Raw genomic sequence first — 54,355 nt, 5'->3', positions numbered from 1 at the left:
CAGGCTGTCGCGGCAGGACTCGCCCATCGTCTATGCGGGCTATGGCCGAGGCATGCGCACAGGACTGTGGGAGGCCACCGCCTACATCCTGAAGAAACGGCTCGCGGACCTCTTGAAACCCGGTGTACTCGACAAGGGTTTCTACCTGGTTCCGGTCTCCGCGCCCTATCGCGGCAGCAGCCTGAAGCTCGAGGAGGTCGACTCCGTCACCACGGCCATCAATGCGAAGAGCAACGTCTACATCCCATCCCTGGGCGTTCAGCTCATCAAGACCTCGGACAAGGGCGCCATCGACAGGGCCCTGGGCGCGGAAGGGCTACGGAAGTCTCCGGCCGAGTGCGCGGCGATCTGCGCGGACTACATCGCCGACAAGATCCGAAGCGGGAATGAGGGAGATGCCATCGCGCTGATTCAGTACGTGATGGGGCTCAATGCGGATCCGTCCGTCAAGGACAGCAAGAACAGGGAGGTACTGGACTCTCTCGTATCACGTCCGAACACGCTCATCGCGAGCTGCGGAGTGGATCCGGTGCGGCAGTCTTCGGTGGAAGCCGTGGAGGCCCTCTCGAGCCGCTATGCCTCGCTCGAACCGGAGCATGGAGATCCCTTCCACATCACCCACAACCTTCAGGTGATGAAGGGACTGATCGGCAAGGACATCACGGCGCTCTTCGATGTGGCGACACCGTCGTTCGTCTCCGCCGAGCTCCTGGACGTGCTGACGACCGTAGCGGACCTGGTGACGAAGACGCGCGCGGGCAGGAGCGCGAGGTATCCCTCACAGAACGATGCGTCGAACCTCCGCGTGGAGAAGTTCTATCAAGCCATGCAGCGGGTCCATCATCTGTGCCGATTCCAATTCGATTGGAAGGGGCTCTCCGGGCCCTCGCTCGAGGAGGCGCTCGTCTCGCTCCTCCCTCGCCTCACGTCGAAGCCGCGGCAGGTGCTCTTCGCGCCCCATGGTCTCTCCGTGCTGCGAGCGCTGCGCGACGCGCTCGGGGAGGATGCGGACAGCGTCGGGATCCTGAAGGGGGCCTATTACGAAACGCCCGATTTGTTCCCCTCGGCAACGGTCGTGGATTCGGTGGATGCCCCGGAGCTCAGGAAGAAGAAGGTCATCGTGCTCGAGCCGCATCCGAACAACGCGGCCGAGCTGGAGATCCATCCACACAATGTATGTGCGCTGCTCGAGAGCCTTTTCACGACGAACAAAGAGGCCTCACATTCCGTGATCGTGGACCTGACGCTGAGCCACCTGAGCGAACCCGACGTCGGAGCCATCCTGCAGTGCGCGGGAGGCTATATCCTGTCGGGCAACCTCAATCTCGTGTTCGTGCAGAGTGGGACGAAGTTCTACCAGAGCGGCATGGACCTCGTAAATGTCGGAACGGCGCTGGTGTTCAATGACGGGAGCTCGTGGGAGAAGTTCAATCAGGCGCTCGCCGGGTTCAAGAACTCACTACCACCCGAGGATCGGCTCTACATCGCCCGGATGCTCGGCGCCAACGGCCCGTTGCTCTTGGAGTATCTCGAGGAGATCCGGCGCAATACCGCCAGGATGCGCAAGCTGCTCGGCCAGAAGCTGTCCGCCGGCTCGAATGCGCTCACGTTGTGCCATTCAACGGACAAGGAGACGGTGTACCTTGCCTTCCGCCCCAAGGACGAGTTCGTGGCGAGGATGCGGAGCAAGGAGGTCGGGGAGTTGACGACCGGCGACCGGGCGAAGGTCAATCAGGCTATCTACCTGCAGTGCGTGATTCCAGCGCTGCGCGAGGCGGAGCTGCCGGCGGTGGACCGGACGAGCTTTGGCTTCAATGTCACGAATCTTGGAGAGTGCTACACGACGGTGCGTATCACTCCCGGAATCGAGGAGGACATGCTGTTCAAGTGCTACAGCGCCGTGATTGCCAGCGTCGGGGTCATTCTTCAGAACGAGAGGTTTGTATTGAGGGTGTGAGCTGGAACGAAAGGACGGGCTCGACCGGGTTCATCTCGTCCTACAAGTCATCTGATGCCCTCCCGCCAAGGAGCATATCCACCAGCTCTTTGCCCAGGCACTCATCGACTTCCACGCGCAGGCCTCCACCAAGAATCCCCAGCTCGTCCCCTTCGTGAGCACGCGCCAGAGGCTCGGAGGCGGCGGCTTCGATTCCCGCCGCCTCCACGGGGGGAGCCACCGCGGATTCGCGTCAAGGCAGCAGCCCGCGCTCCCGGGCCAGGGACAGGGCGTGAGCATTCTCCGGCACCTGGAGCAGGAAGCGCTCGCGCTGGGGAGCCTCGGGTATGTCCGTGGCGCGCGCGTGCACGTGCCTCACGGCCTCGCGCAGGGCGGCCTCGCCCGCCCCGGGGTCGCCGTCCGCGAAGCAAGCCTCGGCCAGGGCCAGGGTCAGGCCCACGGAGGTGGCTCCCGCATCCCCCATCGCCTCCAGCTCCTCGACTCCGAGCGTGGCCTCCCGACGGGCCTCGGCGGCACGCCCCTGGGCCAGCAGGGCGGCACTCAGCAGCGTGCGCGCTGGCAGCACATGGTACGGGCTGCGCGGCACACACGCCTGGCGGGCGTGGGCCTCGGCCGCCTCGAGCTCCCCGCACGTCAGCGCCACCCTCGCGAGGGCGAGCCGGGCCATGGCCATGAAGGGGGCCCCGAGGGGCTGCTGTCCCTCCACCCACTCCCTCGCCAGGGCGCGCGCCTCCTCGCGCTCGGCCTCGTGGGGACTGCCGGACAGCACGAGCAGGAGGTGGCTCCGGGCGAAGGTGTGGGAGATGAATTCCCCCATCCGCTCGCCAGCCGCCTGGGCCTCCCGCAGCGCCCCCAGCGCGGCGGGTAACTCGCCCAGGGCCGCCAGCGTCATCCCCTCCATCACCTGCGGTCCAATCCACTCCGGCCAGCCCATCTCCCGGAAGCACTGCATGGACTGGCGGGTCCGCAGCAGGGCCCGCCACGGACGCGGCTCCAGGTGGTGCAGCGCGAATCCGCTCGCATAGCCCGCCCACGCCTGGATGGAGAGGGCGTGCGCGGAGCCCTCGCCGCCGAGCCCGGCCAGTCGCTCGAGCCAGGCCAGCGCGTCCCGGCGCGCGCCGAGCCAGGTCATCCTCATCGTCATGAAACACACCGTCTCGGCATAGGCCGCCCGGGCCCCCTCCTCGGGGGTGGCACGCCACAGCACGTCGGCCAGCTCGCCCACGCCCTCCACCTGGGGCCCGAGGATGCCGTTGATGAGGAGGAACTCCATCAGCTTGCACCACGGGTAGCTGCCGGCCCTCAGCTCCGGCAGCAGCGCCGGGAGGGAGCCGGCCTCGCTCACGTCTCCTCCCCACAGGGCCGCCATGGCCCGCAGCGCGCGCAGGTGGGCCCGGGCCTCGGCGCTGGGGCCGCGGCTCAAGGCGGCCTCCAGGCTTCGCAGGGCGCCATGGACGTCGTGACGGTTGAGGAGCTGCTCGGCCATCCTCCCGTGGAAGTGGATGGCGCGCTCGGGCTGCTGGCCCAGCCAGGCATGCTCGGCGAGCACCCCGGGATCGTGCTCACCGGCCCGCTCCAGCCACGCGCCGGCCAGCCGGTGGCCCACGGGCGTGGAGCCGTCGGGCACCAGCCCGTAGGCCGCATCCCTCACCAGCGCGTGGCGGAAGCGGTACTCCGGCTCGGAGGCGAAGCGGCGCGTGGGCTGCTCCTCGATGAGCTCCAGCTCCTCCAGGCGCCGCAGCCGGCCCTCCAACGCTCGCGGCTCCTCCAGCCCCAGCACGGCCCCCACCCCGCCGGCCCAGAAGGTGCGGCCGAAGAGGCTGGCGGCCAGCAGCACCTGGCGCTCACCGGGCTCCAGCCGCCACAGGCGCGCCTGCAGCATGGCCAGCACCGTCGCGGGTGCCGCCTCTCCCCTTCCCTCGGCCACCCCACGGATGAGCTCCTCGAGCAGGAGCGTGTTGTCCGCGCTCTGCTCCACCAGGCGCTCGATGACGGACGCGGCCACCTCCGGCCCCAACACCTCGTGCACCAGCCGGGCGCACGCCTCGCGGCCGAGCCCTTTCAGGGAGACTTCCCGCACGGCCCCGGGCCAGGGGTGGGGGAATCGCTCGTGCACCTCGGGCCGCGCCAGGGCCAGCACCAGCAGGGGCAGCCCGGCCAACGCTCGCAGCAGCTCGCCCACCCACCGGACGGAGGGCTCGTCCCCCCAGTGCAGATCCTCCAGCACCAGCAGCACCGGGCCCTGCTGGCACTCGGCCTGGAAGAAGGCCACCAGCGCCCGGTCCACCTGGGCCTTCAGGAGCGGAGGAGCGCCGCGCATCGCGTGCAACCGGGGGCTGTGCTCGTCCGGGAAGGGGATGCCGCACAGCTCGCCGAGGAACCCGATGACCTCGCGCGCCTCGCCCGCGGGCAGGTGGCGCGTCAGCCGCAGCTCCAGCTTGCGCCGCCGCACCTCGAGCGGCTCGCCCTCGGCGGCGCCGCACAGCCCCCGGAGTGCCTGGCCCATCAGCCCGCCGGCCGGACCCATCCCCAGGGGCTCTCCGCGGCCCATCAGCACCCGCACCTCCCGTCCCTGGTGCTCGAGGCGGCGGAGGAACTCATGCCGCAGCCGGGACTTTCCCGTGCCGGCGGGGGCCGTCACCAGCACGGCCTGGGCGAGGGGCTGCGCCACGCAGGAGACGAGGACCCGCTCCAGCAGGGCCAGTTCCTGCTCGCGGCCCACGCACGGGGTGGGCCTGCCCAGCAGCGGGCGCGAGGCGTCCGCGCTCGAGTGCTCTCCCTGGAGCAGGAACAGGTCCGGCGGAACCCGCGTGAGCTGGAAGCCAGGCCCCAGCAGACCGGCGGAGAGCTCATCCAACAGCACGTGGGCCGTGGCGCTGGCGGGCAGCGCCCCCCACCGCAGCAGGAGCTGGCCGGCGCGATCCACGGCCTCGCCCACGGGCAGGCGCCCGCTGGGCAGACCCCGGCCGGTGGCGAGCCCCACGGAGGCCTCGGGCCAGCGCTCCTTGAGGGACAGGGCGCAGCGGGCGGCCAGCGTCGCCTGATCCGTCGCGGTCCCCTGCCCCGGCGGAAACGCGATGCCCAATGAGCCATCCGCCAGCACCTCCACGACGGCGTCCTGGGGCACCAGCAATGCGCGCAGCGAGTCGCGCAAGGAGCCCAGGGCCGCCAGGTCCACCGTGTCCCCGTCGAGCGCCGGGCCCGGGAGCGCCGCCAGGAGGATGCTGACGAGTTGCTGCTCGGTGCGGGCCAGGCTCTCGCGGGGAGGCTCCTGGACCCGGCCGGGGCCCCCGCCACCGGACGCGTCGAGTGCTTCCAGCGCGGCGCGCAGGCGGCCCGCGTCTGGCGGCCGCTTCCGTGGCTCCTTGGCCAGCATTTGATCCACCAGCTCCAGCAGGGCCTGGGGCAGCTCGGGCCGCAGGGTACGAAGCGCCTCCGGCTCGGTGAGGAGGATCTTCGCCAGCATCGCGCCGGAATGGGGCGCGGAGAAGGCGCGCCGGCCGCTGAGGCACTCGTAGAGGACACAGCCCAGGGAGAAGATGTCCGCGCTGGGGGTGGGCTCGCCCTGCCAGGAGGCCTGCTCGGGGGCCATGTAGCCCGGGGTCCCGAGCACCAGCCCCTGGTCCGTCAGGGCCCGCGAGGGCGCCAGGGGACGGGCCAGGCCGAAGTCCAGCAGCACCACGTCCTCGGGGCGCCCCGCGCGCAGGAAGAGGTTGGAGGGCTTGAGGTCGCGGTGGACGATCCCCTGCCGGTGGGCCACCTCGAGCGCCTCGGACGCATGGCGCAGCAGGGCCAGGGACTCCGGCGGGCTCAGGGGTTGGTGCGCGAGGCGTTGAGCGAGATCCTCGCCCTCCAGCCACTCCATGGCGAGGAAGGGCTGGCCCTGCTCGGTGAGGCCGTGGGTGACATAGGAGACGATGCGGGGGTGGTTCAGGGTGGCGAGCACCTGCGCCTCGCGGGTGAAGCGCTCGGCCGCGCCGGAAGTGGAGGAGGAGCGCAGCAGCTTGAGGGCCACGGGCCGGCCGGTGAGCGAGTCCCTGGCGCGGTAGACGGTCCCCATTCCGCCACGGCCCGCCACGGCCTCGAGGACGAAGCGGCCCGCCACCCTCCACCCCAGGGGGGGAGATCCGGAGTCCACCGGCTGCTGGGAGACCGTGGGCGGCGGCGGGAGGGGCTGGTTCTTCATCAGGGATTCCTCGTTCCACGCCCATGCGTATCACGAACCCTCGGGCCTGCCCCGGGACCGCCGCGCTCGAGCGCTCGCGACACGACAGAGCTGGCGCTTCGCCCAGGGCCGCCAGGACTTGCAGGCAATGTCCACCCAACACCGCCAACCCTGAGATGAGAGGGCTGCATGACCGCCTCCCTCTAGAATGTGAATCACAGGTGATGCACACGAGCCAAGGCCGGAAGAGAAATACCCATATCATAATGTTTTACCAATCAGGATCGAGGAGGAGCCGCGGCCATTCTCGTGCTGGGAGTCCCGCTCCAACATACGATGGGGCACCGCGCATCGCGGCGAACGACCACCCCAAGAGGCCCCAGAATGTGCACGAACCTGTTGATCAGCGTTCCCTCCAATCCCAACCAAAGCCCTCCAGACCTGACGAAGACGTTCGTGAGCGCGAGAGCGCTGGAGATGCCGGGAGTGATCGAGCAGAGCGTCTATGTCATGCCGAGCAACCAGTCCTGGCCGCTGCAAGCGGTCAATCCCATCGGGGCTGTAAAGGGGTGGACGACGCTCCAGTGGACCAATCGGTATGGCTTCGTGGGAATCGCCCCCTCCGGAAGCAATTGGAAATCCCTGCCGACCTTCAATGACGGCATCAACACCGAGGGGCTGTCCGTCGGAGCGCTGTGGCTCGCCCCGGGTACCGATTACCCCCCCGTTGGGACGCAGGAGAACCAGGTGTCCTTCCTGGATTTTCCCGCGTGGATCCTCGGTAACTTCGCGTCGGTCGAGGACTTCCAGGCAGCCCTGCGGAAGATCACCGTCGTGGGGCCGCCGAAGGAAAGTCAGCTCTATGTCCCGCTGCACTACATCGTGACGGACAGCACCGGTCAGAGCGTCGTCATCGAGTTCATCGAGGGCCAGACCCGGGTCCACAAAAGCACCAACGGCGTTTTGACCAACTGGCCGACCTACGACTGGCATCAGAAGAACGTGAAGAACTACTACAATCTGACGCTCTTCGGCAGCGGCACCTCCACCTCGGGTGAGGGCAATCCCGTCGGAGGCGGTATGGTCGGACTGCCCGGGGACTCGCTGTCCACCTCGCGATTCGTCAAGGCAACGCTCCTCTCCCAGGGCATCGGCCAGCTCCCGGTGGACGGTAAGGGCTGGCTGCCGGCGCCAGGCGTCTTTCCGACGACGCCGCCGCCGAAGACCCCGCCCGGCTTCGCCGGTTCAGAGCAGACCGCGGTCACGGTCGCGCTGCAGCTCACGCAGATCTGCATGGGGACGCCGTATGGGATGCTTCTGCAGAAGGTGGAGAACTCGCCGGCCACGACGGGAACCCCAGACACGCTGCCGCCCTCGTACACGACCACGTACGGCGACTACACGATGTGGACGAGCGTGCGCGACCACACCCATCGCAAGTACTACTTCATGTCCGCGTTCAGCGGGATTCTCACGATGATCGATCTGAGCGCGCTGAACTTCGCCACCACACCGGCGTACCCGAACGCCGCGAGCATCGCGATCATGCCCCAGGGGAACGCGCCGTGGTGTGCGGATGCGACGAAGCTGCTCACGTCGGCAACGGGTCAGGAGCCGCTCCAGAACGTTGGGTGAGCTGACAGACCCAGGAGTGGGTTGACTCGAGGCGGCGGGAAGCGAACCCGCCGCCTGTCACGACAAAGCGAGGGAGAGCCAGAACCGGCTCGAGCCCACCGGGCTGGGTGGCTGATGCCAACCGCCTTGCGGAGCCTCGGGGCTTCGATTACGCAGGGCTCGTTCCAGGAGCGCCCGGGCGGCAAGGACTCGCATGGCATCATCCAACAAGGGCTTGGGGAAGCGGCTTGCGGGCTTCTGGAAGAAGCACCCGGTGTGGAGCCTGGTGCTGGCGGCCGGGGTGCTGCTGGTGGCGCTGGGCGGGGTGCGGAGTGTCCGGGGTCCGGAGGTGCCCGTCCTCGTGGTGAAGCGCGGGCCGCTGGTGCACCGGGTGGTGATGAGCGGGCGGGTGTCGCCGCCGGCCGAGTTGATGGTGGCGAGCCAGCTGTCGGGCACGGTGGCACGAGTCCTGGTGGACGAGGGCACCCGGGTTCAGCCGGGCCAGGTGCTGGTGGAGCTGGATGCAGCCCCCCAGGAGGCGGACGTGGCGCGCGCGCGCGCGGCATTGGCGCAGGCGCGGGCGCGGCTCGGCGGACTGAAGGAGGTGGGAGTACCCCAGCGCGAGGAGGCGATGCGACGGGCCGAGGCGGAGCTGGCCCGGGTGGAGCGCGAGGCGCGACGAGCCGAGGCGCTCGCCGAGGCGGGGGTGATGACGCGCGTGCAGCTCGAGGAGGCGGTGACGGCGCTCGACCTGGCGCGCAGCCGGTTGGCGAGCGCGCGGGCGGAGGCGGCGGGCAGCGGGCAGGGCGGGAGCGAGCAGCGGCAGGCGGAGGCTGCCCTGGCCCAGGCCGAGGCGGAGCTGCGCGCGACCGAGGCCCGGCGGGCCCAGGCGACCCTCACGGCGACGACGCCCGCGGTGGTGTTGACGCGCGAGGTGGACCCGGGTGACTCGGTGCAGCCGGGCACGCGGCTGCTCACGCTGGCGAGGCTCGGCGGCACGCAGCTGACGGTGGCGCCGGATGAGCGCAACCTCGCGTACCTGCGCGTTGGGCAGAAGGCGGTGGCCTCGGCGGAGGCCTTCCCGCGCGAGCGCTTCCCCGCGGAGGTGGAGACGGTGGCGCCCTCGGTGAATCCGGACAGGGGGACGGTGGAGGTGAAGCTGGCGGTGCCCCAGCCGCCGGAGTACCTGCGGCCGGGGATGACGGTGTCGGTGGACGTGGAGGTGGGACGGCGCGAGGACGTGCGGGTGGTGCCCCTGGACGGGGTGCACGAGGCCTCCTCCGAGTCGCCCTGGGTGCTGGTGCTCCGGGACGGGCGGGCCGAGCGGGTTGGGGTGAAGACGGGGCTCCGGGGCGAGGACAGGGTGGAGGTGCTGGAGGGGCTGTCCGAGGGAGACCTGGTGCTTCCCACCTCGGCGAAGGTGAAGCCGGGCCAGCGGGTGCGGCCGGCGGAGGAGGGGTGAGCCATGCCCTTCGAGCTCTTCGTCGCGCTGCGCTTCCTCCGAGAGGGCCGGGCCCAGACGGCCCTCATCTTCGCGGGCGCCTCGGTGGGCGTGGCCGTCATCATCTTCCTCTCGGCGCTCATCGACGGGCTGCAGGCAAGCCTGGTGGACAAGACACTGGGCTCGCAGGCGCATATCCTCCTCCGGGCCCCGGACGAGGCCGCGCGCCCGCTGGTGTCCTCGCCCGACGCGCTCGTGCAGGTGGTGCGGCCCGCGCAGCGGCTGCGCACCATCGACCAGTGGCAACAGGTGCTGCGCCTGATGGAGCGCACGCCCGGGGTGACGGCGGTGTCCCCCTCGGTGTCGGGCGCGGGACTGGCCTCGCGAGGCACCGCGAGCCGTTCCATCGTGGTGCGCGGCGTGGAGCCCGAGCGCTTCGAGCGCATCATCGATGTGCCCTCCAAGCTGGTGGCGGGCCAGTGGCGGCTGCTTGGCGCGGAGGCGGTCATCGGGCAGAAGCTGGCCAGGGAACTCGGGGTGGTGGTGGGCGACACGCTGCGCGTCACCACGGCGGACGGCCGGGCGGACTCCTTCCTGGTGACGGGCCTCTTCGACCTGGGCACCCAGGAGGTGAACGAGCGCTGGGTGCTGGTACCGCTGCGCTCGGGACAGACGCTGTTGGACCTGGTGGGCGGGGTGACGACGCTGGAGCTGCGGGTGACGGACCTCTTCGGGGCCCAGGCGCTCGCGGAGAGACTCTCCCAGCGCACGGGCCTGGTGGCCGAGAGCTGGATGACGCTCAACGCGCAATTGCTGGTGGCGCTCCAGTCGCAGAGCAGCTCGCGGTACATGATCCAGTTCTTCGTCATCATCGCGGTGGCGCTGGGGATTGCCTCGGTGCTGGTGGTGTCGGTGGTGCAGAAGTCGCGGGAGATCGGCATCCTCAAGGCCATGGGGACGACGACGCCCCAGGTGATGCGGGTGTTCCTCATCCAGGGGGCGGTGGTGGGGCTGGTGGGCTCGCTGCTGGGGGGTCTGATGGGTGCTGGGCTGGCGCGCTTCTTCGCGAGCCTGGCCACCAACCCGGACGGCTCGCCGACGTTCCCCATCCAGCTGGACGCGAAGCTCTTCCTCACGGCCTCCGCGGTGGCGATTGTCACCGGGTTGTTGTCGGCGGTGGCACCAGCGCGCCGGGCCTCGGGACTGGATCCGGCGGTGGTCATCCGTGAAGCCTGAGCCCGTCCTGCGCCTCGTGGGCGTCACCAAGGAGTACGGGGAGGAGGTCGTCACCCGTGTCCTGCATGACATCGACCTGACTTTGGAGCAGGGCGAGTTCGCCGCGCTCATCGGCCCATCCGGCTCGGGGAAGAGCACCCTGCTCAACATCATCGGCTTGTTGGATCGGCCCACCAGCGGCCAGGTGCTCCTCCAGGGCCAGGACACGCGCGGGCTGGACGAGGACGCGCTCGCGCGGCTGAGGGCGCGGACACTGGGCTTCATCTTCCAGTTCCACCACCTGATGCCGGCCTTCACCGCGTTGGAGAACGTGATGATGCCGGCACTGGCGGAGCGAGGTTGGCCGGACGAGCGGATGCGCACGCGCGCCTTGGAGCTGCTCGCGCAGGTGGGGTTGAAGGAGCGTGCCGGGGCCTACCCGCGTCAGATGTCCGGAGGCCAGCAGCAGCGTGTGGCGATTGCCCGGGCGCTCACCATGTCACCAGCGCTCGTGCTGGCGGACGAGCCCACGGGCAACCTCGACACCGGCACGAGCGCCCAGGTATTCGAGCTGTTGCGCCACATCAACCGCGAGCAGCGGATGACGTTCCTCATCGTCACGCACGACCCCCGGCTGGCCCAGCAGTGCGACCGCATCATCGAGGTGGTGGATGGCCGCATCGTGAGCGACCGGCGGGAGCCGCGCCGTTCAGGCTGAGAAACGGCGCTCCAGGCTCTGGGATTGGTCCGGTTCGAGGTGGCGCGCTCCGGAGGGCCCTCCGAGCAACGCCGGTACGTGGCCGCGGTGCGTCAGGCCATCCCCGGGCTCAGGATAAAACCTTTTCCGGGGCCATTCGTGGAAGCGTGCATGATCAAGCGCTCGCTCCTGTGTCTCGGCCTGATGGCACTGCCCGGTTCCGCTTTCGCGGAGTCCCCCCCCACCCAGAAACCCGCTCCCCAGCAGAACCGCCCCGCCGTGACGCCCGGAGCGCTCGAGGCGGCCATCTCCGCCCCCAAGGTGCAGATCGCCCTGCTCCTGGACACCAGCAGCAGCATGGATGGCCTCATCGAGCAGACCAAGCGCCAGCTGTGGACGGTGGTGAATGCCTTCCAGAAGGCCCAGCGTGACGGCCAGCAGGCCCGGCTGGAGATCGCCCTCTACGAGTACGGCAACGACACCCTCTCCGCCGAGAGCGGCTACATCCGCCAGGTGGTGCCGCTCACCACGGACCTGGACCGGGTGTCCGAGCACCTCTTCTCCTTGAAGACGAACGGCGGCAGCGAGTTCTGCGGCCAGGCCATCCAGAAGGCCACGCAGCAGCTCGAGTGGAGCAAGTCCAAGAAGGACCTGAAGCTCATCTACATCGCGGGCAACGAGCCCTTCACCCAGGGGCCGGTGGCGTTCCGCACGGCCATCTCCGCGGCGAAGGAGCACGGCATCATGGTGAACACCATTCACTGTGGACCGTCGGAGGTGGGCGCGCACAGCGGATGGGCGGAGGCGGCCCGCTTCGCGGGGGGACAGCCCTTCAACATCGACCAGAACCAGGCGGTGGCGATGATCGCCGCCCCCCAGGACGAGGAGATCGCGAAGCTGGGCGTGGAGCTGAACAAGACGTACCTGAGCTACGGGCGCTCGGGCGCGGAGGCCAAGAAGCGCCAGGCGGCCCAGGACGTCAACGCCAGCGGCAACGCGGTGAGCGCCACCACGCGCGCCATGTCCAAGGCCTCGCGGCTCTACGACAACTCGAGCTGGGACCTGGTGGACGGCACGAAGCAGGGCAAGGTGAAGCTGGAGGCGCTCAAGGAGGAGGAGCTGCCCGAGGAGCTGCGCGGCAAGAGCGCCGAGGAGCGCAAGGCCGTGCTCACCGCCAAGGAGAAGGAGCGCGCGGAGCTGCAGGCCCGCATCCAGAAGCTGAGCCAGGAGCGTCAGCAGTACCTGGCCGGCAAGCAGAAGGAGCTGGCCTCCGAGGGGAAGAACACGCTCGACAAGGCCATCCTCGACTCGGTCCAGACCCAGGCCAAGGCCCAGAGCTTCACACTGGAGTGAAGGCGGATGATATGACGCATGGCGTCGAGCGGGAGGGCTGTGCCAAGCTGCGCCGCCCCCCACCTCGTACGACCGAAAGGAAGCGTCTTGAGTCCGTCGCGCCCCCTGGAGTTTGCCCGTAGCACGGAGAAGGAGCCCCACCTGGAGCGGGCCCGCGCCATCCTGCGTGCCCATCCCGAGATCAAGGACCTGTGTGGCCCCACGCCCATCACGGCCCTCTTCGTGCTGCTGCTGGTGGGGGGACAGGTGGCCATCGCCTGGGCCCTGCGTGACTCGCCCTGGTGGGCGCTGCTGGCCACGGCGTGGCTGGTGGGCGCCTTCATCGACCACGGCCTGTGGGTGCTCATCCACGAGTGCACCCACAACCTCGTCTTCCGCAGCCCGCGCCTCAACGCCGTGCTGCAGCTCTTCACCAACCTGCCCATCCTGTTCCCCGCGGCGGCCTCGTTCCGCAAGTACCACCTCATCCACCACCGCTTTCAGGGGGATCCGGAGCTGGACGCGGACCTGGCCACGCCGTTCGAGGCGAAGCTGATCGGCAACTCGTTCTGGGGCAAGGCCTTCTGGGAGCTCAACTTCTGGGCCTTCCAGGCCATGCGCGTGTCGCGGCTCAAGCGCATCCCGCTCGTGGATGGCTGGTACATCGCCAACTTCGCCATCCAGCTCGCCTTCATCGCGGGCGTCTGGGCGCTGCTGGGGCCTCGCGCGCTCGTCTACATGTTCCTGGCGTCCATCTTCGCCATCGGCCTGCATCCGCTGGGCGCGCGGTGGATCCAGGAGCACTTCCTCGTCAAGGCGCCCCAGGAGACGTACTCGTACTACGGGCCGCTCAACTGGGTGGCCTTCAACGTGGGCTACCACAACGAGCACCACGACGTGATGCGCGTGCCCTGGACGCGGCTGCCGAAGGTGCGCCAGCTCGCCCCCGAGTTCTACGACACGCTGCACTACCACACGTCCTGGACGGCGCTGTGGCTCAAGTTCCTCTTCGATCCGTCCCTGTCGCTCTACAGCCGCATGACGCGCACGGGCGGCTCGGGAGAGGGCACCGTGCGGGCCGAGGACTCCGCCAAGGCCGCCTGAGCGGAACGGGAGCCGGGTGCCCGCGAGGGGCCCGGCTCAACCCACCGCGCCGAGGGGAGAATCGGCGTAGCGCGTGAGCAGATCCAACGGCGTGCCGAAGACGGCGAGCGCCCCGGCGGAGCGGAGCTCCTCGTCCGTGAAGCCGCCGCACACCAGGCCGACACAGCGCATTCCCAGGCGCACCGCGCCCTCGGCGTCGTAGGGCAGGCCCGCGATGGCCAGCACGTCGTCGGTCCCATCGAGCCCCAGCAGCCGGACGGCCTCGGCGGGAATCTCCTCGTGCAACCGGTTGCGGTCCACCTCCGCGTCCGTGGTGCGCGCGTCGATGAGCTCCTCCACCCCGAGCAGCTCGATGTAGTGCTCCAGCTCGTCGGGGTCCGCGGTGGAGGCCAGGGCGATGCGCCAGCCATCCTCCCGGAGGTGCCGCAGCAGCTCGGGAGCCCCCCGGAAGGGCCTCACCTTGTGCAGGTACTCCTCGTGGAAGAGGGCCCGGTAGAAGCTCGCCAGCTCATCGGCGTAGCGCAGGTACTCGTCCTCGGGGAGGAATACGGAGAGGAATTGGTCCCCCATCCGCGCCATGTGCGCGAGCACCCGGGGCAGACGCACCTGACGGCCGTAGCGCGCCAACGCTTCCTGCCAGGCCCGCGCACGAAGCACGTTGGTGTCCACCAGCGTCCCATCCACCTCGAAGACGATTGCCTTGGGCACTCCGTACATCCTCCGGTTACGAACTTGCGCACTCCCAACCTCCGGGGCCCCTCGGGAAAGTCCAGGGCCGGCTTTGCACGGCGGAGGGGCTCTCGCCTCACCTGCCCAGCCCCCCAGCGGCCGGGCAGCCGTCCAGTTGCCCCCACGAGACCAGGACCACACCGCTTCACCAGGAACCGAGCGGGGCCGTGCCCGTTGCGCACGCCCCGCTCTTTTCCTTGGGAGGCCGGGCAGAGGAACTGTCCTCGGGGACTGGCCTTTTTTGGAGTCGCGGTCTACGGCAACGGCACCTTGGGGATGGTGAGGGTGCGACCATCCGCGCCCCACAGACGGAGCATCACCTCTCCGCGAAGAACTCCACGCGCTGCGTCTGCTTCAAAGAATACCCGCCGGGACTGCTGGGGCGGGATGGGTTCAGTCTGCCCGACGCGCACGCCCTCCAGTTTCTCGCCATCAGCGCTCAGCAAGGACGCGCCCTCTACGCGCCAGGACGTGGTGCCGGAGTTCATCAACCACACCTCTCCCGCCACGGTGTTCAGGGACCGATAGGTGATGACTCGCGAGGCGTAGAGGGCGTCGTCCGATTCCTGTTCATCCCGCCCGACCTTCAACTCCCACACTGGGATGCCGGTGTCGTCCAATGATCCAGCGAGAAGAAGGCCGCGGAGCCCACCGGACTGGGTCAGTTGGGCGCGCAGCCGCTCGACCGCCTCCCGCAGCTCCTGGTTCTTCGCGTGCTCCTGAACATTCTCCTGGAGCAACGAGGCCCGGGAACGCGGGTCCCGGTACACCTCCACCTGCCGGGTCGAACGCCCCGGCGAGGCCACCAGCGAGAAGGTCACACTCTGCGCTCCTCCTTGGAGACGCGCCGTGAGCCGGAGCCGCTCTCCAGGCACCATGTCCGGTGGTGGAACGAGGCTGAAACTGCTCTTGCCGCGCAACAACTCAGCGAAGCGGACCTCATCCTGAAGCTCGACGTCCACCGGGGTGTCGAAGAGGAAGCCCGTCAGGAGACCTGGGCTGACGCACACCTCCGCATTGATCCGAGGAGCCATGGATAACTCGATGCGCTCGATATCCTCACAGGGATGCATGCCGGGCGGCTGTCGCGAGCTCGCCTGGACAAGCAGGACCACCAGGGAGGCAGATGCTGTCAGGAGCATGGGTGGCTCTACTCGAAGCGCTCGACGACCTGAACACTGACAGAAGGGTGGATGATCGGCCGGGAAGCCGTACTCCCAGCCTCCAGCTCAACGCCGAGCGGCGGGCGCCGACCGATCGTCATCATCTGGAGGCACACGGGCACAGTCTCCCCGCCAGGCAGCGTGGCCTTGGTGAAGCGACCGTAGACGCGCTCCGCACCGGAGTAGAGGCGTCCAGAGAAGATGGTCCAATCGGGGAAGAGGCCCCACGGGCCGATGATCTCGGCGGAAACCTCCTCCTTGTCGCGCACGGGGACGTAGCGGAACCCCTCACGCAGAGGGCCGAAATGCGCGCCATGGATCCCCCCGAGACGAAGCCCGTAGCGCTTATGCGTCTCTGCCGCTCCAGGCGGGCACTCCTCGGGAGGGGGCTGGGGACGCGCTTTCGGCGTGCTCACGCAGCCAGCGCTGGCAACGCAGCCAGCGGCAACCAGGGTGCGGATCGTCTTGGACTTCTGCATCGTGGGCTCCTCGTTGTTCGTCGCGGCGGCGACGGGCGCGGGCGGTGGGGCCGCGCTGGGCGTACCTTCAGCCACCCTGGCCGGAGGCACGACTTCCTGGCCAGAGGCGTCCTGAAGCGTCGCGGGTGAGGAAGGCGACGCCGTGCGTGGGGTGCCACCGTGAAGCGCATACAACAGGAGCGCCAGAGCCGAGGTGAGAACGAGCCCGCCAGCAGCCCACCAACGCCAGCGGAACGGGCGTCCGGGCTCCGCCGGAGCGGGTGGGCTCTCGTGGCCGCTTCTCGGAAACATCGGCGTGCGCCAGGAGGAGTCCGCCTCGGTGCACACTTGCACCAGGTCCTCCGCGAGTGCCTTGGCGTCCGGGTAGCGGTCCTCGAGCTTCTTCTCCAGCAACCCCATGCACACGTCGCTCAAGACCTGGGGCACACGCGGGTTGAGCTCATTCGGGGCCGGCGGCGTCTCCTCGAGGATGGCCCGATTCAACCCGGGGTCGTTCCGGTCTCCGAAGGGCAGCGTGCGCGTCAACAGACCGTAGATGACGACCCCCAGGGCCCACAGGTCATCTCCCGGTGAGAAGGGGTAGTGCTCGCCCTCCCACTGCTTCGCGAAGCGCAACACCTCGGGGCTGCGGTACTCGGCGGTGCCTGGCGGCAGCCTCATCGTCAGGCGGAGCGCTCCCTCCTTGAGGCCCGCCGCGCCGAAGTCCACCAGCACCGGTTGCCCGTCCGACTCGCGCATGACGATGTTGGCCTCCTTGAGGTCCCGGTGCACCACGCCCGAGGCATGGACGTCCGCCAGGGTGAGCGCCAGGGGCAACAACACCCGCATCACCAGCTTGAGCGCGGAGGGATTCTCCCGGGCCGCCCAGGCGTCGAGCGTGAGGCCCTCGACGAGCTCCAGGGCCAGGACGAGGAAGCGCGGCTCCTCCTCGGGCCAGAGGCCATAGCCGTGGAAGGTCACCACGTTGGGGTGCCGCACCAGGCGCAGCGCGGCGGCTTCCCGGTCACCTCGAGGGTGGATGGCCACCAGCTTGACGGCGTAGGGCTTTCCGCTCCGCCTCGCGCGGTACACGGTGCCGAAGCTGCCGGAGGCGATCGTCCCCTCCACGGTGAAGCCGGCCACCTCCGTGCCAGGCGTGAGCTCGGGCACTACCCCCCACAACGGACCGCCTTCGTCGAACATGCGTCCCTCCGGAAGCCGCGGACACTACCAGGGAGAAGAGCGGCCAGACCCTGACCTCGGGAGTCGGGGATGCGGCGTCTGGGTCCTCGGGGCGCTCAGCGGGAAGCACAGCCGGAGTGAGGCTCATGATCGGGTTCTCCGACTCATCCATTTTCGGGATCTTCTGTAGCTGAGGTGGGCGTTCGACGGTGGACGGAGGGGCTCCGAAGAGAGACGGAAGAGGGGCGATGCGGAGAGGTGGCTGTCACTCCGCTCGGCCGAATGGCCGGGACCTGGGCGAGGCCGCCGCAGCACCCGTCATTCATTCCGGAACCACTCCGCCGGGATGCCCAGCGCCGCGAGAATCCGCTCGGGCAAGCGCTCGCCCTTGATCTCACTGACGACCGGTAGACGCGGAAACACATCAGGCGGCTGCGCGAACTCTTCGATGCCCTCACCCCCTCGCCTCACGGTCACGATAAACTCCTCCAGGTCCGGCGAGGCGATAACTGCGTATATAGTGGCATGGGGAATCCGTTCCGACACCGTGATGTCGGCAAACCCTATGTCGCCAGTTCCGCTGGAAACAAGGAGCCCACGCGGCGTGTCCTCAAGCCGATAGCGTCCTGGGGTGAGTGGCTCGCCAGCATCCTCCTCCAGCACCCGAAGCGCCTCTTGTGCTCGGACTCCTTCTACCAGTGCGGCCTTGCGCAAGGGGCTTCTCTCTGCTCGGTGATGCGATTTCTCGCCTCCTGGCAGAGTACAACCGAGAGACTTCGCCAGGGATTCTGGATCGCGCTCCAAGACATCCGGGGTGCCCTTCCGCCACGACATGACGGTCCAGGGATCGTTGGCGCGCTCAATCGAGTACACGGGCTCATCACCTTCAAGCGATAGTTCCTTGGCGATCTGAATCTCGGCGCCAACGTCGATGGGGTTGGAGCCTACGAGGCCGTGATAGCGGCCATGTCCCAGGCACACCTCGAAAGGTGGTCCTTCTTCGCCCTCCTCCCCCTTTTCCAACCCCAGTGCGTCGTAGGCACGGCGCTCCAGCCATGCTGGCTCACCTGAGGCCAGGACCGCCCAGAGAGGCCACCGGCTCATTGTACACCTCCAGGCAAGTGCTCCGGCAAATTGAGCGCTGCTCGGAACTGCTTCGTCTGCTCCAGTATTCGGACTTCCTCTACCTCGATGATCTGTGTGCCCCGTGCGTTTCTGTTCAGGAAGTCCGAGAGCTTCTCCTTGGTTGGCCCACTCAGCTTGTCAGTGATGACGAGAAAGGGATTCCCTCGGGGGGGCTTCGCCGCATCGGCGAGTTGTTCCCGCAGGCGCTGTAGTTGGTTTGCTAGTGCCGCCTGCTGTTCACTGAGCGCCTGCGCGTCCTGCTTGGTATTCCATGCATTGAGCGCCATGCGCCACCTGTCTTTGTTCCAACCCTTTACTTCTACCCCATGTTGGAGCCGCTGCCCCATTGCCGCCGTAAGCACGTTGTCAATGATATGCCCCTCTTCCAGCGGTACTTGACGCCCGGTCAATCGGAAGCCTGGGAAGAGCTTCTGCGCATTGCGCTCTGTCAGCATCTCCACCGCAATGCCTCGAAGTTGCTCGCGCGCCCGCCGTTGCACCGCCAGGTTCCACGGTTCTTCCGCTGCTTGTTGGAATAGTTTCCAAGCTGTCTTCTCGTTCCTGCCCATGAAGTTGAGGTACTCGAGATTCAGCCCCGTCGAGCGCAACCACCCCAGGTCCACGCTGCCTCGTCGAGCTTTCCTCGCCAACTCAACCACTGCCTCGGCGTCCAGTTCTGGGTGACTGACGAGCCACTCGGCTTCCTTCACGAAGGCGAGTGGCTCCTTCACGCTCGACGCTCCGGAGCGATGCAGCAATCCCGGTAGTGTCGTTTTCACCGCGCCGCGCGCAGAGGAGCGCAGCGATTCCACGGCGGCGAGGTAGGACTGTGCCTTGTCGGCCGGCAGGTCGGCCGCCCGTCGTGCCACCGAACCGTAGGCGAGCGCCATCTCTTGGCTCTCCGCCGCCAGCAGTTTCAGCGCTTCCAGTGTCTTCTCGGCGTCCTCAGCCGCGAGCCCCGCGCTCCGAATGCCGCCGAGGGCCCGTGCGGCGGCCATTTCTCCGCGTATGGCGAAAAAGGCCTGCTTGAAGGCCTCGGCGCGGACAGGAAAGGGAAAGCGCAGTCCGTCCGGTGTCGCAACGGCCTTGCCCTCGGCGAGCATTCGCTCCAGCGTCTTGGCCAGGGCCTGTATGGATTCCAGGGACTCGCGCAGTCCCGCTGAGGCCCGTGCGCCAGACTGACTCAGCAGCAGCCCACCCCGGTACGCCAGCTCGCGCCATATGCCCGAGTCGATGAGCTTGGAAATGTCCCGCGCGGCCAGCGCGAGCAGTGCCAGGTCATGCACCGCGAGGAAGTACCGTCCCGCCACTGTCCGCGACAGCTCTTCGCGCCAGGTGTCTACCACCGCCAGAGTCGTCAGCAGGGTCATCTGGCCCACGAACTGACGTACCGCCGTCCGCTGCGCCGCAGCCACGGGGCCACCTTCCGCGGCGGTGGCTGGCACACCTGGCAGCAGCGGTGCCTTCGTCCATGCAGACACGGCGTGGTAGAACATGTGCATCTCGGAGATGCGGCTCACCGCCTCCCAGAGAAGCGCTTCATCCGGCAGGGAGGCGTGCAGGGCCAGCTCCATGGCCGTCATGACTTGCGTGCGCGGCTGTTGCCCGTGGATTTCCACACGCACCCACTCCAGCGGGTGAAAGGCGCGGCTACGCGTGTCCGGTTCCGTCGAGGAGCCGTAACGGGCCTGGAAGCTGTGCCTCACCGGCTCGAAGTACAGGGCCATGCGCTGCGAGGCCCCTGCAGCCTCCTGGGGCAGCGCGGGCTCTGATTCCAGGCTCACTCCCTTCTTCATGTCCCACGTCTCCGCCGCCACCCGCTTCGTGGGGACCCGCCCGGAGGACACGTTCACCAGGTATGCCGTCCCGCCTTCGTGCCCCAGCTCGAAGGTGGGCAGCTCGTCGAGCGAGCCGAGCACGAGTGGAAACGAGGCCAGCGCTTTCTGGGTGAAGACCTGCCCCAGCAGCACCTTGTGCGGCGCGTTGCTGCCGAGCAGCTTTTCCAGCGCTTCGCCCGAGGTGAGCCTGCGCTCCAGGGTGGGAAACTCCTCGGCGGGCATGGACAGCACCACCCGCCCGAGCAGTTGAGCGGCGCCCTCCTGCAGACCTTCGGAGGTGAGTGCCGAGCGCTCGAGGACGGTGTCGAAAACGCCCAGGCGCTCGTCCCGGGAGAGAAGGGAGAGCACATCGTAGTCCAGCCCGAAGAGGGGCTCCGGTGTCTCTGGTGTTGCCCTGGCCAGGGCGGCAGTGAGAATCGCCTGCCGCAAGGCCGCCAGTTCGCCCGTGCCGCTGCCCATTCCCAGCCGCCAATCGTCCGGGCGGATGAAGACTGTCCCGGGGTAGTACCAGTAGAAGTCACCCTCGGGGTGATCCAACGGTTCGGGGGCGCCCGCGGCGAGGCGGAAGTCGGCGCTGTAGCCACGCCAGTGCCCATCCTCGCCGGGGATGATGACGCGCGGGCCGTTTGGGGGAAGGTTGCGGAGCCGGATCTCCGCACGCTCCTCGGTACGCTCTTCGGTGAGAAGCTCCTGGAGGTACACGTGAACGCTGGCGCCGTCCGGGAAGTAGAAGCGCCCCACCACGTCTCCAGGTGAGAGAACGGGTGAGCCATCCGTGATGGTGTAGCGCGTCTTCCAGCGCTTGGAGCGCAGGGCGATGGCCTTCTGCAGGGGCTCGGAGGCCTCTCCGAGGAAGTGCCAGTCCTGGGCGAGCGTGTCCCCCAGCAGCCCGAGTGGCTTCGCGTCCCGCCAAGGCGCCAGTGTCTGGAGGTAGCTGTCGAAGTAGCTCTGGCCGGAGCCGTCTGGAATCTCCGAGCGTTGAGACCAGCGCAGGCCACGCTTCACGAGCGCTTCGGCCCCGGGCCTGTCCAGGAAATCCGCCGAGAGCCAGGCGCGGCTCCACGTGACATCCGTTTTCAGTCGTTCGTCCAGGGCGCCGCGAACCTGCGCGAGGAGCTCGGGCCGCAAAGCGGGCGGCTGGCGCACGCGTACACACTGGCGTGGCGCCCCTTCTGCGTTGGGGGGCGCCGTGCGGAGCTCGAAGTCGAAGGCGCCCACTGCGGACGCATCCCCGAAGAGTCGCGAGGCGAGCTCCTCCCGCGAGGCGTACGCGGGAACCCAGAGCAACTCCGGACGCTCCGGGTCCACCTGGACGGGGAGCGGGGCCTGCCGTGGCAAGAGGAAGGCCAGCGCGCTGTCCCCCTCGTCCTCCGGCGTGCCCTCCTGCTCCGTCTCAACCCACTCGTCCTCGAGCCACTCGGGTGGAAGCTCCTCCATGGGCGGCAGGCGCCAGGTGCGCTCCAGGGCAGGCGTGTCCTCGTGGCCCCACTCATAGGTGAGCGTGAGCACCCCTCCAGCACCCACTCCCTCCGGGACGTCAACCTCCACCTCTTCCCGACCCGGCTCGGGACTCACCAGCCGGGGCAGCGGCGCGGGCGGGTAGCCCCTGCGTGGCTCCACCCGCAGCCGCGTGCCCTCGCCCCAGAGGAGCTCGCCCGCCGCGATGACTTCATCGCCTGCCTCCACCACGAGGGTGCCGGGGTCCATCACCTGGAGGGAGAGCAGGTCCCCCTTCCAGTCTTCCACACGAGGGAGAGGGGCTTGGGCTCGCGCATGCGCGTTGAACGAGAGCGTCACCCGCTCTCGTCTCAGCTCTTCGCCGACGGCGCTCATGCTGGCGACGAGGCAGCTTGCGAGCAGCAGGGCCTGAAGTGCCTTGACCCAAGGAGACACGCCCATATTCCCTCCCCTGCCCGCCTTCGACTCCCGCCGGGCGAGTGTCCCTGATTGAGCTTGGGACAGAGCGTACCGCAGCCACCTTCCATTTTCACCCCGACCTTCCCCTCCTCCTCACGTGCATGGAAGAACAGCACCGCGCCCTGAAGGAGGCGGCCGAGTGGATCGACGCCGGCCGCCTCCGCCCCACCCTCACGGAGAAGCGCTCCCCCATCAACGCCGCCAACCTCCGCGCGGCGCACGCGAAGGTCGAGTCCGGGAAGAGGGTGGGCAAGCTCGTCCTCGCTGGGTGGCGCTGACGCGGTTTTCAACATTTACTCGTTAATCCAGGATGAGCCTGTGCTACGTCCTGGCACGGGACCCCTCCTGGAGAACGCATGAACCTGATTCAACGTGGTGCTCTGGCTTTGATCCTGGCCCTGCTGCTGCCGGCGCCCTTCGCCGCCGCGCATGGCCGGTATTTCAACGACTCGACGAGCATTCCCACGCACCATCCCAACTGGATGCGCTGGGTGCCGGACAGCACCCGGGTGTCGGCGCTCTCGCTGCCGGGCACCCACGACACCATGGCGGATGAGACGGAATGGTATGTCACCGTCTTCGAGCGCGCGTGGATCCTCACCCAGGGCGCGAATCTGCGCCCGCAGCTCGACGCGGGCGTGCGCGCCCTGGACATCCGCGCCCGCCACATCGGGAATGCCTTCACCATCCATCATGGTGCGTACTACCTGATGACCCACTTCGGTGACGTGCTGAACACCACGGTGCAGTTCCTCCAGGCCAACCCCACCGAAACCGTGCTCATGCGCGTCAAGAAGGAGCACACCGAGGAGAACACCAGCCGCTCCTTCGCCGCGACGTTCGAGTCGTATCGCGACGCCTACAGCCCCTATATCTGGCGGGGCACGCACGTGCCGACGCTGGGCGAGGTGCGCGGGAAGATCGTCATCCTCGACGACTTCGATGGCGGCGACCACGGCATCAGCTGGAACAGCATCCGCCTGCAGGACGCGTGGGAGGAGACCAACACCACGAACAAGTGGAACCTGGCGCGCAACCACCTCGTGGCGGCCAACACGGGAGACATCAACTCGCTGTACGTCAACTTCCTGAGCGCCTCGGGCGCCGGGGGAACGCCTGCGGGGATCGCGGACGACGTCAACGAGCAGGCCCTGCACTATCTGATGGGCGCCAACGTGCAGCGCACGGGCGTGGTGATGATGGACTTCCCGGGCGCGGGGTTGATCGACGCCATCATCGCCCACAACTTCCGTCTGGCCCCGAACGCGGCCGCCCTCGGCGCGGACTTCGCCACGGCCTTCAACAACATCTCCTACGGCTGGCACGGCGATGGTGATGACAAGGCGAGGGATCGCGTCATCGAGGCGCGGACGTTCCTGGAGCACAAGCTGCCGGGCATGTACTGGCACGTGATCGTCTCGGGAACCCAGGGAAGCGACAACTGGGGCTACTCCGCCACGCACTACGGGCTGTACCAGAAGTCGGATTGGGTGGATGGCTACAGCCACGTGGCGTTCAACACGCTGTCGGCCGACAGCGCGGTCAGCGAGAGCTTCCTGGCGAGCTACATCGACGGCCAGGTGGGAAGCCTGAGTGGCTCCGCGGAGAACCGGGCGGCGCAGCTGGCCTCCCGCGTCCGGGCCCGCTTCCCCTTCCAGTCCTGGACCGTCCTGGTGAAGCGCTCTCCCGGTGGGTTCAACAACTGGGCCTACACCTATTGGGGCGCCCATTACATGCGCTGGCACGGAGACCATGCCTACGCGGTGTGGGGCTACGGCGCCCAGGACGGCGTGTACCTGTACGAGCACGCGGGGTACCAGGGTGACGTCATCCAGCTCACCGGTCCCACCTATGAGCTGGGCAGCCGGGGCTTCAATGATCGCGCGTCCTCCGTGCGCCTCATCGGCAACTACCGGGCGAACATCTGGCAGCACGACAACTGGGGCGGCTCGGGACTGTACGTCACGCAGAACATCGACAACCTGGGCTCCCAGTGGAATGACATCGCGTCCTCGCTGGAGGTCTGGCGCTACTGAGGACGCGGGCCACGGGCCACGCCCACGTGGGCGCTCGGACACACGCCGGGTGAAGGAAGAGGCCAGGGGAGCGCCTATGGGGTGGCCCGCCATTTGCTGGTATGAGAGGAGCGCCCGGCCGCACCCCCTGTGCGGCACCTCTACCAGAGGGCCTCATGCTCCTCTCGCCCCTGTCACTCACCCTCCTGCTGCTCAACGCCGTCAGCCTCTCGCCCGCCTCCGTGCCGGCGAAGGGCAACCAGGAGTCGCTCATCACGCTCGACCGCGCCTCGCGGGTAGCCATCACCGCGAGGACCCCCTCCGGCACCGCCTGTGAGATCGTCGACCACGTCCGCGGCCCCTTCGCCCAGAGCGGCGCCGCGGGAAGCTCCAACTGTGAGTTGGACCTCCTGCTGGACTCGGGCACCTACAAGCTGCGCCTGACGTCGCGGACGAAGGGCAAGGGCACCCAGGGGAAGGTGGACCTCAAGGCGGTGCCCTACACCGAGGACAACGCCCAACCGGTGCTGCTGACGCCGGAGCGCGAGGTGCGCCAGGTGCTCGCCCCGCGCCACCAGGCCTCCTTCTGGTTGAAGCTGGACAAGCGCCAGCCCGTCACCCTGCGGGTCTCCGGCCGCACCGTGGGCGATGTGCGGCTGTGGCGCAACGGCGCGTGGCTGGAGCCCGTGGTGGTGAAGGACGCCTCCACGCAGCCGCGCGTGGGGCAGCCCCAGTACGAGTGGTGGCTGGAGACGACGCTCGACCCGGGCAGCTACCTGCTCACCACCTATGGCACGTCCCCGAAGCAGTGGACCGAGGGCCAGGAGGACAACACCCTCTCGGTGGCCTACGGATTCCCGAAGGCACCCGCGGAGCACTCGCTGAGCGTCACCCTGCCCCCCTGGGGCATGAGCGCGGTGGAGCTGCCCTCGGGGCCCAGCGCCGTCTTCCTGTCGCGCGACAGCGGCGGGCAGTCCTCCAGCCGCGTGAGCCTCCACGGGGTGTCCGCCGAGGGCGGCAGCAACGTCACCGGGGGCTCGGAGGGGGGCTGCCAGATTCAGGGCAAGGCGCTCGTCCCGCAGTGCGGCGTGGTGGTGGGAGGCGCGGACAAGAACCGTCACGTGGCCATCCTCCGGGGTGAGCCCGGGACGCGGCTGACGTTGCAGTGGGCGCGCCTCCCGACGCGGGACCGTTACCTGGACGGCACCTACAGCCAGGGCGGGTCGACGCCGTACTTCGAGGCCCCCTCCAGCGGCGAGTTCCTGGTGGGACTGCACGAGGTGCCGGTGGATCCGGACAGCGCGCCCCTGGGGTGCATGCTGGAGACGACGTCCGGCATGGACTGGGTCCCCATGGGGTTCGACGGGCCCGAGGTGGGCCGCGAGCGCGCCTTCCGCCGGGCCTTCAACTACAACGGCTCGAACGCCACCGTCTGGTTCCGGGTGACGGGCTCCGGGCGCTACGTCTTCTCCACCAGCGGGGACCGCAAGAGCCGCTGCGAGCTGTACCAGGTGGACGGCGCCCGGCGCACGCGCATCACGGAGACGAATCCCTCGGGGCAGACGTGCCGCATCGCCCACACGGCCGGAGCCGGGCTGTACGAGCTGAAGCTGTACGGCGGCACCGAGGGCATCGAGCGGCTCACGCTGGCCCCCGAGGGCCGCGAGCCCCAGCAGGACACGCCCACCCGCACCGCGTGCCTCATGAAGGGCGTGAAGCTGCAGAAGGACTACGTCTACCGCGTCGTCGCCAACCGGAGCACGAGCAGCTCGCTGCGCGGCCTCGTGCTGCGTCCGCTGCCGCTCGCCCTCGACGAGCGCCTGCCGGTGGTGCTGGATGGCTCGCAGCCGCTCGAGCTGCCCCTGGCCTCGGGAGGCGCCGTCGAGGTGCGTGCCTCCGGGAGCGAGCCCTTCACGTGCGCCCTGGGGAGCACCCGGGTGGAGGCACGGGACGGACGCTGCCAGCTTCCGGGCTCGGGCGGCATGCTCACGCTGTCCCAGCCGGGCGGCGCGTCCCTCAACCTGGTGGTGCACCGGCCCGGGCCGCCCCCACCGCCTCCGCCACCCCTGAGCGCGTACTCGCCCGTCTTCCCGCCCCTGCCCTCGCTGAAGCCCTCCGAGCCCGCCTGGTTCGACTTCGAGCGCGGCCAGTCGCACTCGCTCACCTTCGACGTGAAGAAGGAGGGCCTCTACCACGTGACGACGCAGGGCCTGCTGGCCACCGAGTGCAGCATCCGCACGCCGGTGGTGCCGCAGGTGGGCAGCGCCCAGGGTGGAGGGCGCGGGCGCAACTGCCTCGTGTCCACCTACCTGAGGCCCGGCCGCTACCTGCTCACCGCGAGGACGGTGAACCAGAGCAGGGGCCGCGGGGCCGTGCTGCTGGAGCGGCGCGAGCTGAAGACGGCCGAGGGCGTTCGCGCCGACGGCGAGGCCTTCTTCCGCGTGGAAGCGGGTGACCTCATCCAGCAGAAGCTCACGGTGCCGCGCGTCGCGGACTACACGCTGTCCACCGCCGCGCCAGGTGCGCGGCTCCAGTGCCGCCTGGATGACCCCCAGGGCTGGCCGGTGGTGACGGTGCCCACGCCCTGCGAGCAGTCGCTGCGGCTGGCGAAGGGCACCTACCTGTGGACGCAACTGCCGCTCACGGTGGAGTCCATGCGCCGCACCGCGCTGGAGCGCATCCAGCCCCCGGTGGTGCTCAAGGGCAACAAGGCGCATGCCGTGCGCTTCAACCAGTGGTACCGGGCGGACCTCGGCAAGGACGGCAAGGACGAGTTCACCTTCGAGGTGCCGGCGCGCATGACCGTGTCCTTCTCCCTCAGCAACGGAATGCAGGGGCGGCTCTACTCCACCGGCGCGGACGGCACGCGCAGGCCCGTGGACGTCGTCGCCCCCCAGGGCACGTACACGCCCCCGCCTCCCGAGTCGGAGCCCGCGCCGGAGGGTGGGTATTCGGAGGCCCCCGAGTACTCGGAGGGCCAGCGGGAAGAGGAGTATTCCGAAGGAGAAGAGGCCCCCCCGCCAAACGAGGAGGAGGCAGCGCCGGCCGCGCCCGTGAGGCCCGTGCCGGTGATGCATGCCCAGCCCCCCTCGGGTCAGTCCCTCCAGCTCGAGCCCGGGCGCTACACGCTGGTGACCGAGCACAGCCGCGGAGACGTGGCCATCTCCTACACGCTGTACCTGCGCACGGAGGTGCTCGCGCCGCCCATGGTCATGGACGTGAACGTCCCCGGCCGCCTGCCGCTGGTGCTGCCCATGGACGGTACGCTGCGCCTCTTCACGCGCGGCAGCACGGACGTGCGCTGCCGCCTCTTCGACGGCACGGGACGGCTCGCGGTGGAGAGTGCGGACCACGGCGCGGACTGGAACTGCGCCATCGCCGAGCCGCTTCCCGCGGGAAGCTACACGCTGGTGCTGGAGAGCCAGACGCAGCAGCCGGGCCCCTCGCGTGTCTCGGTGGAGCTGGCCACGGTGTCCGACGCCGGAATGCTCGCCGAGAGTGGCACGCTGGACGTGGGCACCGGCGTGGTGCGAGCCACGCTGCCGCCCGTGCCCGCCGACACGCTGCAGCAGGTGGTGCTGAAGGCGAAGTCGGCCTTCTCCTGTGCCCTGGAGGACGAGCGCGGCGCGGTGGTGTCACGCGGCATGGACGTGCGCGAGTGCCAGTTGCTGCTCAAGCCGGGCACCTCGCCCTGGCGCGTGCGCGTCTGGACGTTGGGCCAGCCCACGAAGGTGAGCACCAGCGTGGCGGCGCGGCCTCTGCGGCCCTTCTCCGGTGGGAGGATTCCGGCGGGCGAGGCCACGAGCGCGCGGTTGCCGAGGCCCGGCCGCTACGAGACGGGCAACGGCGTCTACTGCCTGCCCGCCTCCCGGCAGGGACCCCTCGACCCGTGCGGCCCCGAGGCCTCGCTGGAAGCCGGTGACTGGGTGTTCGGCGTGCCCGGCGCCACCGCCGAAACGAAGCTCTCCCTCTCCGAGCGCGTGGCCACGCTGGAGGACCCCGAGGAGCAGCGCGCCCCGCTGAGCCGGGACACCTCCCTGCTGCGTCAGCGCTCGAAGCGGGAGGCCCTGCACCTGCTGCGCGTGAGCGTGCCCTTTGGTGACCCCGCCTACCCGGCGTGCCGGCTGGACGGAGGCGTGTCGCAGCAGCGCGGCTCCGCGTGCTACGCGGCCACGGGCCCCACCAGCGAGTCGCTCGCGCGCTGGTGGACGCCCGTGACGGAGAAGGGCGAGGCCGTCGTCCAGCGGCTCTCCTTCCCGGTGCCCACGTCCTCCGTGCCGCTGACGCCCGGCCTGCGGGAGCTGACGTGGAACGGCGGACCCGCCCTCCGCATGGTGATGCCCGGCGAGCCCGCGCGCGTGCAGCTCTCCCTGGCCCGGGAGGCGTGGGCCGTGCTGGTGGATGGCAAGGGCGCCGCGGTGGACCTGTGCCCACCGGGAGACACGCTCTCCCGCTGCATCCTGAGCGGCACGGGCGGCGCGGTGTTCCTCTGGTCCCCTTCCGAGTCCCGGGTGCAGACGGAGGTGCTCTCGGTGGAGGCGGCGAAGCCGGCCCTGCCCCTCGCGACCCTCTTCGAGGCCACCTCGCGCGTGCCCGGACAGCAGGTGCTGGCCTTCGGAAGCTCGGAGGGCACGCGCCAGCTGCGGGTGACGGGCGCGGAGCGGTGCATGACGACGCTCGACGACGGGACACGACTGGAAGGCTGTGAGCTCCAGGTGCCACCCGGCCGCCGCGGCCAGCTCCTGCTGGAGACGAACCCGGGCGGCGTGCGCGCGGTGCTCGCGGAGCCGGACGGGCTCGGCCTGGCCCTGCTGCCCCCGACGCCCAGGAGCAAGGTGCCCGAGCTGCCCGCCGCGAAGGCCCTCGGCCTCTCCGGCGAGGTGGTGGAGCGCACCCTCACCGTGCCCGCCGACGCTGTCGTCCACCTGAGGGGCGACTCGGGCGTCTGCGGCCTCGCGAAGGACACCCACGTGCTCGTGGTGGCGGGCCTGGATCGCGGCTGCTCCGTCGATCGGCTGCTCACGGCCGGAACCTACCGGCTCGTGGTGCGAAGCTTCGCCAACCAGCCCCTCACCGGCAACGTCACCTGGACCCACGAGCCGGTGAAGCCGCTGACCGAGGGCGTGGCCCAGGCCGAGGGCTGGGTGGCCCCGGGCCAGACGCAGTACTTCCGCTTCGACACCGCCTCGGCCGGCAACATCGGCCTGGGGCTGCAGGTGCCCGCCGAGGTGCTCCAGTGCACCGTGCTCGACACCGCCCAGCGCGTGCTGGGCGAGGGCTGCCAGCAATTCCTCGCCCTGGAGAAGGGCACGTACCTGCTCGCCATCCACGCTCCCAACACGCTGGAGCGTCCCCTCCCCTTCAAGCCCGTCCTCGTGGGGCTCGCCGGTGCGAAGACCGGTGTCCCCGAGGAGTACCTGCGCGACTTCTTCAATCGCATCGGAGAGAACCCGTGATGCGCCTCGTGAACTCCCTGCTCTGCCTGCTCCTGGTGCTCGCGGCCGTCCCCGCGCGGGCGCAGGAGTACCGTCCGGCCGATGAGAGCCAGCGCCCCGAGGGCGGGGGGGTGAAGATCCTCCCCGACCAGTTCCTGCGCGGCTTCGACCCGGTCACCGTCTACTTCCCCGACAACGCCGGCCCCGGCAAGCAGAGCGCGGACGACGGGGCGAAGCTGCTCGAGGTGGTGCCCTCGTGGCCCGGCCAGTGGTTCTGGGCGGACCGCAAGACGCTCCAGTTCCGTCCCGCCGAGCCCTGGCCCGCGCTGGCGCGCTTCTCCTTCGAGGCGGGCGGCGCGCGCAAGATTCTCACCACGATGATGTCGGCGCCCTCGGCCATGTCGCCGCAGCCCGACAGCACGGACCTGAGGCCCTTCCGCACCCTCACGCTCACCTTCCCGCAGGCGCTGCCGCTCGAGTCGCTGCGCAAGATGCTCCGGCTGGAGGTGCGAGACCTGCCGGGCCTGGCGGACTCGCCCACGCGGGTGCTGAAGGACTGGACGCTGTCGCAGCTGCCGCGTGGCAGCCAGCGCGAGCAGGCCGTCTACGCCATCACGCTCGAGGAGGACGTGCCCGAGGGCAAGCAACTGCGCGTCAACGTCAGCCTCGCGCTGGGAGACGAGGACAAGGTGCTGTGGGTGGGGCGGCTGTCCACGCGGCCGGCCTTCCACCTCCAGCAGGTGCAGTGCGGCAGGAGCCAGTTCTCGCTGACGGGTGGAGCCTCCACCCCCCGGGACATGGCGCTCGCGTGCGGCAACCAGGGAGACCTGCCGCAGCTCGTCTTCTCCGCGCCGGTGGAGGGCCTGTCGCTCACCTCGCTCAAGAAGCTGGTGCGGCTGGAGCCCGCGGTGCCGGACCTGCACTACCAGGCGTACGGCAGCCGCGTGGCGCTGCGCGGCCGGTTCGTCCCGGACACGCTGTACCGCATGCGCATTGGCGCCGCGCCCATCCGCGACGACAGCGGCAGGCCACTGAGGGACCCCGGCGATCTCCAGGTCTTCTTCCACCTGGACTTCAAGCAGCCCTTCCTGCGCTGGATGCAGGGCACCGCGCTGGTGGAGGCGAAGGGCCCGCGCATGCTGCCGCTGCAGGGCTACGGTGACGCGCGGGCGGACGTGCGCATCTACCGGGTGGATCCGCTGCACCCTGGCCTGTGGCCCTTCCCCAACCGGCCCATCGTCGTCAACGAGCAGAGCGCCCCGCCCTTCCCCGGCGAGGAGCCGCAGGTGAAGCCCACGCCCGGCTACATCGGCGAGGACGAGCTGAAGGCGCACATCCGCCTGCTGGGCACGCCGCTCGTCTCCAAGCTGGTGGACCTGCCGCTGCCCAGGAAAGGTGGCACCACCACGTTCGGCCTGGACCTGGCGCCCCTGCTCGATCCGGTGGTGGGCAAGGTGAGGCCGGGCACGTACCTCGTGGGCCTGCGGCGGCTCACCGGCGCGCCCGAGCGCTCCTACGTCCGGGTGCAGATCACCAACCTGTCGCTGAGCACGGTGGAGGAGCGGGACAAGGCCGTCTTCTTCGTGCGCACGCTGGACGGGGCGCAGGAGCTGAAGGGCGCGCGCATCGTGCTCGAGGGCCAGCGCAACGTGCCGGATCCGAAGCACAAGGGCTCGTTCATCCAGGAGGCCTTCACGCACGAGCTCACCACGGATGGCACCGGCCGGGCGACGCTCGGACCTCAGGGCAACTGGGTGCAGCTCCAGCGCGTCACCGTGCGCAACGGCGAGGACATCCTCGTGTTGGATCCGCGCGAGGCCCCGGCGGCCTTCGCCAACAACCACTGGTCGCCGTCCTCGGGCTGGCTGGAGTGGCTGTCGCAGCAGACGCCGCCGCCGCCGAACGACGGTCCGCGCGGCTTCCTCTTCACCGAGCGCCCCATCTACCGGCCGGGCGAGAAGGTCTACCTCAAGGGCTTCCTGCGCAACGAGGTGAGCGGTGACTTCGTGGCCCCCGAGGACGAGCGGAAGTACGAGCTGCGCGTGGAGGGTCCGGGCGAGCAGGTGTGGAAGCTGCCGCTGAGCTTCACCGCGCTGTATGGCTTCTCCGCCGAGTTCCAGGAGAAGGACGCGCCCACGGGCGAGTACTACGCGGTGCTCGCCGAGGTGCGCACGGGGCGGACGCTGGCGCGCCGGAAGTTCCAGATCGAGGCCTACCGCATCCCCACCTTCGAGGTGCAGCTGTCCAGCCCCGCCACGGTGCGGCTGGATGGGCCCTTCAAGGTGAAGGCGGTGGCGCGCTACTACGCGGGCGGCAACGTGGCCGGGCAGCCCATCTCGTGGACGGTGACGCGCCGCCCCTACTACTACGTGCCCAAGGGGCGTGAGGGCTTCCTCTTCGCCTCCAGCAACCAGTTCGCCCGTGAGGGACAGAGCCGCGCCCCCGAGGCGATGACGCGCAACGCGACGCTGGACGACAACGGCGCGGACGAGATGAGCGTCAACCCGGCGTTGGACCTGGACGGCTCGGCGCGCATCTACCGCTTCGAGGCCACCGTCACCGGCGCGGACAACCAGCCCGTTTCCGCGGCGCAGGACGTGAAGGCCCTGCCGCCCTTCGTGCTGGGCCTGAAGGTGCCGCGCTACTCGGACAAGCCCTTCACGCTCACGCCGGACATCATCGCCGTGGGCGTCAACGACAAGCTGGTGAAGGGCCAGGAGGTGCTGGTGCGCCTCTACCGGCGCATCTGGCACAGCCAGCTGCGGGAGACGAGCTTCGCCACCGGCGAGGCCCGCTACGTCACCGAGCAGGAGGACGTGAAGCTCTCCGAGAAGACGATCTCCACCACGGAGGACAAGCCCGTGTCGCCGGCCTTCGAGCTGAAGGAGGCGGGCGTGTACGTGGTGGAATTGGTGGCGCGAGACAAGCTGGGGCGCGTGCAGACGCTGACGGCGGACCTGTACGTGGGAGGCCAGACGCCCATCGCGTGGCAGAAGTCGCGCCAGGGCGTGTTCGGGCTCACCCCGGACAAGAACTCGTACAAGCCAGGCGAGACGGCGCGCCTCATCCTCCAGAGCCCCTTCCAGGAGGGCCGCGCGCTGGTGGTGGTGGAGGAGCCGGGCGGCAACACGTACACCTGGCACGACGTGTCCGGTGGCAAGGCGGTGCACGAGCTGGCCATCCGGGCGCAGCACGTGCCCAACATCCCGGTGCACGTGCTGTTGATGCGGGGACGGCTCGGCGAGGGGGACAAGGACGACTCGCGCTACCGGCCGCAGACGCTCGGGGCGTCGGTGGACGTGAAGGTGGAGCCGGTGCGCAACCAGGTGCTGGTGGACATCAAGCACCCCGAGACGGCGCGCCCCGGGGCCACCGTCCCGGTGGAGCTGACGCTCAAGGATGACCAGGGCAAACCGCTGGCCGGAGAGGTGACGCTGTGGCTGGTGGACGAGGCCGTGCTGTCGCTCGCGCCGGAGGGGACGCTCAACCCGCTGGATGAGCTCATCAAGCAGAACGCGCGCGGCACCACGCTGCGCGACACGCGCAACAGCCTGGTGGGCAAGCTCTTCGAGCAGGAGGAAACACCCGGCGGAGACGGCAGCGAGGAGGAGCAGGAAGGCGGCGGCAAGCGCGTGGTGCGCAAGAACTTCCAGACGGTGCCGTACTACCAGGCCACGTTGCAGGTGCCAGCGTCCGGCAAGCTGACGGTGCAGGTGCCGCTGTCGGACGACCTCACCAACTTCCGCGTGCGCGCGGTGGCCATCTCCGGGCTGCAGCGCTTCGGGTACAAGCAGACGGTGCTGCGCGTGCGGCTGCCGGTGCTGGTGCAGCCGCAGCTCCCACGCTTCGTGCGCCAGGGAGACCGCTTCTGGGGCGGCGCGGTGGGCCGCGTGGTGGAGGGCAACGGAGGCCCCGGCTCGGTGGCGGTGAAGGTGTCGGGTCCGGCGGACGTGCAACCGCTGAACCAGAACGTGGAGCTGCAGGCCAACCGGGCCATGAGCTTCGTCACCCCCATCACCGTGAAGAACGCGGACGTGTCCGAGCCGCAGTCGCTGAAGGTACGCGTGGACATCGAGCGCAAGGCGGACAAGGCGGGAGACGCCTTCGAGGTGCAGCTGCCCGTGCTGCCGGATCGCACGGTGGAGCACTTCGCGTACTTCGACACGCTGAACGCGGGCAACACCCCGCTCAAGCCGCTGCCCGAGCCGGCGCGTCCGGGCACGGCCTCTCAGGAGGTGACCATCACCGCCATTCCGGGCGTACTGGAGATGATCTCCGGCCTGGATTACCTGGCCCAGTACCCGCACGGCTGCCTCGAGCAGAAGCTGTCGCAGCTCTACCCGGACGTGGCCATGGCCGCGGTGCTGCGGGACCTGGGAGTGCGCACGCTCTTCGGCAAGCAGATCGACAAGAACGTGCAGCGCATGCAGGACGAGATGCCGCTCTACCAGGATGACCAGGGGCTGATGGCCTTCTGGCCGGGAGGACCGGGCGACGTGCAGGTGACGGCGCTGGCGGTGGAGTTCCTGGACGCGGCGCGCCGCGCGGGCCTGAAGGTGGACGAGAAGGTGCAGACGCGCGCGGTGGAGGCCCTCAAGCGCTCGCTGCGCAGCACCTGGCCGGGCCTGGTGCAGGAGTGGCGCTACAACCAGCAGACGGCGGCGCTGCGAGCCCTCACCCGCGCGGGCGCGCTGGACCAGCACTACCTCGTGGACCTCTTCCAGCTGCGCGAGCGCCTGGACATCCAGAGCCTGGCGGACCTGGCCTCGACCATGCTCTCCCAGCCCTCGGTGTACCGCGCCAACCTGGATGCGCTGCGCAACGAGCTGTGGGACAGCGTCATCATCAAGCTGAACAAGGGCAAGCCCGTCTTCGAGGGCCTCAAGTGGCGCCGCGACGCATGGGGCTACTACGGCTACCTCGGCTCGCGGACCGCCAGCGTGGCGGCCGTCTTCGAGGCCCTGGTGCGGCTGTCCCCGGAGGACACGCGGTTGGAGCAGCTGCGTGACGCGCTCCTGTCCTACGGGAACGCGGAGACGGGCTTCGGCAGCACCTTCGAGAACCGCCGGGCCATCGGCGCGCTGGCGCTGTACCTGGAGAAGGCGAAGCCCGCGGTGCCGGACACCACGGTGACGCTGACCTCGGGCGCCGCGCTCAAGGTGAACAAGAGCACGAAGACGGCCCGCGCCGAGGTGGCCAGTGACGCGCAGCAGACCGCCACCGTGAAGGGAGGGCCCGTGGGCATGCGCATGGAGGCCCGGTACATCCCGGCCACCCCGGGAGACAAGGTGACGCCGCTCAAGCAGGGCTTCATCGTCTCGCGCGGCGCCACCTGGCGGCACGCGGACGGCTCCGAGGAGACGCGCTTCGACGACGCCTCGGGCGAGGTGAAGGAGTTGAAGGTGGGCGACATCCTGGAGCTGCACACGCGCATCGTCACCGAGGAGGATCGCGTCCACGTGGCGCTGGTGGTGCCCTTCGCGGCGGGGCTCGAGCCCCTCAACCCGGAGCTGGCGAACGCCTCCTCGGACGCGAAGCCGTCGCAGGCGGACTCGCTCAAGCCGGCCTACGTGCAGCGGTTGGACAACGAGGTGCGCTACTACTTCCTGCGGATGCAGCGCGGGACGTACACCTTCCACTTCCGGGTGCGCGCCGCCACCGAGGGCTCCTTCGTGCACCCGGCGCCCTGGGCCGAGCTGATGTACCGCGAGTCGATTCGTGGCCGCGGCGAGGGCCTGCGCATCGTGGTGAAGGGAGAGCATGAGAAGTAGGCGGACACGCGGGGCGGCGGTGCTCGCCCTGGTGCTGCTGGGGGCGGGGGTGTGGTTCGCCTCCAGCCTCCGGGATGGGCTGCTCGGCTACGAGCCCTCGCGCCTCGTGCTGGACCGGCGGGGCGCGTACCTGGGCGAGGTGCCCGGGACGGGCGGGGAGCTCGGCTACTGGCCGGTGCCCTACGTGCTGCCCGAGCGCATCGTCCAGGCGACGCTCGTCACCGAGGACCGGCACTTCTACGAGCACCCGGGCGTACACCTGCCCTCGGTGGGGCGGGCCCTGGTGCAGAACGTGCGCAACCTGCGCGTCATCTCGGGGGCGTCCACCCTGGCGATGCAGGTGGCGCGGATGCAGACGCCCGGGGAGCGCACGGCGTGGCGCAAGGTGCGCGAGGCGGTGGAGGCGCTGCTGCTCGTGCACGGGCACGGTCACGAGAAGGTGCTCCGCCAGTACCTGGCCATCGCCCCATATGGAAACCGGGTGCACGGCGTGGCGCGTGCGGCACGGCTCTACTTCGACAAGCCGGTGGAGGACCTGTCCTGGACGCAGGCCGCCTTCCTCGCGGGGCTGCCCCAGCTCCCCGGACGGATGAACCCATACACAGAGGACGGCCTGCGGCGCGCACGCAAGCGCGGCCACCGCATCCTCCGTGCGCTGCACGAGCGGGGCGCGCTGTCCCGGGAGGAATTGGAGCAGTCACTGCAGGCGGACCTGGGCCTGGTGCCCCGGCCCCAGCGCATGCCCGAGGCGCTGCACGCGGTGCTGGAGTGGAGCGGTCTGGCCAGTGCCCGGGCCGAGCCCATCTCCACGGCCACGCTGGACCTGGAGGTTCAATCGAAGGTGGCGAGCCTCCTCCAGCGGAACCTGAACCGGCTGGACGGCGCGGGAGCGGGCAACACGGCGGCGCTGGTGGTGGACACGGAGACGGGCGACATCCTCGCGTACGTGGGCTCGCGGGACTTCTTCAACCAGGAGCACCGGGGCGCCATCGACTTCGTGAAGCAGCGGCGCTCGCCGGGCTCCACGCTCAAGCCCTTCATCTACGGGTTGGCGCTGGAGAAGGGCATCGTCACCGCCGCCACCGAGCTGGCGGATACGCCCATGGACGTGCGGGTGGAGAACGGCCGCTCCTACCTGCCGGAGAACATCAACCACTCGTTCCTGGGGCCCATGCTGCTGCGCGAGGCACTGGGCAACTCGCGCAACATCCCCGCCCTGCGCGTGCTGGAGCGGGTGGGCGTGGAGCCGACGCTGCGCTTCCTGGAGAAGGTGGGCGTGGGCGGCATCTCCTACGAGCCGGACCGCTACGGCCTGGGCCTGGCGGTGGGCAACCTGCACGTCACGCTGGAGGAACTGGCGGAGCTGTACCTGGTGCTCGCCCACGAGGGGGAGACGCGCTCGCTGCGGCGCTTCACCGACGAGCCCATGGCGCCCTCGCGCCGGCTGATGACGCGCGAGTCGGCCCAGTTGGTGCGCCACATGCTCTCGGACCCGTTGGCACGCCGGCCGTCGTTCCCCGTGGGCAGCTCGTTGGATTACCCCTACGCGGTGGCGGTGAAGACAGGCACCAGCCAGGGCTACCGCGACGCCTGGGCCATGGCCTTCAGCGACCGGCTGCTCGTGGCGGTGTGGGTGGGCAACCACGACTGGCGCCGGATGAATGGCGTGGGCGGGCTGCTCGGCGCGGCCAACGTGGTGCACGAGATTTTCGAAGCGGTGATGCCCGGGTGGCGCCCGTACCGGCCGGTGCTCGACACCTTCCCGCCGCCCACGGGCGCGCTGGCCATGGATGTGTGCCCGCTGTCGGGCCGGCTGGCGGGGCCGGAGTGCCCCCACCGCAAGAGCGAGTGGTTCGTCCCCGGCACGGCCCCGGCGGAGAGCTGCCCCTTCCACGCGAAGGTGCGGCTGGATCGGCGCAACGGCCTGAGGGCGGGCCCCACCTGCCCGGAGCGCGAGGTGGTGACGCGGGTAATGCTGGCCCTGCCGGAGGAGTACGAGCAGTGGGCACGGCGGCAGCACCTGGACATCGCGCCGCTGAGGGAGAGCCCGCTGTGTCCGAGCCGCCCCGAGGAGCTGGAACCCAAGGTGGCCATCCGCGAGCCGAGGGGCACGGTGCGGCTGCTGTATGACCCGGACACGCCCGCGTCGGCCTCGACACTGAGGCTGGCGGCGGACGTGACGCCGAGCACGGAGCCGATTGTCTGGATGGTGGATGGCGTGCCGGTGGCGGAGGTGGGTTATCCGCACGAGTTCCGCTGGAGCCTGCGGCCGGGACGGCACGTCATCACCGCGGCCATGGTGCACCGCCCCCAGGTCAGCCAGCCGGTGACGGTGGTGGTGGAGGACTGACGGAGTAGAATCCGTTGCCCCTTCTGGACCCGCCCATGAGCCTGCCCCTGAGGTTCCACCTCGATGATCTCTCCGGAGAGCCGACCCGCGCCCTGATCGCGAGGCACCTCTCCGGCATGCACGCGAACTCTCCCCCGGAAAGCGTGCACGCCTTCGACATCGACAAACTGCGGCAACCCGGCGTGACGTTCTGGTCCGCCTGGTGCGGAGAGGAGATCGCCGGCTGCGGAGCGCTCAAGCACCTCGACACATGGCGCGGCGAGCTCAAGTCGATGCGTGTGGCCGATGCCTTCCTCGGCCGTGGGGTCGGGAGGGCGATGCTCGAGCACCTCATCGCGGAGGCGAGGAAGAGGGGCATGCGAAGCCTGTGGCTGGAGACGGGCTCGTCCGCGGCGTTCATCCCCGCGCTCCGGCTCTACGAGAGCGCGGGCTTCGTCCGCTGCGGCCCGTTCGACGGTTACGCCGACGACCCCTTCAGCGTCTTCATGACACGAGAGCTCTAACGGAGCCGGGTTTTCCATATGTCGTCCCCTCTTTGTTCCCGCCGAGGCACGGCAGCGGCCCTGCTGACCCTGGCCGCATGTGCCCTGCTGACCGGCTGTGCCACGTCTCCGAACTGGCGCCCGGAGAACGCACGTCCGCCGTCAACAACCACCTGGCGACTGTCCGCCCCTTCCGTGGAGCCCACACCTCCCGCCACGCCCTGGTGGGAGGCCTACCGTCCGCTCATTCCCCGGGAGCAGGACACCTGCGCCCTGCTGCAGGAGTCGGCCCAGGTGGACGCGCACCTGCGCCTGGACACGAATCGCCCCCTCCAGACTCAGCAGGCCCTTGCCTTGTGGTCCTGGCTCGCCAGGGCGCCCCTGTCGCTTCGTACCTTCGCTCCGCGCACCGCCCTCGCCTGGCTGTCGCGCCATGCCCTGACGCAGGGCCGGCCACTACCCGCCTCCGAGCTGCGTTCCCTGTGCGAGCGCTTCCTCTCCCTCTCCGTCATGCGGCCCGACGGCTATCTCGCCTCCGCCACCAGCGGCCAGCCCTCCTGGCGCATGGGAGAGGTGGTGCTGCGCGACGGTGCCCTCATGGCCGGCAACTTCGTCGTCGGCCGCCTCTATCTCTCTCATGGTGGCATCTTCTATCCGCTGGACGATGAGCTCCGCCGCACCAGCGGCATTCCCTTGGGCGAACTGGGGCTGGACAAGGATCTCGTCAGCACCTCGCTGGACGGTGCCGAGGAAGCCTTCGCTCAGATTGCGCTCGCCCTGGCCGCCAGCTTGACGGACGTGGACGGCACGCTGGAGGGCCTGCGCCAGCTTCCCACCACCGTGGCCACCCTCATCGAGTCCTCACCCGAGTACTTCGCCAGTTACCGGGACAGGCCTCTGCGTGAGCAGGTCCGGGAGGCTTCCCGTCTGTCCACGCACCTGCTCATGCTCGCGGGAGGAGCTGCGGGCACGGGTGTGCGCATGGCTGGCGCTGGAGTGCGGCTGCCGGTGTTACGGCTCGGCGCTCAGGGGCTGCTCGTCGTGGAAGAAGTGGCCGTGCCCGTGGGCACGGTGGCTACCGCTCTGGGCAGCGGCGCGGGCGCCCTCGTCCTGATGTCCGCGCCACCACCGCTCGACCCGAATGCGGCACGAGCCCTGTACGACAAGGGAATGCAGGAGGCACGCAAGGCCTTTCCGCACCTGGCCGGTGGCCCCAAGCAGAAGCACCACATCCACCCCCGCTACCTCGGCGGCCCGGACAATGGACCCACCGTCCTCTTGGACCCCGCCTATCACCAGCTCATCACCAATGAGTTCCGGCGGCTGGTGGGTTATGGGATGAGACCGCCAAGTCTCAAGGTCGTGCTGGAAATCATGAAGAAGGTCTACGCCAGATATCCCCTCCCCGGGGTTCATTTTTGACCATGCGTGAACTCATCGAGGTGCGGCTTTTCGCGGACGAGGCGAAGCGGTTTCTTCCTCCTCAAATAGGACGGGAGGAAGGCTTGTCACGCCAGGTTCTGCTCGAACTGAACGACCCACTCGTCGAGCGGATACGCCAGCATGAGCAGGAGAAGCGTAGGCAGGATTCAGTCGTAGTCACATACTGGGAGATCCACAGGAAATACACGCAAAGGGAATTGAAGGAGGCCAAGCTCCTCTGGCTGCGCGTGCGCCCCTTCTTCGAGCCCACGGGCGAAGACTGCGGCACGATGTATGACGAAACCACGGCCTGTCCGAAGTGTGGCTTCGGCGCCAGACAGGTCGGGCCCCTGCACCTGGAGCTGAAGCGCATTCCCAAGAGGGACATTGCCCGGACCCTGGGCGGAGAAATCGTGGTGTCCGCGCGGCTGGCCGAGCAGATGAAGACTGCGGGTATCCGTGGCTATGAACTGGGACCCGTCGTGAGCCGTCAGGGCAAGCCCACCCCTCACTGGCACCAACTCCTGCTGCCCGAATGCTCGGTGGAGCTGGCGCCCGAAACCCGGGTGGGCGCTGACTTTTTCGTCCCACAGCCCGATGAGGCCCGCTGCCCGCAAGGTCACGTCGCGGGATTCACCGTCCTCTCCGAAGTCCACCTCCAGCGCTCTAGCGTGGGCGAAGCGGACTGGCTGTGCACGCGCCAGGCCGTGGGCCCACGCATGGGTGCCTTCCGCCCTCTCCCCCTCCTGCTCATCTCCCAGCGGCTGTACCAGCTCCTCACCTCGCTCAAGGTGAAGCGCTTCGACGTCGAAGTCGCACACCTCGGCTGATCTAGGATCGTGGTCCATGAGAGTGATTCCCTGGCTTCTGATTGCCTTCCTGATTCCCGCCTGCCATGGCCCACGTGCGAGCACCCCGCCGGGAGAGAGCCCGGCCTGCGTGCTCGACGCCCAGCCCGAGGTCATCGCGGTGCCCAACCCCAAGCCGGGCGAGCTGAATGAGTTCTTCGATCTGCCCGACTCGCCCGCGTGGTGGGCACCGGCGCCGATGGACGCCGAGCGCGAGCAGTACCGGGCGGCACTCGTGGCCCGGCTCGGTGCCGAGGGCCTGGAGCAGCGCGCCCTGATGGAGCGGCAGCACGCCATCCATACCGCCATGGTGGGCAAGCCCGGACAGCGCGAGGCGGAGAACTCCGGACGCGTCCTGGATGGGAGCGCCGGAAAGAGGGACCCAGCGAATTGCCTGGAATGGCGGCTGTTCCAGCGTCAGGCCCGACGCTACCCCATGCTCGAGCACCCCACCGAGTTCGGCGCCTACATCCTGCGCGGGCACGGGCGGCTGCGGGTGTATCTCTCGGGAGGCGACAGCGTGGGTGGGCCGCTGCGGCACGAGGTGAGCGACCGGGTGACGGAGGATACCGCCAATGGTTTCGAGCCCCTGGCACACCTCCACAACCACCCCTTCATGTTCGACCGGAAGGTGGGAGACCGCACATACGCCAACGAGGACTCGGTGAAGGACATCGGCGGAGCGCTCGCCCCCAGCCTCACGGACGTACAGGCCTGGCGCAACATGCGCGAGGGGTTCGGCCTGAAGGGGGCATGGTTGACCAACGGGCTGGACAGCCTCCACTACACGTCCGAGGATTTCGACCGGCTCTCCGCCTGGGATTGAGCACCCGTCATCCAGGGGGGTTGACGCACCCCACCCGCTCTTCGCAGCATGGATACCTGCGCATGCACGTCCCTCCCGTCTACCGCCGATGGGTCACCTGCCCCGAGCCGCGCCCCAAGGCCAGCTTGCGGCTGTTCTGCTTCCATTTCGCTGGAGGTGACGCATCCGTCTTCCGGCTGTGGGCCAAACAGCTGCCCGCCTCCATCGAGGTCTGCCCCATCGAGCTGCCGGGCCGCGCCACGCGCCAGAACGAGACCCCCATCACCCGCTTCCCCGAGCTGCTCGACAAACTGGCGAGCATGATGCTCCCCTTCGTCAAGCAGATGCCCTTCGCCCTCTTCGGGCACAGCTTCGGCGGCGTCACCGCCTTCGAGCTGACGCGCTGGATGCGGCGCAACAACGCCCCCCTGCCCGTGCACCTCTTCCTGTCGGCCAGCCCGGCCATGCACCTGCGGCAGGGACCTCCGCCTCCGCTCAGCCACCTGTCGGACAAGGAGTTCCTCAAGGAGGTCGCCGCCCGGTTCGGCACGCCCCTGGAGGTGCTCTACAGCGAGGACTTCCGGCTCGGGGTGCTGCCCGCGCTGCGCACGGACGCGCTCGTCGGCGAGAGCTACCGGTACGCCCCCGAGCCCCCGCTGGACGTGCCCATCTCGTCCTTCGGCGCCAGGGAGGACAAGGAAGTCAGCCAGGCGGAGGCCGAGTCCTGGCGCCAGCAGACCACCGGGCGCTTCCAGTTGCGCATGTTCCCGGGCAGCCACCTGTTCCTCTCGACCGAGCGGCCCCGCATCTACAAGGCCCTGCTCGAGGACCTGGCGCCGCAATTTCAGTGACGGGGCGCGTGTTTCCCGGCATCTACCGCCCGCCCCTGGCCTCTCCGGTCACCAGGCGGGCGGCCTCCGAGGAACGCGCACGTGCTCATCCGGTATTCCGAGTGGAAGAAACCCACCGACGCGGCCTACGCCTTCCAGCTCCGCGCCGTGGGCCCCGGGCAGGCGGGCGCCTTCTCCCCGGCCATCCCCGGTACCGGCCTGCACCAGGACATCCGCGAGGTCGCCCGCGAGGTCCTCACGGACGGTGAGGCGGAGCGCTTCGAGCGGCAGGTGCGGCGGTGGCAGGGCCCCGAGGACGTGGTCGGAGACGCGGGCGAGAAGCCCTACGAGGGCCAGCAGCTCACCTTCGAGGAGTCCCCGTGGCGCGACGCGCTGACGATGCGTGACGTCGACGCGGTACTGCGTGGCCGCGTCCAGGTGATGCGGAGCCCCACCGGACAGGCCGACTACGTGCTGCGCGATCACCACATGCTCGACGTGGCCCTGTACCACTACCGGACGACGGGCGAGCTGCCCCGCACCCTCTTCCACGCGGACCGGCACTCCGACTGGTGCAAGGACAGCTTCCTGGAGTCGCGTGTGCCGCCACAGGCCGCCACCTGGTGGAGGCTCTTCGAGGGGCTGAAGCGGCCGGAGGGCTCGGCGCCCGTCCTCACCGAGGAGGACATCTTCTTCACCACCGCCAAGGCCGAGCCGACGGCGAAGATGACGGGCCGGGACGTGGGCTTCTCCACGCTCGTCCCCTGGTTCGTGGATACCTCGGCGCTGCACTGGCGGCAGGTGCTGGAGCGGCCCGAGGTCCCTCGAGCCGATTGGGTGTCGCTGGACCTGGACTACTTCCAGCCCGCGCCGCAGTTGCGGCTGAGCGGAGGGCTGATACGGGACGCGCGCTTCCACGGGATGATGGACCGGGCGCGGGTGCGCGTCTTCGTGCTCTCGCCCCAGTTCACCAACGGGGGCGACAAGGTGGAGCCGTGGGAGGTCCAGGGCAGCCTCCACTCGTCGCTGCGGCTGTTGAACCTGCTGCGCCGGCTGCCCGGCAACGTGCGGCGCGGCCCCTGAAAACGGAGCGGGCGGCCCCCCGCGTGGAGAGAGCCGCCCGCCCTTCACTCCCTACCGCCCGCCAGGACTACGGCTGGGTGTAGTCGATGGCCAGGTTGTAGCTGGCGGTGCCCGAGCCAGCGCCGCGGACCATGATGTGCGCGGTGCTCTGGCCCGCCGGCACGGTCAGCTCGCACGTCTCGGAGGCGCCGGACAGGGCGGGCCGGCAGTCGTAGGCCGAGGTGGTGGGGGCCGCGCCGAAGCGCACGTACAGGTTGGGGTCGCGCGTGCCCGTCATCACCACCTTGAAGGTGGTGCCGGCCACCACGTTGTACGGACCGTGGCTGTTGTTCTTGTTCTTGGCCACGGTGCCGCTGGCCGTCGTGGACACCGGCGTGCCACCACCACCGCCGCCGCTACCACCACCGTACGTCCCCTTGAGGGTGACGCCGGAGTAGGCGGAGTAGGCGTTGAGCATCACGTACCAGGTGCCCGCGGCCGGGTTGGGGAAGGGGCAGGACTCGGCGTTGCCGCTCGCGTACGGACGGCAGTCGTAGGTGCTGGCGCTGGGGACGGCGCCGTTGCGGACGTAGAGGTCCGCGTCACCCGTGCCACCGCTGATCTCGAAGGTCAGGCTCGTCTGACCCGCGGGCACCTCGAGCGAGTAGTACTTCTTGTTGCCGGAGCTGCCCGACAGGCTGCTCACCGGCACGCCGTTGGTCAGCGGGTTGACCACGGGCGGCGGAGGCGGCACGCCCACCGCCTTCCAGGCCTCGTTCACCGCGGAGGCCTCGGCCGAGCCCGCGCCGTAGAGCGCCTCGGCGGCCTGGAGGGTGTACGTCTTGGCCTGCTCGAAGGTGGTGCTGGCCGTGAAGAGGTCCGTGTTCGCCTTGTAGAAGATGCGGCCGGCCTTCTCCGGGCCAATCGCCGGCACCACGTTGGTGGACTTGCCGCGCGGGTGCACGCCGCCCTTGCTCAGCAGCGAGAACACCAGGTTGCTGATGCCCGAGCTGTAGTGCACGTCCACGCCCGAGGAGTAGTCGCCGTAGAAGTCCAGCGAGACGTCGTCCTTGGCCGGGTCATCCATGTAGCGCAGCGCGTCGTTGGGAGTGCCCGGCGTCCAGATGTCCTCGCCGATCATGAAGACGTCCGCGTCCACGGCCCAGTTGCGCGTCCAGCTCTCGCACACGCCGGCGAAGATGTCGGACATGGACTCATTGAGGCCGCCGGACTCACCCGAGTAGATGAGGTCCGACTCGGTGTCCGTCACGGCGTGGGTCAGCTCGTGGACGGTGACGTCCAGGTCCTTGCCCAGCTCGATGGAGTCCGAGTTGTTGCCATCGCCGTACACCATCTGGGTGCCGTCCCAGTAGGCGTTCACGTAGTTGCTGCCGTAGTGGACGGTGCTGATGAGCGTGGCGCCCGCGTTGTCGTACGAGTCGCGGCCGAAGAGCGTCTGGTAGCAGTTATAGGTGGCGCCCAGCATGTCGTAGTTCATGTCGACATGGGCGTCACCGATGGGCGCCTGGCCCTCGCTGCGCTTGAGCGTGCCCGGCGTGGAGGAGCCGTTGTTGGCCGAGTACACCTTGCGGTTGAGCGCGTCGTGGATGAGCGGGTTGACGAGCAGGATGCCGCCACGCTGCGCGTCCACGTAGACGAGATCGTGGACGGGCATGCCGTCGCGCTCGCCCTTCAAGCGCACCTCGTAGGCCAGCCGCGGCTCGGAGCTGCCCTCGGAGCGCAGGTAGACCAGCTCCGCGCTCTCGGTGGTGGCGATGCGCGCGGTGGTGTTCTCCACGGCGGCCACCCGCGCGGCCTCGGGCGACACCTTCGCGACGGAGGAGGCGCTCGAGCCATCCCGCGCCGAGCCGTTGGCCGCGTAGACATTGCCCGCCGCGTCCACGTGCATGACGAGCTCGCCGCCCACCACGCGCAGGCCGTTCTTCGTCTGCTGGAAGCGCAGGTGCTGGTGGCCCTGCGCGTCCACGGTGGCGCGCCGGAACACCAGGTCGTTCTCGTTGAGCCGGAACACCGGCGCCACGAGGCTCAGCGCCCCCCGCACGTCCGGCTGCGCGCGCAGCCCCGCGGCCTGGGACGCACGGCCGAACTGGCCCTTCACCGCGTAGGGAACGCCGTCGTCGGTGCCCAGCACCCGGGCGCCCTGGACGCGGGCCAGCGCGGCCTGGATGTCGGCGTCATCGCCCCCCTGTACGGGCGCCTCGCCCTCCTGCATCGAGCCGCACGCGGCCAGGCTGGCTCCCAGCCACGCCACGCAGAACGTCCTCACGAACCGGTTGCTCACGGGGTACTCCTCTGAAGTAGAGGCTACTTTCTTGACATACCAGTTGGTTGCGACTCAAGGCGCTGTGATGCTTTTCTCGACTTCACCTGATTACGTTGTGCAGACGCGGACGGGTGGCCACTTGGTTGTTCACCGCTGACGTGGCACGGTTCGCGATTTTTCTCTTTCCGAGAAAAAGAGAGGCACGTTGGCACCGCCATGAAGCTCACGAAGCTCCACATCCATGGGTACCGGGACGTCGCGCCGGGCACCGAGCTCGTGTTCAGTCCGGCACTCAACCTGGTGCTCGGAGAGAACGGCACCGGGAGGACCACGCTGCTGGAGCTGCTCTCGCGCGTGCTCGCCTCGGACTTCTCCGGGCTCATCCGCGAGGAGTTCTCGTTGGAGTACGCCCTCGACTTCCCCGGGATGGAGCTCCACATCACCGTGCGCAATACGCGGGCCACGGGCGCGCCCCCGCCAGCGGGCACCTCGAGCGGGAGCTCGGCGCTGCTGCCGCCACGTCCCCTGGAGCCCACCGCGGAGCTCGAGCCCTCCATGGAGCTGGTGCTCGAGCTGGACGCGCCCGGCCCCCGGCTGGTGATGCGCGCCGACGCCACCGGCGTGGCCTGGGAGGTGGACGGACAGCCCGCCTATTCACAGACCATGTACTGGTCGCTGCTCGACCGGACCGTCTGGGTGGTGCTCTTCATGACGGCCCAGCGGCTGGAGCCCGAGGTCCGCGAGCCGCTCAAGGAATTGCTGCGCCGCACCTTCCTGCTCGCTCCCGCGCGCTTCGACGAGGCGCTCGGGACGTTCCAGCAGATGGGCAACACGCAGTACGGAATGGAGATGCGGGGCGACGAGGTGTTCCCGCTCGGGTTGATGTGGCTGCCCACGTGGATGCCCGGGCTGTTGCGCGAGCGGGTGGCGCGCGAGATGCCCCCGCCGGCCGGCCACCTCGACATCCGCCACGACGAGGTGGAGCGGAGCTTCCTGGCGAGGTTCGTCACCCTGGCCGGCTTCAGCGCGGGCACGTTCCGGGTGGAGCTGCTGGACAAGCGCAGCTACGAGGGCGGCGGGCGGCTGGAGTTCGGCCGCTTCGGCTTCCACTTCACCCGGCGAGATGGCGTGGTGCTGACGCAGGAGCAGCTCGGCCACGGGCAGAAGCGGCTGCTGTCCTTCCTGTACTACCTGGACGTCAACGAGGACTTCGCCATCGCCGACGAGCTGGCCAACAGCCTGCACCCGCGCCAGGTGGAGGCCTGTGTGAGGGAGCTGGGCCGCCGGCAGTCCTTCCTCACCAGCCAGAACCCGTCCCTCTTCGAGCACATCCCCCTGGGCTCCCCCGAGGAGGTCCGCGCCTCGCTGCACCACTGCGGGACGGAGCTGCGGGACGGCCGCGAGTGGAAGGTGTGCGCCAACCCGTCACCGGAGACGGCCGCGAAGCTCTTCGGCGCGTACCAGCGGGGAGACACCCCGCTCGCGGCGCTGCTGCGCACTCACGGATTGTGGTGAGGCGCGTGCGCCTCGCGCTCCCGCTCGAGCTCCTTCCGGAAGAAGGCGCTGTGCTGGGCGAGCGTCTCCATGTAGGGCCGCACGTCCTCGCGGGCCTCGGGTGAGAGCTGTGCGTAGGGCGTCACGTGCTCGTCCGGCACGTAGCGGAAGGTGAGGTTGATGCGCCGGGTCTTGAAGTCCGGCAGCTCGGGCGGAAGTTGGTGGCCGGCGCGCGTGTCCACCCGCTGCACCCGGTGGAACGTCTGGTCCTTCCAGCGCGCGCCCCCGAAGAGCTGGAGCGACCCATCATCGAGCCACTGCTCCAGCACCACCTCGTCGCGCTCGCCCGGGCGGGTGGAGGTGACGAACTGGATGAGGGCCCGCTCGCCGAAGGACAGCGAGGCCACGGGCCCGGGCTCGAAGTCCTTGTGCTCGCCCACGCGCGCGGTGTCCACCCAGCGCCCGTCCTCCAGGCGGCTGCCGTAGAAGTTCACCAGGCAGGTGTTGAGGTGCCAGCGGGGCGGCATGTCCGGGCCGCGGAACATCCGGCGCGCCAGCTCCTCCACCTTGTCCACCTGGCGCTGGAGGACCGCCGGGAAGGGCTCGGCCTTGACGCAGCGGTCCTTCACCCCCTTGGGCGGCCGGTAGTAGTCGAGGCAGGCGAACTGCCAGTTGCCCAGCCAGTACACCGGCCGCAACAGCCTCCGCTGCTCCTGCCCCGGCGGAGGGGGGAAGTGCTTGGAGTAGCGCTGCTCCCACAGGGGATGGAGGGCGCCGAGCCACGCGAGGATCTCCGCGCGGTCCGCCGCCGGGAGGAAGCTCGCGTTGTAGTGGTGGCCCGGGGTGCGCTGGCGGGCCTTGTGGGCCAGGGAACGGCCATAACGGGGAGGAGGCGCCATGGGAGGCTCTCCCCTACCACACCGCGGCGGCCCCGCGGATTCCCCGGCGTCGCCCGGCTCAGAAGGTGGCGAGCACGCCGGCACTGAAGCCGTTCCCCGAGTTGCTCTTCCCCCAGGACACGGAGGCATCGGCCGTGAGGGTCCAGACGTCGTCGAGGTGGATGGACAGGAGGGGAAACGGGGAGCCACCACTCCCGCCAATGCGGTACGTGAGCAGCTCCAGGGGATTGGAATGATGGACGCTGCCATCCGCGAGGCGCAGGGGGCCCAGGAAGATGGCGGTCGAGACCCCGAAGCCGATGCCCAACGTCACCACCTCGCCCAGCGTCACGGAGTAGCCGGCCCCCAGGGAGGAATTCACCTGGCGGGGAGAGTCGTACACGTAGGGAGGCACGTACCAGGGAGCGCGGAAGTAGCTGTGGACCGACGCCCCCATGTGCACGCTGCTGGAGCCCGAGAGCCACCACCGCGTCCGCAACGCCGCCTCCAGCCCGACGCCCTCGGGCCACTTCCCGGGCTGCGCGCCGAGCGAGAAACTCATGGAAGGCACCCACTCGAACCGGCCCACCTCCCCCAGACGGTAGGAGAGCTTCGGCGAGGGAATCCCCACCGACACCTCCTGCGGACGGCTGAGCTTCACGACGGGCAAGCCGAACACGGTCAGCTCCAGCCGCTCCGTCAGCCCCACGCGATAGCCGACGCCCAGATTCGGTGGACTGGAGTAGAGGCCGGACTGCGGTCCCACCCACTGCTCGCCGTAACCCACCGACACCCTCGTGCTCACCGCATGGGTGCCGGCCGGGAGCGTGGTGAGGGTGGCCGCCAGAGGCTTGGAGTAGCGCTTGGCGGCGAGCCCCGGCGCCCCCACCAGCTCCAGGTTCTCCTCGTGCACCGTCACCGTCTTGCCGGCCTCCACCTGGAGCTCCCGGGCGAACGTCCCCTCTGGCGTCCTGCGGCGCACCAGGTAGGGGCCCACCGGCAGGGCCATGCGCAGGGCACGCCGGCCCTCGGGCACCTCCAGCACCACCAGTCCGGTGTGCAACTGGATGACCTGCAGGGGGCCCAGCTCCTGCCGCACCTCGAGCGTGCTGCTCGCGCTGGCCAGCCGGGTGAGGGGCAGATCCTGCCGCCCGCGCAGCCGCAAGTCGAAGCTGGGGTGCTGCACCGCCTCGCCGTGCAACGAGGTGTCGCGGATGGTGAGGCGCTGAGCGTAGGCGAAGGCCTCGCCCACCGTCACCTGTCCGTCGTCGCCCTCGTCCGCCGCGCCACGCAGGCCCGCCACCAGGTGGTAGGTGAAGAAGGAGCCCTGGAGCGCATCCGTCTCGTGCGAGGCCTCCTGACCCGTGCTGGAGGCGAGCAGCACCGAGCCCTCGCTGGACAAGGCCAGTGGCACCTCCACCGCGAAGGGCGCCGCCGGGGTGAGCCCCTTGGCGCGCGTCCAGCTCCCGCCCTGACAGGCATCGAGGATGCCCACGCGCACCGCGGCCCGCCCGTCCTCCAGCCGAGCCCGGAGCTCCTTCAGCGCCAGCGGCTGGCCGTTGGGATAGAGCGCCCCCTCATCCGAGTGGCCCGAGTAATAGAAGAGCAGCAGCCCCTCCCGGCCCTCCTTCCCGAGCCGCTCCAGCCGGGAGTCCAGCGCCGCGAGGACACGCGAGGGCTCCGGGTCCTCCAGCACGAGCACATCCTCCCGGGCGAACTGTCCGGCCTCGACGAGCACGGAGGCGAGGTTGCGCGCGTCGCGGTGTGCGAACCGCAGGGGCGTGCGTCCGGGAGCGGCGCGGTTGGCACCCACCACCACGGCCAGACGATTCACGGGCGGGGCGCCGGTGTCGGCCGGAGCCGCGGTGAGGGCAACGAGGGTCAGGGCGAGCAGGGCGTTCATGGCGAAGCGGGCTGCGAAGAGGGTTTGGAGAGGGAGAGCGGAAGGACCCACAGCGACTCGTTGCGCGTGGGCTCTTCGTGGAGCGAGGCCAGGGAGCCGGTGGGAACGGGCGCGTGGCCGAGGACGACGAGGAGCCGCTCGGGCTGCTCGCCGGGCTCCACCCGCCAACTGGTGGGCAGGAGGGTCTCGCCCCGTTCGGGCACCGGGCCCTCATGAAGCACCTGCCAGGAGTCCCCCTCGGCCGCGGCCACGGTGAGCCAGGTGAAGCCCTCGGGCATGACCTTGAGGCGCAGCAGGTCTCCCCCGGCCACCGGGGACTCGCCGTCCCACAGGCGCACCGCGTCCCCGGTCTTCACGTAGAGGGCCACGGCCGGGCTGCCCTTGCTGCGCAGGCCGGCCATCGGGGCCGGAAGCGTCTCCGTCGCCGTCCGAGGCACCCACAGCACCAGTGCGAGCCCCGCCGCGAGCGCCGCCATGCCCCAGGGCGCCATTCGGGCCAGGAGCGAGGGAGCACGGCGAGGCGGCTCGTTGGCGAGCGCCACGGCCCAGGACGGCACCGGTGGAGGCCGGCCCAGGGAGTCGACATGCCCGGCACAGCGGGGACAAGAAGCGAGGTGGGCCCTCACCTCCTCCGTCATGTCCCCGAGCGCGGCGCGATCCAGCGCCAGGAAGGAAGGGTGGGAGGTGCTCATCGTTCCTCCTCGCGCCAGGGCCCCAGCCGCGCCTCGAGGCGGGTGAGGATGCGGCGCACGGTGCGATCCGACAGGCTGGTGACTTCGCCGATCTCCGTCTGGGTGAGGCCGTCCACCCGGTGCAGCAGCGCCACCTCGAGCTCCTCGGCGGGGAGGCTGGAGGCCAGGGACTGGAGGAGCTGGCGCACCTGCAGCACGGACTCGATGCTGGGGGCGGGGTGGGCGGTGGTGTCCTGCAGCGCGGCGGACATCTCCACCGGCCGGCGGCGCTGGCGGACGCGGAGCCTGTCGATGAGCAGCCGGGTGCTCACCCGGTAGAGCCAGGGCACCACCTCGCGCACGGGGCGCTGGGCCATGCCGGAGCGCCACAGGCGGATGAAGGACTCCTGGGCCACCTCCTCCGCCTCCGCCGCGTCTCCGAGGGCCCGGGCGCACTTGTTCTGGAGCAGGGGGAAGTATTGGCGATACGCGGCCGTGACGGTGGCCGACGCACCCTCACGTGGCGGCGCGCTCATGGTGGGAAGAAGGAGGCATGAGGTTTCCTGGAGCATTCACCCGTACAACGAAATGCCCCGGAAAAAGCGGACACGGCCTCACGGCCCGGGCGGGCGGCTCGGGCGGCTGAGCACGTACGTGGCGCCGACGAGCATGAACACCCCGGTTGCCGCGAGCACGGGCCATTTCACCCGCGCGACGAAGGCCATGAAGCCGAAGCTGAGGGCCATCGCGGAGACCGCGCTCACCTTCACCTTCACCGGGATGGTGCCGTGCTCGTGCCACTCCCGGAGCCGGGGCCCGAAACGGGGGTGCGAGTACAACCAATGGTGGAAACGGCGGGAACTGCGCGAGAACGCCCACAACGCGACGAGCAGGAAGGGCGTCGTCGGCAGCACTGGCAGGAACGCGCCCAGCATCCCGAGTCCGACACAGACGAACCCGATCGCCATGAAGGCGTACCGGAAGCGGGAGGTCTCCGCCTGGCCGGTGTCCGGCTGTCCCCGCTGCATGGATGCATCCCCCGGCATGGCCGCGCCTTATAGCACTCTGGGGTACTGTTCCACCGGCCCCTTGGGCCGCTCGAGGTGACGATGAAGCGCGTGTTGAAGATCGCCGGTCTGCTCCTGCTCATCCCCGTGTTGGGGGGGGTGGCGCTGTTCGTGGTCATGTTCGCTGGCAACGGCGAGATTCCGGATGGACGGGAGCTGGAGGGCTTCGCCCGGGTGGTGAAGGACGGCCACGTCAGCGTGGACGTGCTCGACGCCGGGGAGGGCGCGGTGGTGCTCATCGACTCGGGCAATGACTCCGAGGGGAAGATCGTCCTGGCCGAGCTGAAGCGGCGCGGCCTCGGGCCGGACGCGGTGAAGGCCATCCTCCTCACGCACGGGCACGCGGACCACATCGCCGGGTGCCACCTCTTCCCGAAGGCCGAGGTGATGGCGCTCGAGGCGGACGTGCCCATCGCGGAGGGAAAGGCCCGCAGCAACAGCCCCATCCTGCGGCACCTGCCGCCCACCGATCGTCAGGCACGCGTCACCCGCCCGCTGAAGGACGGCGAGACGATCCAGATGGGCAACCTGTCCATCCGGGTGTTGTCCATCCCCGGCCACACCCAGGGCAGCGCGGCGTACCTCGTCAACGGAGTGCTCTTCCTGGGTGACAGCGCGGACGCGACGAAGGAGGGCAAACTCGTGAGCGCCAAGTGGCCGGTGACGGATGATGTGGAACAGAACCGTGCGTCGTTGAAGGCGCTGGCGGCGAAGCTGAAGCCCGAGGAGGTGAAGCAGATCGTCTTCTCGCACACCGGGGTGCTGCCCGGGTTCGCACCGCTCCGCGACTTCGCGGCGAACTGAGGGACACACGTGAAGACCTTCCAACACCTCCTGCTCGCCTCGCTGTTGCTCGGACCCGTGACCCACGCGCAGGAGGAACGCCCCGCCAAGACGGAGAAGGCGGCACCGGCGCCCGCGGTGACCGATGCCACCCTGTCGCTGCTCGAACCCGCGAGTGATGGCTGCGAGTGGGCCCAGGTCAATGCCCTCACCTCGGCGCGCCGGGTCATCACGAAGCTCGCGGTGGAATGCCAGGGCGCGAGCACCGCGCTGAGCCGGGATGGCAAGCAGGGCGTGGCGCGATTCTGGCGCGGGGGAGTCAGCCAGCCCGTGGTGGGCAAGCCCACGTTCCCGGAGAAGTTCCCCTCCCCCGCGTTCCGTGACCGCCTGTTCCTCGTGGACCTGGCGACGGGCAATGCCGAGGAACTCCCCCTGCCCGGTTCGGGTGAGCTCATCGAGTTCGGCTTCGATGCCAAGGGAAGGCTGCTCGGGCTCACCGTTCAGAAGCCCACCCCGGAACAGGAACGAACAGGCGCGATGGAGGTGGATGGAAACGTCATCCGATTCGGATTCACTGGCACCACGAGCCGCCCGCTGTTGGCCCATGCCTTCGCCTGGCGGGAAGGGGCGTGGACGCGACTGGACATGAAGGCGAGCGACGAGTCCTCGGGCACCGGCGTCCTGCCGCTGCGCAAGGAATTGGGTGAACGATCGAGCCGAGTACTGGATCCGCGCTTCGCGCCCAGGGAAATCGAAGACGACCAACTGCTGGACCAACTGTATGCGCTCACGCCCGAGCAGCCCGATGGCGAGTGGGCAGCGTTGGTGCGTGGTGGCTACACCCTGGCGGTCTGGGGCACGCCCTTCGGAGAGGAATTGCTGGCGACCGGTCTGCTGCGAAGGGTGGACAAGGGAAAGGCAGTCGCACTTCCCAGTCACACGTTTCGAGAGAACGACCTGGTCAGCATCCAATCACGGGGGCCATTCCTGCTCATCTCACTCGCGGACTCCGGCGGACATCCGCGCATGTACCGGGGGAAGAAGCTCGTCTGGAGTTCGGAGAACGCGCGGGCGGTGACGTTCTGGCCGAAGTGAGTTGACGCGGGAAAGACCTTCGCCAGAACGGGTGAGCGGCGGCCACCCCCTCACACATCATTCCCCTACCTTGAAGGCAGAGGGGACATACACGCGCTCTCCGAAGGAAGCGACCGGGCGTGGTGCGCGAGCGACTGCTCACCCGGCTCGAGAACCTCAGTGGCCAGCCCCAGTGCGCGCAGCAGCGAGAGGAACCCCCACCCCAGATCCAGTTCCCACCAGCGGATTCCCAGCCGCGCCGAGCGCGGGAACGTGTGGTGGTTGTTGTGCCAGCCCTCGCCCATGCTCAGCGCGCCGAACAGCAGGTTGTTGAAGCCCTGCACCGCCGCGCCCTCGTTGTGCCAATCCTGATAGCCGTGCCGGTGCGCCACGTAACCCACGAGCCAGTGGCCCGTCACACTGACCGCCACGCGCACGAAGCTCCCCCACACCAGCCAGGGCAACCCGCCCACCGCCAGGAACAGCACCGCCCAGGGCAGTTGCTGCAACATCCAGGTACGCTGAAGGAACCCGTAGAAGGCATCCGCCTCCACCTGCTCGTCCACCCGGGGCTCGAAGGGCCGGGCGAACTCGAAGCGGCAGTGCAGATTCCAGAAGTAGTCGCGCCACATGGGCTGCCGGTGCGCGAAGTAGTCGTGGCACCAGGGCTCGTTCTGCTGGAAGTCCCGCGTGTTGTGCATGCGCACCAGCGCGCGAGGCCCATCCAGGCCCACCAGCACTCCCAGGTAGGTGAGCGCGTACTCCAGCCACACCGGCACCCGGTAGGAGCGATGGATGAGGCCCCGGTGGATTCCCACCGAGTGCCCCGCGCACAGCGTCAGGGCCGTGCTCCCCACGAAAAGTCCGAAGGCCGAGGGGGTGAAGGTAGGTACCGCCCCCACCACCGCCACCAGCGACACGAGCCCGAACCACAGCGATTTCGCCGGGTTCCACCGCACCTGCCCGTCACCCGGGCGCACCGTGTTTCCACCAGACATGACCACCTCCACCCGGGAGTACCGGAAGAGGTGGCGGCGGTTGCGGGGGGCTCGCGAATCCATTCCATGCCCCCGCGCATGGCCTCCGCAACGACTCGTGGCTACATCAACACCGAGGAAGGTGCGGACATGCGCGAGAGCATCCTGGCGGCCGCGATAGCGGCGATGGCCTGGGCAGCGGCGGGAACAGCCAACGCCCAGCAACAGCAGATGGCGGGCAGCTACCAACTCCAGCAACCCATGGCC

General features: G+C 69.3%; 34 protein-coding genes. 21 read left to right on the top strand and 13 right to left on the bottom strand.

Annotated features, from left to right (window positions below):
- A partial coding sequence (locus Q664_RS59140; protein ID WP_235216754.1) for a hypothetical protein occupies positions 1–1,957 on the top strand: 1,957 nt, incomplete at its 5' end.
- Positions 1,958–2,189: 232 nt separating this feature from the next.
- Here the strand turns inward: Q664_RS59140 and Q664_RS18200 are convergent.
- Positions 2,190–6,143 (bottom strand): serine/threonine-protein kinase, encoded by a 3,954-nt coding sequence (locus Q664_RS18200; RefSeq protein WP_235216753.1) that lies wholly within the window; start codon positions 6,141–6,143, stop codon positions 2,190–2,192.
- Between the two features lie 363 nt (positions 6,144–6,506).
- Here Q664_RS18200 and Q664_RS52285 point away from each other — a divergent pair, with 363 nt between their 5' ends.
- From Q664_RS52285 to Q664_RS18170, 6 genes are all read left to right on the top strand, one after another.
- Positions 6,507–7,757, top strand: a complete 1,251-nt coding sequence (locus Q664_RS52285) for a linear amide C-N hydrolase (RefSeq protein ID WP_052518309.1) — start codon at positions 6,507–6,509, stop codon at positions 7,755–7,757.
- Between the two features lie 214 nt (positions 7,758–7,971).
- On the top strand, positions 7,972–9,198 hold the full coding sequence (locus tag Q664_RS18190; protein WP_160174434.1) for an efflux RND transporter periplasmic adaptor subunit: 1,227 nt from the start codon (positions 7,972–7,974) through the stop codon (positions 9,196–9,198).
- 3 nt (positions 9,199–9,201) lie between these two features.
- Positions 9,202–10,413: an ABC transporter permease gene (locus Q664_RS18185; RefSeq protein ID WP_043396807.1), complete on the top strand. Its 1,212-nt coding sequence runs from the start codon at positions 9,202–9,204 to the stop codon at positions 10,411–10,413.
- Complete coding sequence (locus Q664_RS18180; RefSeq protein WP_043396804.1) at positions 10,403–11,110, top strand: ABC transporter ATP-binding protein; 708 nt, start codon at positions 10,403–10,405, stop codon at positions 11,108–11,110. Before Q664_RS18185 ends, Q664_RS18180 begins: the two co-directional genes overlap by 11 nt.
- Before the next feature lie 150 nt (positions 11,111–11,260).
- Complete coding sequence (locus Q664_RS18175; protein WP_043396801.1) at positions 11,261–12,442, top strand: vWA domain-containing protein; 1,182 nt, start codon at positions 11,261–11,263, stop codon at positions 12,440–12,442.
- Positions 12,443–12,529: 87 nt separating this feature from the next.
- On the top strand, positions 12,530–13,525 hold the full coding sequence (locus Q664_RS18170; RefSeq protein WP_043396799.1) for a fatty acid desaturase: 996 nt from the start codon (positions 12,530–12,532) through the stop codon (positions 13,523–13,525).
- 36 nt (positions 13,526–13,561) lie between these two features.
- Here the strand turns inward: Q664_RS18170 and Q664_RS18165 are convergent, their stop codons facing one another.
- The 5 genes from Q664_RS18165 to Q664_RS18145 form a co-directional block, all read right to left on the bottom strand.
- Positions 13,562–14,233: an HAD family hydrolase gene (locus tag Q664_RS18165; protein ID WP_160174433.1), complete on the bottom strand. Its 672-nt coding sequence runs from the start codon at positions 14,231–14,233 to the stop codon at positions 13,562–13,564.
- A gap of 275 nt (positions 14,234–14,508) precedes the next feature.
- The gene (locus tag Q664_RS18160; protein ID WP_052518307.1) at positions 14,509–15,396 is read right to left on the bottom strand and encodes a DUF2381 family protein; all 888 of its coding nucleotides are present in this window, start codon (positions 15,394–15,396) and stop codon (positions 14,509–14,511) included.
- Positions 15,397–15,404: 8 nt separating this feature from the next.
- A complete protein-coding gene (locus Q664_RS18155; RefSeq protein WP_043396793.1) occupies positions 15,405–17,078 on the bottom strand; it encodes a serine/threonine protein kinase in 1,674 nt (557 codons plus the stop codon).
- A 297-nt stretch (positions 17,079–17,375) separates the two neighbouring features.
- Complete coding sequence (locus Q664_RS57840; RefSeq protein ID WP_152622179.1) at positions 17,376–18,161, bottom strand: hypothetical protein; 786 nt, start codon at positions 18,159–18,161, stop codon at positions 17,376–17,378.
- Entirely contained in the window at positions 18,158–21,913 is a 3,756-nt protein-coding gene (locus Q664_RS18145) for a hypothetical protein (RefSeq protein ID WP_152622178.1), read from the bottom strand. Before Q664_RS18145 ends, Q664_RS57840 begins: the two co-directional genes overlap by 4 nt.
- 44 nt (positions 21,914–21,957) lie before the next feature.
- Here Q664_RS18145 and Q664_RS54925 point away from each other — a divergent pair, with 44 nt between their 5' ends.
- From Q664_RS54925 to Q664_RS18095, 11 genes are all read left to right on the top strand, one after another.
- Positions 21,958–22,215: a zinc-binding dehydrogenase gene (locus Q664_RS54925; RefSeq protein WP_268811401.1), complete on the top strand. Its 258-nt coding sequence runs from the start codon at positions 21,958–21,960 to the stop codon at positions 22,213–22,215.
- Between the two features lie 78 nt (positions 22,216–22,293).
- The gene (locus Q664_RS18140; protein WP_043396783.1) at positions 22,294–23,973 is read left to right on the top strand and encodes a phosphatidylinositol-specific phospholipase C domain-containing protein; all 1,680 of its coding nucleotides are present in this window, start codon (positions 22,294–22,296) and stop codon (positions 23,971–23,973) included.
- A 155-nt stretch (positions 23,974–24,128) separates the two neighbouring features.
- Positions 24,129–29,408, top strand: coding sequence for a hypothetical protein (locus Q664_RS18135; protein ID WP_043396780.1), 5,280 nt, complete (start codon positions 24,129–24,131; stop codon positions 29,406–29,408).
- Entirely contained in the window at positions 29,408–35,158 is a 5,751-nt protein-coding gene (locus tag Q664_RS18130; RefSeq protein WP_043396777.1) for an alpha-2-macroglobulin family protein, read from the top strand. The genes Q664_RS18135 and Q664_RS18130 overlap by 1 nt, the downstream gene beginning before the upstream one ends.
- The gene (gene pbpC / locus Q664_RS18125) at positions 35,148–37,508 is read left to right on the top strand and encodes a penicillin-binding protein 1C (RefSeq protein WP_084610049.1); all 2,361 of its coding nucleotides are present in this window, start codon (positions 35,148–35,150) and stop codon (positions 37,506–37,508) included. The genes Q664_RS18130 and pbpC overlap by 11 nt, the downstream gene beginning before the upstream one ends.
- A gap of 35 nt (positions 37,509–37,543) precedes the next feature.
- The gene (locus Q664_RS18120) at positions 37,544–38,011 is read left to right on the top strand and encodes a GNAT family N-acetyltransferase (RefSeq protein ID WP_235216751.1); all 468 of its coding nucleotides are present in this window, start codon (positions 37,544–37,546) and stop codon (positions 38,009–38,011) included.
- Positions 38,012–38,185: 174 nt separating this feature from the next.
- Entirely contained in the window at positions 38,186–39,412 is a 1,227-nt protein-coding gene (locus tag Q664_RS52280; protein WP_052518306.1) for a hypothetical protein, read from the top strand.
- Positions 39,413–39,630: 218 nt separating this feature from the next.
- On the top strand, positions 39,631–40,242 hold the full coding sequence (locus tag Q664_RS18110; protein WP_043396771.1) for a hypothetical protein: 612 nt from the start codon (positions 39,631–39,633) through the stop codon (positions 40,240–40,242).
- A 16-nt stretch (positions 40,243–40,258) separates the two neighbouring features.
- Positions 40,259–41,086: a hypothetical protein gene (locus Q664_RS59135; RefSeq protein ID WP_043396769.1), complete on the top strand. Its 828-nt coding sequence runs from the start codon at positions 40,259–40,261 to the stop codon at positions 41,084–41,086.
- Positions 41,087–41,148: 62 nt separating this feature from the next.
- The gene (locus Q664_RS59130) at positions 41,149–41,916 is read left to right on the top strand and encodes a thioesterase II family protein (protein WP_043396766.1); all 768 of its coding nucleotides are present in this window, start codon (positions 41,149–41,151) and stop codon (positions 41,914–41,916) included.
- Between the two features lie 81 nt (positions 41,917–41,997).
- Entirely contained in the window at positions 41,998–42,978 is a 981-nt protein-coding gene (locus tag Q664_RS18095) for a hypothetical protein (RefSeq protein WP_235216750.1), read from the top strand.
- A gap of 67 nt (positions 42,979–43,045) precedes the next feature.
- Here Q664_RS18095 and Q664_RS18090 read toward each other — a convergent pair whose 3' ends face one another.
- Positions 43,046–45,259: a M4 family metallopeptidase gene (locus Q664_RS18090; protein WP_043396764.1), complete on the bottom strand. Its 2,214-nt coding sequence runs from the start codon at positions 45,257–45,259 to the stop codon at positions 43,046–43,048.
- Positions 45,260–45,457: 198 nt separating this feature from the next.
- On the opposite strand from Q664_RS18090, the gene Q664_RS18085 reads away from it, so the two are divergent.
- Positions 45,458–46,756 (top strand): AAA family ATPase, encoded by a 1,299-nt coding sequence (locus Q664_RS18085; RefSeq protein ID WP_043396761.1) that lies wholly within the window; start codon positions 45,458–45,460, stop codon positions 46,754–46,756.
- On the opposite strand, the gene Q664_RS18080 is transcribed toward Q664_RS18085, so the two are convergent.
- The 5 genes from Q664_RS18080 to Q664_RS18060 form a co-directional block, all read right to left on the bottom strand.
- The gene (locus tag Q664_RS18080; protein ID WP_043396758.1) at positions 46,741–47,634 is read right to left on the bottom strand and encodes an alpha-ketoglutarate-dependent dioxygenase AlkB; all 894 of its coding nucleotides are present in this window, start codon (positions 47,632–47,634) and stop codon (positions 46,741–46,743) included. The two genes, Q664_RS18085 and Q664_RS18080, sit on opposite strands and share 16 nt — an antisense overlap.
- 58 nt (positions 47,635–47,692) lie before the next feature.
- A complete protein-coding gene (locus Q664_RS18075; protein ID WP_043396755.1) occupies positions 47,693–49,516 on the bottom strand; it encodes a caspase family protein in 1,824 nt (607 codons plus the stop codon).
- Positions 49,513–50,208 carry a zf-HC2 domain-containing protein gene (locus Q664_RS18070; RefSeq protein WP_043396752.1) on the bottom strand — a complete coding sequence of 232 codons (696 nt, stop codon included), beginning with the start codon at positions 50,206–50,208 and terminating at the stop codon, positions 49,513–49,515. Before Q664_RS18070 ends, Q664_RS18075 begins: the two co-directional genes overlap by 4 nt.
- Positions 50,205–50,723 carry an RNA polymerase sigma factor gene (locus Q664_RS18065; RefSeq protein WP_052518304.1) on the bottom strand — a complete coding sequence of 173 codons (519 nt, stop codon included), beginning with the start codon at positions 50,721–50,723 and terminating at the stop codon, positions 50,205–50,207. Before Q664_RS18065 ends, Q664_RS18070 begins: the two co-directional genes overlap by 4 nt.
- A gap of 78 nt (positions 50,724–50,801) precedes the next feature.
- On the bottom strand, positions 50,802–51,215 hold the full coding sequence (locus Q664_RS18060; RefSeq protein ID WP_235216749.1) for a YbaN family protein: 414 nt from the start codon (positions 51,213–51,215) through the stop codon (positions 50,802–50,804).
- A gap of 81 nt (positions 51,216–51,296) precedes the next feature.
- Between Q664_RS18060 and Q664_RS18055 the strand changes: the two genes are divergently transcribed.
- A complete protein-coding gene (locus tag Q664_RS18055) occupies positions 51,297–52,058 on the top strand; it encodes an MBL fold metallo-hydrolase (protein WP_043396749.1) in 762 nt (253 codons plus the stop codon).
- A gap of 9 nt (positions 52,059–52,067) precedes the next feature.
- Positions 52,068–53,132 carry a hypothetical protein gene (locus Q664_RS18050; protein ID WP_043396746.1) on the top strand — a complete coding sequence of 355 codons (1,065 nt, stop codon included), beginning with the start codon at positions 52,068–52,070 and terminating at the stop codon, positions 53,130–53,132.
- A 65-nt stretch (positions 53,133–53,197) separates the two neighbouring features.
- Here Q664_RS18050 and Q664_RS18045 read toward each other — a convergent pair whose 3' ends face one another.
- On the bottom strand, positions 53,198–54,109 hold the full coding sequence (locus Q664_RS18045; protein ID WP_152622176.1) for an acyl-CoA desaturase: 912 nt from the start codon (positions 54,107–54,109) through the stop codon (positions 53,198–53,200).
- Positions 54,110–54,355 lie beyond the last annotated feature (246 nt).

The sequence above is a fragment of the Archangium violaceum Cb vi76 genome, assembly GCF_000733295.1.
GTDB classification, from domain to species: Bacteria; Myxococcota; Myxococcia; order Myxococcales; family Myxococcaceae; genus Archangium; species Archangium violaceum.
Note: the sequence above shows the minus strand (reverse complement) of the source record. Positions and strands in the feature narration are given on the sequence as shown.

What these genes read in the sequence shown, in the direction of transcription:
- Q664_RS52285 (WP_052518309.1), top strand. Translation starts at nt 6,507, where the DNA reads ATGTGCACGAACCTGTTGATCAGCGTTCCCTCCAATCCCAACCAAAGC.
- Q664_RS18135 (WP_043396780.1), top strand. Translation starts at nt 24,129, where the DNA reads ATGCTCCTCTCGCCCCTGTCACTCACCCTCCTGCTGCTCAACGCCGTC.
- Q664_RS59130 (WP_043396766.1), top strand. Translation starts at nt 41,149, where the DNA reads ATGCACGTCCCTCCCGTCTACCGCCGATGGGTCACCTGCCCCGAGCCG.
- Q664_RS18130 (WP_043396777.1), top strand. Translation starts at nt 29,408, where the DNA reads ATGCGCCTCGTGAACTCCCTGCTCTGCCTGCTCCTGGTGCTCGCGGCC.
- Q664_RS18055 (WP_043396749.1), top strand. Translation starts at nt 51,297, where the DNA reads ATGAAGCGCGTGTTGAAGATCGCCGGTCTGCTCCTGCTCATCCCCGTG.
- Q664_RS18200 (WP_235216753.1), bottom strand. Translation starts at nt 6,143, where the DNA reads ATGAAGAACCAGCCCCTCCCGCCGCCGCCCACGGTCTCCCAGCAGCCG.
- Q664_RS18155 (WP_043396793.1), bottom strand. Translation starts at nt 17,078, where the DNA reads ATGTTCGACGAAGGCGGTCCGTTGTGGGGGGTAGTGCCCGAGCTCACG.
- Q664_RS18070 (WP_043396752.1), bottom strand. Translation starts at nt 50,208, where the DNA reads ATGAGCACCTCCCACCCTTCCTTCCTGGCGCTGGATCGCGCCGCGCTC.
- Q664_RS57840 (WP_152622179.1), bottom strand. Translation starts at nt 18,161, where the DNA reads ATGAGCCGGTGGCCTCTCTGGGCGGTCCTGGCCTCAGGTGAGCCAGCA.
- Q664_RS18085 (WP_043396761.1), top strand. Translation starts at nt 45,458, where the DNA reads ATGAAGCTCACGAAGCTCCACATCCATGGGTACCGGGACGTCGCGCCG.
- Q664_RS18160 (WP_052518307.1), bottom strand. Translation starts at nt 15,396, where the DNA reads ATGCTCCTGACAGCATCTGCCTCCCTGGTGGTCCTGCTTGTCCAGGCG.
- Q664_RS18080 (WP_043396758.1), bottom strand. Translation starts at nt 47,634, where the DNA reads ATGGCGCCTCCTCCCCGTTATGGCCGTTCCCTGGCCCACAAGGCCCGC.
- Q664_RS18075 (WP_043396755.1), bottom strand. Translation starts at nt 49,516, where the DNA reads ATGAACGCCCTGCTCGCCCTGACCCTCGTTGCCCTCACCGCGGCTCCG.
- Q664_RS18175 (WP_043396801.1), top strand. Translation starts at nt 11,261, where the DNA reads ATGATCAAGCGCTCGCTCCTGTGTCTCGGCCTGATGGCACTGCCCGGT.
- pbpC (WP_084610049.1), top strand. Translation starts at nt 35,148, where the DNA reads ATGAGAAGTAGGCGGACACGCGGGGCGGCGGTGCTCGCCCTGGTGCTG.
- Q664_RS18185 (WP_043396807.1), top strand. Translation starts at nt 9,202, where the DNA reads ATGCCCTTCGAGCTCTTCGTCGCGCTGCGCTTCCTCCGAGAGGGCCGG.
- Q664_RS18120 (WP_235216751.1), top strand. Translation starts at nt 37,544, where the DNA reads ATGAGCCTGCCCCTGAGGTTCCACCTCGATGATCTCTCCGGAGAGCCG.
- Q664_RS59135 (WP_043396769.1), top strand. Translation starts at nt 40,259, where the DNA reads ATGAGAGTGATTCCCTGGCTTCTGATTGCCTTCCTGATTCCCGCCTGC.
- Q664_RS18065 (WP_052518304.1), bottom strand. Translation starts at nt 50,723, where the DNA reads ATGAGCGCGCCGCCACGTGAGGGTGCGTCGGCCACCGTCACGGCCGCG.
- Q664_RS18060 (WP_235216749.1), bottom strand. Translation starts at nt 51,215, where the DNA reads ATGCAGCGGGGACAGCCGGACACCGGCCAGGCGGAGACCTCCCGCTTC.
- Q664_RS18045 (WP_152622176.1), bottom strand. Translation starts at nt 54,109, where the DNA reads ATGTCTGGTGGAAACACGGTGCGCCCGGGTGACGGGCAGGTGCGGTGG.
- Q664_RS18140 (WP_043396783.1), top strand. Translation starts at nt 22,294, where the DNA reads ATGAACCTGATTCAACGTGGTGCTCTGGCTTTGATCCTGGCCCTGCTG.